The organism is Pseudomonas sp. NEEL19 (assembly GCF_028751975.1).
GTDB lineage: Bacteria > Pseudomonadota > Gammaproteobacteria > Pseudomonadales > Pseudomonadaceae > Aquipseudomonas > Aquipseudomonas juntendi.
Map to the genome: position 1 here is coordinate 757,844 of NZ_CP081491.1, position 56,709 is coordinate 814,552.

The following is a 56,709-nucleotide window of genomic DNA, read 5'->3' on the forward strand; positions in this document are numbered from 1 at the left end:
ATATCTGTCTCCCAGAGCTTGTTCGGCTCGTTGACCTTGAACTGCCGGGCAAGGTTGTTGGGGGATGCTAATGTTGGCTTTCCAACCAAAACCCAAGACGACGGCGACAGCCCGTTTGTGAACGCAACTCCTCTGCCTGCATCAAACAACCGACTCGATTTCGCCCGCATGTCTCTCTCAGCTCACGCAGGTCATCATGAATTTTGCGGTTGCCGTACACACCTCTGCTTTCGAGCCAAGCATGTTTGATCAAGCCCGCAGACGATGATCTTCTTTTGCTGGGCAGATTGAGGCTCGGCCAGCCAGGCGTAGTAGCCGCTGGGATGCACCTTGAGGGTTTGGAAGGCGCAGCACCGGGTAATCCGTGGAATGCTTCTTGATGAAGTCGTACTTTAGCCGCACTCGATGACAAAGTGTGGGCCGGCCCTTTTTAGGATATCTCGCTCTTACGTCACGCGCTTGAGTTGAGCGCGCAGCTTGCGCAGTTCGTCTTACTGACGCTGGTCTTGAGTACGCTGTAGAGGTTCATCTAGACATAAAGGTTACGAACGGACATGCCCAGGTACTGGGCAACATCGGCGACAGGCTTGCCTTTCTCGGTCACTTATTTGACCGATTCGATTTTAAATTCATCAGGGTAACGCTGACGACTTATGGTACCTCCTATTGAGGCCTCATTATGGGTTTGGAGGTGTCTACGAAATCAGTGGCGATTCAGTAGTGACCGAGATGCAGGCTTTGAAGTATATCTGCGCGCATCTCGAACCCTCTAATTCGAACCTGTCTTAACGCATCAGCCAACCTCCAGCGACATCAAGTACCTGGCCGGTTATAAACGCGCTTTCGGGGGCACTCAGGTAGCATGCAGCATCCGCGACCTCCCAAGGCTGTCCAAGCCTTCGGAGCGGTGTGTCGGCAACAACAGCTTCATTTGCTGAAGACGAAACTGTCCGCAAGAGGGGGGTCTCGATACGACCGGGTGCCAACGCATTCGCCGTGATTCCGTACTCACCCAGCTCGCCCGCCAGATGTCGCGTAAGTCCGATAATAGCTGCCTTCGTAGCACTATAATGCGCTGCTACTAGGGGTAGAAACGCACTGCCGGCCACTGATGACATGCTGACTATACGGCCGAAGCGACGTTCCACCATAGAGGTAGATAAAAGGCGTGACAGGTTGAACGCACCATTGAGATTGACGTTTACCACTCGTTGCCATTCCGATGGGGTCATTTGCCATATCGGCGCTGGTTTACCATCGTGTTTAGGAGAGATTCCGGCGTTGTTGATCAATGTATCAATTGGTCCAATCATTTCAGCAAGGTTGGAACATGCCGCCTCGCATTGTCCGAAGTCTCCCACATCTGCGGAGTGCCAAGCCACATTGAAGCCTTGACTCTTGAGAGCTTCTCCTTGCTCTTGTAACGCTTTCGGATCGAGATCGAGCAGTGCCACACTGGCACCCTCTTCACAATAGCGCCGAGCTATAGCTGCTCCAATTCCGCCGGCAGCGCCGGAAACGAGTACCACTCTACCGTTATGCCTGCCCGAGATCATGAGGCTACCTCCAAAATTATCTTGCCAATGTGCTTGCTGCTTTCCATCAAATGGTGCGCTTGGGATGCCTGGTCCAGCGGGAAAGTCGAGTGAATGATTGGTAAACAACGCCCCTCTTCCAGTAGCGGCCAGACGTGCGTTTGAAGAGCTGTGGCGATTGATGCTTTGTCCGCTTTCGGCCTAGCCCGAAGTGTGGAGCCGGTAAACGTTAAGCGCTTGAGCATGATCGCCATGACATTGAGTTCGACCTGGCTGCCTTCCAAGAAAGCGATCTGCGCTAATCGACCTTCCAAGGCCAATGAATCGATGTTGCGCTGAATGTAAGAGCCGCCGACCATGTCGAGGATCATGTTCACGCCAGCGCTTTTGGTTTGTTGCCGCACAACCTCCACAAAGTCCTCTTCACGGTAATTGATAGTGACGCTGGCCCCAGCCGCGCGGCAGGCTGCAAGTTTGTCTTCACTGCCGGCGGTCGCCAGTACTCGTACGCCAAATTGGTTGGCCAGTTGGATCGCCGTAAGCCCAATCCCACTAGAGCCGCCGTGAACCAGGAGCGTTTCACCGCGGGTGAGATGGCCGCGCTCAAACAGGTTGGTCCAAACCGTAAAGTAGTTCTCCGGTAGCGCTGCAGCCTGGGCCAACGACAGGCCGTCGGGCACGGGCAGGCAGTGTGCAGCCGGGGCGCAGCAGTATTCTGCATAGCCACCCCCTGGAGTGAGTGCACATACCATATCGCCTGCATTCAGTCCTTGAACTGCTTCGCCAACGGCAACCACCTCACCTGAAACCTCTAACCCTAAAAAGGGCGAAGCATCTGGAGGCGGTGGATAGTTGCCCGACCGCTGTAGCACGTCTGGGCGATTCACCCCGGCGAAGGCCACTTTGATCAGTACATCCTCAGCACCGGGAGTAGGTAGTTCCACTTCGATCAGGCGTAGGCACTCGGCACTACCACCTGGGCGATGGTCTACCATTCGCATAGTCTTAGTCATACTTCTTTCTTCCTCACATCCCCAGGTAAGCTCGTTTCACATGGGGGTTATCAAGCAGTTCCTTTCCAGTGCCCGTAAGCGTGATTGTTCCGTTTTCCAGTACGTAGCCTCGGTGTGCAACGCGAAGCGTGTGCACGATGTTCTGCTCAACAATGAGCACGGTGGTCCCGAGCGCAAGGATCTTGTCGATGATTCCAAATACTTGAGACACCAGCAGGGGAGATAGCCCCAAAGAGGGCTCGTCGAAGATCAACAGCTTAGGGTCCGACATCAACCCTCGGGCAATGGCTACCATTTGCTGTTCGCCGCCAGACAGGGAGCCTGCATTTTGCTCAAGGCGCTCACGCACCCGGGGGAATAGCTCTAGAACTTGTTCCAGACGTTGCTTCACTGCCGTCCGAGCCGCTTTTTTGTAGGCCCCCATCAGCAGGTTGTCGCGAACCGTAATGAAGGGGAATAGTTGCCGGCCCTCTGGAACAAGAGTGATCCCTGAACCAACAATCTCATCTGGCCTGCAGCCGTCTAGGCGTTCGCCTTCGAACTCGACGCTACCTTGGGTCGGTTTGATAAGGCCGCATAGGCTGCGCAAAGTTGTCGTCTTGCCCGCACCATTCGCACCTACCAACGTCACGACTTCACCAGCCTTGACTTCAAGAGATACGCCGCGCAGGACTTCAGTGTTGCCGTAGCCGGCATGGATGTTGTCAAGCCGTAGCATGGTTGTACTCCTTGCCCAGATAGGCTTCGATCACCTCAGAATTGCTCACTACCGCCTGCGGATCGCCATCCATCAACACGGCTCCGCTGCTGATCACGACTATGCGATCGGACAGGGTCATGGTTGCCTGCATGATGTGCTCGATCATGAGTACGCTGACCCCAGTAGCCCTTACACGTCGGATGATTTCAATTGCTTTGGTTACGTCCGTAGGGTTCAGACCAGCCATTACCTCATCCAGCAGCAGAACGCGCGGGCGGGTGGCTAGGGCTCGTGCCATCTCAAGACGTTTCATACCGCCGACAGTTAGGTTTTTTGCTCGGCTGTCCAGTAGTTGGGTGAGATCGGTAAGGGCTGCCACTTCCATAGCAATTTGCCGCGCCTCGTTAGGGTCACGGGTATGCATAAAGGCGCCAAGCATGATGTTCTCGCACACGCTCAGATCGGCGAACGGCTGCACGATTTGGAAGGTCCTGCCGATCCCGGAGACGGCAAATTCAGCGGGTGTCGAGGGGCTGATCCACTGACCATCGGCTGTACGCACTTTGACCGTTCCGGATGAAGGTTGAATAAACCCCGAGAGCTGATTGAAGACTGTGGTTTTACCAGCACCATTGGGACCAATTACCCCAACGATTTCACCTTCCTTCAAGGACAATGAAACGTCATTGGTGGCGTGTAGGCCGCCAAAATACTTATGTAGATTTTCAGCCACCAAGATGGGGGTGCCGATCGTGGAAGACGAGCTAGAGGCGGGTAGCGACACGGTTGGTTTTTGCGCTGAGGTTCTGCCGCCGGGGAGTTTGTCGACCCAACGACTAATGCGCTCGCCGAACCTGCCGACCAAGCCTTGAGGAATAGTCAGAACAAAGGCTACCAGCACTAGGCCGTATACCAAACCATGCACACCGCTCCCAGCATCGCCCAGCCAGCCGCGCGCAAGCTCTGCCAGGGGTAGTACGATGACTGTGCCAATTAAAGGGCCAGACAAGGTGCCAAGACCTCCAATCAATGCAAACATGGCAATCTGGATGGAGAGCTCAAGCGAGAACATTGCACCCGGCTCGATAAACGTCAGATACATGGCATGGAAACTGCCGATCAAGCTGGTTAGAGCAGCAGACAGAATTACCGCGATCAACTTAACCTTGACCGCATTTACGCCGACCGCTTGGGCAGCATCTTCACGTTCACGCACGGCTATAAGGTAGTAGCCCAAACGTGAATGTTTGATTTTCCATGACACTAGCAATGTGATTGCCAGGAAACCGAAGGCGATCAACAGGTATGGCCAACGCGCACGGAACAGCATCCATTCGGCGCCAAGCTTCAGCGGCACTGCTAGACCTGCGGCACCACCCGTAAGGTCGTGTTGATTGATCACCAGGAGTCGTATCACTTCCAGTACTGCGATGGTCGCCAAAGCAAAGAATGGCCCACGCAAACGGAAGCATGGCCAACTGATGGCCACGGCCAGTACCACAGATACCGCAGCGCCGACGAACATTCCGATCCATGGGCTCAAATTAAGATGCAGCATCAGGAGGGTGCTGACGTACGCCCCAGCGCCATAGAAGACTGCATGGCCTAACGATAATTGACCGGCAAAACCGCCAACGATATTCCACGCACTGGCCAGTGCTGCATAGCTGCATATCAGGATAAACAGGTGGAAGACGAAGCTGGAGCCTGCTGCAAAGGGTATGACTAACAGCAAGGAAAGCGCTGCCAAGCTCAGGTAGATGCGAGGGTGGAGAAGGTTCATTTATAAGCTCCTACTCTGAGCCACGCCCGGCACCGAACAGGCCGGTGGGGCGGAAAATTAGAATCGCTAGGAAGATCATGAAATAGACGACTTCCTTAAGATCAGGTGCGATGTAGTAGCCCGCCAGGCTGTCCACTACGCCAATCAGGATTGAACCGATCAAAGCACCCGTAAGACTGCCCAGTCCGCCCAATACAACAATGACGAAGGCAGTAAGTACGAAGAACGTTCCGAAGGTCGGGAAAACCGGATATTGAGGCGCAATCATCCCGGCTGCTAAACCAAGACAGGCGCAGCCCAGGCCGAAGGCAAAAATGTAGATGCGGTTGACGTTAACGCCCATGAGTAGGGCCGCGTTGCGATGCTGTGCGGTTGCGCGTACAGCTCGCCCGAGAAAGGTGTTGTGCAGGAACCAATGCAGTCCACCGACTAAAGCCAGTGAAACAGCGAAGGTCAGTAATTGCCCAGTGCTGGCTCGAAGTGGGCCAATTCCTACGCTGCCAGTACCCAGGCCGCTGGAATTGTTTACCGTCATTACATCGGCGCCGAATACCATGAGTGCCGCGTTCATCAACGCGATGGACACACCTACCGTAGCGAAGATCTGGATATGCCCTTCCGCTGCAAGCAGAGGTTGGATGATGAAGCGTTGCATGCTTGCGCCCAGCATGAAGAGCAATGCTACTGCCGGAATGATGCTGACGTAAGGATGTAAGCCCAAATGCTGGTTCATCAGGTAGACGGCATACATTCCTATCATCAGGAATTCACCGTGGGCGAAGTTTACGACCCTGACGATGCCGAAGATCAAAGTGAGGCCAATACTGATGATGGCCAATGTGCCACCCAACAGTACGCCGTTAAGCAGAAGTTGCAGGAAGATTTCCATCGGGATTCCTCGGACATCAGCCGCGCGCCATTTCAATGTCGAGCGGCTTACGTGCTGGGTATAGAGTCAGGGCTGGCTTGCCAACGTTGCTTGGGCGACTGCGGCAGCTGGTGGGTAAACTGTTTTCAGTACCCCTTGTTGCCATTGCATGATCGTGGTCTGCGCCCGTTCGTTCTGGCCGTTTTCACCAAACTTGGCGCCTATGTTCGCCGCTGTTTGTCCGACTGGAATGTCGACTGCTTTCACCGCTTCGCGGATGTCTTGTGCATCGAAGGTTTTGGCCTGAGCCATAGCGTCTAGGAACACTTTAGCTCCGACGTAGTTGATAAGGCTGTGCCCAGAGCGCGGCTCACTGCCGTAACGTGCGCGGTAGGCTTCTGCGAAAGCCGCAATCCCGGGCGCACCTGCCTCGTTGGTGTGGAACTGCGGGAAGTCGACATCCAGGACGCCTTCAATATTCTGGGCCCCAACGACCTTCACAGTGTCCTGCATGGAGTAGCCTCCTCCTGCGCCAATGATGGCTTTAGGAGTGAAACCGGCTTCGCGAATTTGACGGAAGAATAGAGTAGTGTCGTTCTGGTAAGACGTCTGCAGGACTACGTCAGCTCCCGATCCTTTCAAGCGCAAAATGAGTGATGAGAGATCCACAGCCTTCGCAGAGTAGGGCAACACTTCAACCACTTGCAGCCCTTCTTTCATCGCAAGCTCTTTCTGAAAGGATGCGATGGTGGTGCCATACAGCGCATCTTCATGAATGATCGCGATCTTCAGGTTGGCTGGGTCAACTTTAAGCTGGGGGGCGACCAGTTTGGTAATCGCGGTAATCGTGCCTTGTGCGAAATCGCGAGCGGTAGGATTGCTACGGTAAACGTTCTCAAGGCCGCGATCAGTGATGTTGTCGGCGACCGCACCCAGCTCAAAATACGGAATCCCTGCCAGTTCAGTTACCTGAGTAGCAGCGAATGAGAGTGCGGATGAATAGCTACCGAAAACTGCAGCCACGTTCTCGCTTGAGGTCAAACGCCGAGCTGCACTGACAGCCTGAGCAGCGTCCACAGCGTCGGCTTTAATCAGCTTGATTGGCTCACCCTTCAATCCGCCTGCTGCATTGCGTTCTGCTACCGCAATTTCCAAGCCCCGATAGCTTTCATCGCCGAGTAGAGCAAGGCCGCCACTGAGCGGGTAGAGAGCACCGATCTGCACGTCGGCGTAGGCAGTCAGAGAAGCTGACAAGGTGAGGGCTGCAACGCCATTTATGGCCCAAGGCATTATTTTCATTGTGCTGCCTCCTGAAGCTTAGTAATCCATCCCCATAAAAATGAACCGGTTCAAATATGGGTTCAAAAAAAACACCGTGAAGGGTGTCTGGGCGGGGCGGACCGTTTTTTGTAGGTTTGGTGACGACAACGTTCATGATTTGAACCGGTTCATTTTTAAGCGCGGTGGTATAGTGTTGTCAAGCAGGAGTGATGAGCAGATGACGAGAATCCACAAGCCAAAATTACGCGACGTAGCTCGCCTAGCAGGCGTATCACTGGGCAGCGCCTCTCGCGCATTGTCCAATCCAGATCAAGTAAAACCTGCCACGCTCGCCAAGGTGGATGCTGCGGTTCGAGAATTGCAATACGTTCGAAACGGTGCGGCAAGAGCGCTTGCCCTGAGACGTACGTTCAGCGTCGCGGCGATTTTCCCAACCTTGAATAACCCAATTTACGCCGATTCGATCCAGGCGCTTCAGCAGCGCCTGAATGAGTTCGGCTATCAGTTGATCATCGCCTCTCACGAATACGATCGGAATCGCGAAGTCTTGAGCGTACGTAATTTCATCGAGCGTGGTGTAGAGGGCATATTCCTGGTGGGCACCGACCACGATCCATCTGTCTTCGAAATGCTTCAGGTAGCCCAGCGTCCATACGTTTTGATGTGGACGGTGGATGATTGCCAAGAGCATTGTGCAGTGGGCTTTAGCAATGTGCGTGGCGGGCAGCTGGTCGCTGATCACCTACTCGCGCTTGGGCATAGGGACATGGCTGTACTGACGGGCCGTCGCCAGCACAACGAGCGTGCTCGATTCCGAATTCAGGGGGTGCGTCAGCGATGTGCGCACTATGGCGTGGAGGTGCCGGAAAGCCGTATCGTCGAACAGGCTTTCAGCCTCGAAGGCGGGCGGGCTGGCCTAGATGCTGTGCTTGCAATGGAGCCTCGCCCCACTGCTTTGATCTGTACAACCGATCTTCTGGCACTCGGCGCTAGCGAGCAGGCCAAGCGCAGAGGGGTGAATATACCCAGCGATCTCTCGATTACCGGGTTTGACGACATCAGCTTCAGTGCGATCGCTTCACCCTCGCTTACATCAGTACGTGTCCCCATCTTTGAAATCGGTCGCATCAGCGCTGATTCGTTGATTGCGCAGATTGAGGGGGCGCAGATTGATCAGGTGATTGAATTAGATATTGCTTTGGTGCCTCGGGAAAGCAGCAAGTTGCTCGTACGTCAGAGCTAGTGTCTGGCCTTTTTGAACAGCGGATGATTGTGGTGGACAAAGAAAATTATTCACAAATGCTGGCATTCATGTGGGCGACCGAGCATAAAAGCTTTTCAGCAGCTGCTCGTGCGAACGATTTGTCACCATCAGCGGTCAGCAAACTAGTAACACGCTTGGAAAATCGACTAGCAGTTCGGTTATTTCAGCGCGGTAGTCGAACGTTGTCCCTGACCGAGGAAGGGAGAGCTTATTTTCGGAGTGCCCAAGTAGTCATGGAAGCAATGGCAGAGGCCGACTCGCTAGCTGAAGCGTTTCCCGCTAGACTCCGGGGTACTCTGCGTATCCATACAATGGCGACCTTCGCGAAACACCAGCTTATCCCTTGGTTGCCTGAATTTCTCGCTCTCTATCCGGAATTATCTGTAGCAATCGAAGTCGCCGCGCAGTACGTCGACCAATTTGATCGGGGTTTCGACATTGCCATACACAGTGGTGTACTACCAGACTCGTCACGTGTCGCTCGGCGTATAGGCGAAGCACACTGGATCACTTGTGCAGCTCCCAGCTATCTGAAAAAACGGGGTATGCCGCTTGTACCTGCGGATTTGCTGCAACACGACTGCTTTCATTTTGCCTTCAACAGTCCGTGGAACATTTGGGGCTATGAGCAAGAGGGGGAAACGACGGTCGTACCTGTACAGCCACGCTCGACGTTTAATCAAGGTGACCTGTTGCGTTCGGTCGCTCTCAGTGGTGGTGGTATCGTGCGCCTTGCAGATTTTCACATCGGCGATGATCTGAAATCAGGCAGATTGATCCCCGTGTTGGAAGACTTTCGATCGACCAACCCCCAGCCGATTTATCTAGTGTATCCCAATCGTAAAAACCTTAGCCCACGCGTCAAAGCGTTTATCAGTGCCCTCGAACAGCGAATCGCAGATTATCCCTGGAGCATCTAGCTCGGACGTAAATATCGGGAGATGATCTCTTCCTATGACTGCTGGGCAAACCAGCTTTGCTCAGTAGTCATACCATTCTTTGTAGCTTCCTGATTTAAGGTGTCGCCATGGAACTCGCTCGTCAGGTACGTGCAGTCCCGATCAGCTCAGACACTCGGTATTGGGAAGAGGCTATGAATAAAAATTATATTGCTGGCGAATGGCTCGATGGGGTCAGTATCAATCGAAACATCAACCCATCGAATCTGGATGATGTAGTTGGGGAGTATGCCAGAGCCGACACTTCGCAGGCGGAACTTGCCGTGGATGCTGCTTTTGACGCGCAACCTGGCTGGGCCTGCTTGTCTGCAGAGAGACGCGGCGACGCACTGGATCGGATCGGTTCAGAGATTTTGGCTCGAAAGGAAGAGCTGGGTTTTTTGCTTTCGCGCGAAGAGGGCAAAACTCTGGCAGAAGGTATTGGTGAGGTTACGCGAGCAGGAAGGGTTTTCAAATTTTTCGCAGGTGAAGCCCTGCGCCTTTCTGGCGAACGTCTGGCAAACATCCGTCCTGGTGTAGAAGCAGAAGTGCGCCGCGAACCAGAAGGTGTTGTAGGAATTATCACGCCCTGGAATTTTCCGATCGCCATTCCCGCTTGGAAGATCGCTCCGGCGTTAGCTTACGGTAATTCGGTGGTTTTCAAACCTGCCGATCTGGTTCCCGGCAGTGCATGGGCGCTGGCTGAGATTATTGTGCGTGCGGGGCAGCTACCTGCCGGGGTCTTTAACTTGGTGATGGGGCCAGGTTCGCAGGTAGGCAATGTGCTGGCCAAAAATCCCAAGGTAAAAGCTCTCACTTTCACCGGATCGACACAAACGGGACGTTCAGTTGGTATGGAATGTATGTCTCGAGGCGCAAAGGTTCAACTAGAGATGGGGGGCAAGAATCCTCTGATTATTTTGAATGACGCTGATCTTGACCTCGCAGTAGAGGTCGCTGTCCAGGGGGCCTTCTATTCCACAGGTCAACGCTGCACTGCCTCCAGTCGCTTCATTGTTGAAAGTGCGATTCACGATAGGTTCGTCCAGGCAGTGATTGAGCGTCTATCCGGGATGACTGTTGATGATGCCGTAAAAGCGGGAACTGATATTGGTCCTGTCGTGTCTGCCAGTCAGCTAGACCAAGACTGTGACTATATAGATATCGCGAAACGTGAGGGTGGTAAGTTGGCTTTTGGTGGCGATCGAGTTGAGAGGGCAACCCGAGGATATTACCTGACTCCGGCTCTTATCGTCGACACTGAAAATCATATGCGGATCAATCGCGAAGAGGTGTTCGGGCCGGTAGCCAGCGTGGTTCGGGCACGTGACTATGAGGATGCCTTGCGCCTGGCTAATGACACAGAGTTCGGTCTTTCTTCGGGTATTTGTACCACCTCACTTAAATACGCCAGCGACTTCAAAGCGCGCTCTACGGCAGGGATGGTAATGGTCAATGTGCCTACAGCGGGTGTGGACTACAACGCACCGTTTGGCGGCCGGAAAGCCTCCAGCTATGGTGCCCGAGAGCAAGGTCCGTTCGCTCGTGAGTTCTATACCGCAATCAAGACTACTTACACCCAAGCGTGAATCCCATGCCAATGAATTCCAAAATGCAAGTGATCACCGGTAGAACGAGAATTTTCGGCATCATTGCAGATCCCATTCAACAGGTGAAGACACCTGAGGAAATGAATGCGTTGATGGCTGCATGCGGCGAGGACCGAGTGTTGGTGCCTCTACACGTCAATGAAGCGTTCTTGGATAATGCCGTTGGAGGCCTTCGTTCGATTCATAATTTGGATGGCTTCATTGTTACGGTTCCCCATAAAACAGCGATGGTAGCCCACTGTGATAGCCTCTCCGTCGCCGCCCAGATGGTAGGTGCAGTTAATGTAGTGCGCCGTGAAGCGGACGGAAGCCTGCACGGCGATATCCTTGACGGTGTAGGTTTCGTAGCGGGGTTGCGCCGCTCGGGTATCGAAGCCATGGGCATGAGTGTTTACCTGTGCGGTGCGGGAGGGGCTGCGCAAGCGATCGCGTTTGCTCTGGCCGAGGCGGGAGTGTCGCGCATCACTATTGCGAACCGAACCCGAGCAAAGGCTGAAGAGTTAATCGGCCGCCTCGCTAGCACATTCGCGGACCTATCCTTAGGGGTGGGATCTACTGATCCATCAGGTCATGAATTGGTAGTCAATGCTACTTCCATGGGGCTGCGTGAGTCAGATGATTATCCGTGTGATGTAACTCGTCTTAGCCCCGATCAAGTTGTGGCTGAAATTATCATGCAGCCTGAACGTACTCGTTTGATTGAAGCGGCTTCTGCCAAAGGTTGCCGTATTCATCTAGGCCGCCCAATGTTGCAATGCCAGATTGAATTGATGGCTGCTGCTATGGGGGTGGAGACTCATGGGCGAGTACCAGTGGAGGACGGTGAATGAGCAGTTTTGACTATGTCATCGTGGGCGGAGGAACCGCCGGCTGCATCCTCGCCAACCGACTAACGGCTTCAGGTAAGTACCGCGTTTTGGTTATTGAAGCGGGTGGGGAGCCGAATGGCCGATGGATTCCTATTCCTGCTGGTTTCAGCAAGCTTATGGTCGATAAACGCTTCAATTGGGGTTTCAAAACCAAGCCAGAGGCAAGTACTTATAATCGAGAAATCGCGGTGCCGCGGGGGCGTGGCTTGGGTGGCTCGACCCTCATCAATGGAATGATTTATGTACGCGGTCAGCCTGGGGATTATGATGCCTGGAGCGATACAGGCGCGATGGGCTGGAATTTTGAAACGCTCAAACCTTATTTTAGAAGACTCGAAAACTACGCTGCTGGAGATGAAAACCGTGGGCATAACGGGCCCATGCACATACATCAGGTGAGCGAAAGATTTCCGCTATCAACGGCGTTCCTCGAAGCCGCAGCGCAAGATGGTCAACCATATAATGAGGACTACAATGGCGAAGACCAAACAGGTTTTGGTTACTATCAAGTCTCCCAGCGGGATGGGCGTCGTTGGAGTGTTGTAGATGGTTATCTAAAACCTGCGCGCAACCGTTCTAATCTAACTGTTATGACTCATGCCCATGTACTTAAACTGGATTTGCAGGGTAAGCGCTGTATTGGAGTGACCTATAAACAACGCGGTGCGGAATTTCGCGTCAAAGCGGATATTGAAGTGATCCTTTGCGCGGGTGCTATACAGTCACCGCAGCTTTTAGAACTGTCCGGTATTGGTAATTCAGATGTCCTGCGCACTGCGGGGGTTCCGCTGAAACATGAGTTGTGCGGTGTGGGAGAAAACTACATCGACCATTTTGCTACGCGCATGAACTGGCGCATGAAGGGAGTCGTTACCCTCAATGAGCTCGCCCGAGGCTGGCGCTTAGGTCTTGCGGTATCGGAGTATTTCACAAAGCGTACCGGTATTTTGACATTGGGAACGGGGCTGGTGCACGGGTTTGTGAAAACTGACCCACAGATGACAACTCCAGATATTCAGTATTTCTTTGTACATGCGAGTTACGCAAACGCGGCTAATCGTGTGCTGGATCGCCATCCTGGCATGACTATCGGCGTGAGCCAGCTACGCCCTAAATCCATGGGGTCGGTCCATATTGAAAGCAGTGATCGAAATGTGATGCCTGCCATTCGTCCCAATATGCTCGCTGAAAGGGAAGATCAACGATGCATAGTAGAGGGGATGAAGATTGCGCGCAGAATTGTGATGCAGCCGGCCATGTCTCGATTCGTTGAGTGTGAGACTAGTCCAGGAGATAAGGCGCGCACCGACGAAGAGTGGCTGGAGTTCGCACGTCAAACTGGACAGACGATATATCACCCTATTGGAACGTGCCGAATGGGTGAAAATCATGGCTCAGTCGTGGATTCCAGGCTCAAGGTCCATGGCCTAACTGGCTTACGGATTGTCGACGCTTCGGTAATACCGTCCATGGTTTCAGGAAATATTCAAGGCGCTGTCATGGCCGTTTCAGAACGAGCTGCCGATTTGATAATTGAAGATCAGCCAAGGTAGCCGTCTGTAATTGTACAACCCAAAAATAAGAAGCGAGATAGCATGATGTCTGAAAAACACGTTCCTCACGTCCGTGAGCTGCTTAAAGACTCTCCAAAAAATTGGAATAAATGGGGGGCTGATGATGAGGTGGGCTGTCTAAATTACTTGACGGCAACCGAAGTCTTAGAAGGTGTAGCCCAAGTAAAGCAAGGGAAGACATTTACTCTGCAGATACGAATCGGTGATGAAAAAGGTGATCCAGTATGGCCTGGTCGAACGCCTGCGCGGCGAATGAACATCATGGATAGAGGCCACTATAACTGTGGGAAAGGGCCTCATTTTCCAGGCTCATATGAATATGCAGATGATGTAATGTTTTTTCACCTGCAAGGCTCAACTCAATATGATGCATTAGGTCACGTCTGGTATGACGACCAAATCTGGAATGGTTACGATGCAAACACTACTATTGGAGGGCTTGCCAAAGCCAGTGTCGCTCCAATCGGTGAGAAAGGTGTCGTCGGTCGCGGAGTTCTTATCGATATTGCTCGATACAGAAACAAGGAAGTGTTAGAGCCTGGCGAAACTTTCACCCACCTTGACCTACTGGCTGCTGCTTCTGCGCAGGGCGTAGAGATTAAAAAAAGAGATATCTTGCTAATCAGGACAGGCTGGATTGGATCTTTCTATTACCGCGATAGTGACGAGTTTTATAAGGATTTTGTTGAGCCTGGGCTCACATATAGCCCAGAGTTAGTGCAATGGTTCCAGGATATGGAGATTCCCAATATTGTCACAGATACCATTGCTAATGAAGTTACTGTTGATCCGGTCTCGGGGGTCGCGCTGCCACTCCACAACGCATTGATGCGAAACCTGGGAATTACGATGACTGAAATTGCTCAGCTTGATCCCCTCGCGGCCGATTGTGCAGAGGATGGTCAATGGACATTCCTTTATACTGCGGCCCCTTTAAAAGTTGTAGGTGGTACGGGGGCGCCAGTTAATCCTATCGTGCTCAAGTGATCTAATTGTTTCTTCAAGTGCTATCGTGTTGTTTTTTCGCAGATTCCAACGCATAGGGATAGAGATTTATATCGTGCTATACGAAGACTGAATCGTTACTAAATGACTGGAGTTAGTGTCGTCAAGGCGCTGGCTCTGATATTGAGAGAAACACGATGATGGCGCTGTATGCTGCAGCTGATTTCTTACAGGCTTTTTACATTGCTGCATAGCAGACTAGCTTTCTCTACCCGTGAATCGACCATGTTTTCGTAGACACCTCGAACGACTGCTCTGGGTCGAAAGCAGTCCGTCGCGACTGGCTACTCTCGACCCGAAGCTGCCCTTGCCTGCGGGCAGTTAACGGCCAACAGCTGTCATCCGCCGCAGGCAGCGAAGGCCGTGTAAACCACTTTTTTTACCTGTAAACCTATGTGGTTTACAGGTAAAAAAGTGGTTTACACGCTACATCCTGCAGGCACTATTCCAGCTGGGTTTTTTAGGCTTACTCACGGACCTTTCTGCGCTTCGCATACTCACAACTTCCCGAGCATTTTAAGAGAAATTTTACAGAGAACCTCAGTTGTGCCTAACGCAGCAGCAGCCGAGGCACGCACGCCATGCTTAGCCCCTTCAATTGAGCCAGGTTGATCCAGTGGAACACCAAAGCATTGATGCGTGTCTGTGAAGCCTAGAAAATACGCCCGTTTAAACTTTTTTAGAGAGACTTTATTTCGCATTACAGGCCGATCATACGGCTTGGTTCGCATGCTTCAGAGCTACGATTCCTCCGTTCGCGATGGCGCAGAGCGCTCTTACATCACGTAGGTGATTCGTCAATAGTTCAGTAAAACCAATTCTCAGGGGTGCTGTGCAAATCAGAGGCAGTCCGGCGGGCTGTTGTCGCGAGGCGAAATTACGCACCTTTGATTGAGAGCGGTTGCACGATCGGACCCCAGGTCCTTCACCATTCAAAGGGTTAGCGCGAAAGTCTCTTGATCTCGCGCAGCCTCTATGGCTCCTGGTTGATCTAACGCTTAGCCGCGGGGCTGAGTTGCGATTTCTAGAGCTCGGCTTCATCATTACTTTTTGAATTGAATCAGTGGCCGATCTAAGATTGATTGAGATAAACCATGCATATCAGCGTTTGCCTGCCATGTGAGGAAGCGGGTAAGAAGCTGCTGATTGATAGCCTTTAGCTGCTGATTAGCTTCAGTCAGCTTTTCAATGCGCTCGTTTGCAAGATGAATGTCTTTAATCCACCCAGGCTTCTCGGTCGGAGCCTTGAGTGCAGCCTTACGATACTTCATTGCCATATTCACTGCTGGCAATTTCATCAAAGACTGACGCGCGCGACTGATATTGAGCTTCTTTTTGCAAGCATCTACTAGAAGGGGCCATGTTAACTTTGGCTCTGACCAGTCTTCAATCAGCTTAATTATGCGGGCTTCGTCATTTTTTGTTAAGTGTCCCATTGCTATACCTCAATATCGTCCAGCATGGCTGACAGATCTTCTAACGATGGCAATGACGTTTGTGTCGGCTCTGTTATTGGTTTTGCGTCAATCAATCCTGCCATAGTGGCAGCATTTTTTGTCAGGTTCCAACCGTTATCGCTATTCCACACAATGTCGCCGTTTTTGAGCTCAGGGTTTTCTAAGACTTTGATCAATGCATCACACTTGAGCAGGTCCAATGCTGTTTTTTTGCACCATTCAGATGCGCCAAAGACCTCTCTGGCTTCAGCAGCAACCGCATGCGCATAACGCTGTTTCAGATATAATCTCTCCTCTTTTAGGTTGGCTAGCCTTACATCATCACCTTTGATGCATCCCAAGTTTCCACAAGTTAGACATGCGCCCATTTTAGGGCAAGGCTCACTCTCAAACGAGTGAATGCACAGGCCTAGGTGAGTTCTATGTATAATACGATCCTGATCGCATTCGCTAAGATCAACTAGCTCGCTGAGCTTAATTGGCTGATTGGTCACAATTTTTTCAAAACACTTCGCTGCGTTGCTCTGCTTGGTCTTGGGATGAACCGCCGCCACAGCATGGGTGCGTTCTTTGATGCTTTCATGATTATAAACTGAACCCTGGTTAGTGCGTCCTGAAAATGCATCAATTAGCAGTTGTGAAAGTCCCGCCCGATGCATCTCCGTATTCAGCTCATGACGAAAAGCATGAGTGTTCACCTTGAGCTCTCCGTATCCGTGCCGCTGGAAGATGCTTTGCGAATGTGAAGCGCCTCCTAGCTGGGCCACCATCCGAACATGGCTGGCGGAGATTTCAACTCCAAAGTCCCGCTGCATTGCGACGGGGCTCTTTGTTTCGTTGGGTAGAGAGCCTGTTCGCACGGTAAACAGCGCATCACGATACTTCACGCGCTTTTTACCGTTCTCAGCAGGTGTGGTAAAGGGAAAGTGCTTGGGTAGATATTTTTCACGAATGAGAATATTCAGTTTTCGTAACGTGATAACGGCTTTATCTGTAAATTGAAAGCGGTTCAGTTTACCGTTTTCATAGACGCGCTGCCCTTTGCTGATGTCCCAGCCTTCTCTTATTTCATCCAATACTGCCTGGGCGTCAGGGCTTAAAGCTCTGCGATTTGACAGAGAATCGAGCCATTGATCTTTGAAAAGTGTTCTCGCAGCGTATCGACCTGTATAAATAATTTTCAGCGCTGCACAAGCTTCCTCATAAGATAATGGCTCGTCTGGTCCCTTAATCGGTAAATCACTATGCGGCGGAAAATCATGAGGATGGTCCTCAAGCCATGCCGCATATGCTCGGGCTTCATCAGTGATTGGTATTAAGAGTTTTAGTACACGTTCGATTGTGGATTCCATGCCAGTCACAACAGGCTTGGTAGTCGCTCCGAAACCTTTCTCCGAATACCAGCGGAGGAACATGCGTTGCCCGCCCTCAGCGTCAGTTTTGAAGACTACGCAGTCATGCTCAACATCGGCTAGCTCACCAATACGACCTGGTTGGCTAAGCAAAAGAGCGCAGGCAGAGACGGTTATGATGTCTAATGGGCTCGTTATGTCATTATTAAAAATTTCGCCTAAGGCTTGAATAGACTCACGGCTCGGTAGTTTGCGCTCGCTATTGGCCTGCTGCTCCTTTAACGTGCCTGAATCTTTGTACCGGAGCGGCGATACCCATCGAAAGGGCTTTGCGAGTAGCCCTTTGTTTCCCATGAATAAGACAATATTTTCAAGATATTTGCTGATGCTGTACGCGCTATTGCCACGTGGGTAATCGATTGTCAGATGCTCACACGCTCTATTGCATACCGCCGCTGAAGTTTTTGTTACGTCACTAGTGCCTGTTAGTTCCAGGAGTGCGGCTTCAAGGATTCTGGCGCCATACAGCATATCTTTCGCTGACTTTTTTCCTTGAAACACTCTGTAGTGAACGATAATAGCTTTGGTGAAATCCATGAATGAGGGTTGCATGTAAACTTTTGAGTTTGAATTTGCATTTCTCGGTGATTTATACGCAGTAAATGCGCAGCTGGGAATTCCTGAGTCATGCCATGAATCCATATCCCATTGAATGCCCGCGTGAACTCTTTGATTGGCAACTCCCTTGGGCAAAACTATCTGAGCCCAGCTGATAAAGGCATCCAGTTGTGCCTTAGCATTGGCATGGATGAGCGGTTTAAAATCGACGATAGTGCTCATTCGTAAGGCCCTACACTTATTCCTCGCGCGCGCTGCGCATTGCAATCAAGAATCACTTTGCGACAGGCTAGGATGGCACGGTCCCATAACACTCCAGTAATTTTGTCGTGATTGATGGTTTGCGCTCGACGGCTTTCAAGTCGCGCAAGCGCGGCACTGTGATCCGCGTCAAGCAGCGGCTGGAATTTAATGCAGCCGTAACACGTAAACGGTGCATCCAGATAGCAGGAATTATCGGCACCGCAGACGGCAAGATCCTCAATTTGGCGGTCTAGGCGTTGTCCATTTTTGGCGGACGCGCGATCTGGTACAATGGAGCCCTTAAAAGCTCCTACAACAAGTGCGAGATGATCACTCATCTTATCGTCTATCAGCTTCATTAACTCAGCTGATACCGCTCGATATTTTCGAACGGTCCGAGTGTTGGAATGCATGAGTGCGCTAGCGATTGACCATTCATCCAGTCCAGCATTCGAAAGATCGGTACCGAGTGTGTGCTTGAAGCGATGACCTCTGGAAATTTTCAGGGGCTGATGTGTACGCGTCGAGATGGGAAACCCAAGCATCCCTTCCATTTGCACTAACCACTCTCTAGCAACTCCGGCGGCGACATGGAACTTTGCCAGGGGAGAAAGCTCAAGATCTCTTAAATCAGGTAGGTCAACTATTACAGCGCCTAACCTATTACTTTTTTCTTCATGGGATAATTTTCGGCGAAAAAGAGGTACGTGCTTAATGGCTTTGTTCCACTCCGCCCTTCCGGGATACTCTTGCTCAAGTCTGGTTTGTATGATCGCCTTGTATGCTTGCACAGTATTATAAAGATCTTCGTCCAAATTGAAGATTTCAAATTTTTCTCGCCATCCAGCTTCATCGCCTTTTTGCTTGGCCCAGAATATTCGTATTTGGTAGCCTTGATCAGTTTTCATGAAGTCATCAAAAACTACCATGCGAATCTGTGTCCCCCGTTGCCCGTAGATCATTAGCAAGCGCAGATAGAGGTAGCGCTCTGGATCCAGATTTCCATGACAGAACTGCTCATGCGCCCAATGATGCAGAGAGTCTTGTTCTACCTGTGTGAATGGGCCCTGTTCAGGATCTAAGCTCATGATGACGTCATTTCTTATTCGCTTCTTTCTGGGGGTTGATTTATAAGCTTTTAGAAGAGCATGTGATGGACGCTGTTCTAGGGATTCACATTTTTGCCAAAACTCCATAAAGCCGACAAGACTGGAAAACTCTCCTATGTTGAAGCGTTCGCGTAAATCGATCAGCTGATCCTCGTTGAGGGGGTCTAGCCCGGCTAGAGCAGCGCGCGATAGGACAGACGTAACTACACCCATGGTTCCCTGGGAAACTTCTGCCATACGGTAGGCCAAGGCGGCGTGCAACCAACCTTGCCAATTATTAGGAACGCAAAAAATTGCGGACTGCCAATTGATTGCTGAGCGGCATGATCTATCCGGCCACCACATTGGCTGGGACGGAGTGAAAAAATCGCCGCATCTGGCAAGGCGTGGAGTGTCGAGCCAAGTGCTTAAGCTGCTCTGGGTGGGTACTTTAAGTGCTGAAATCGACGGATTCACTTTGTAAGCCTTCCTCGCGGTTTTTTGTACTCACGCTATCTCTGATAGTCTTGAATCTATCCGAGCGCTTTCTCATTGCTTTATTCGCTTCTTCTCTCCAGAATTTCGCTCCGTAAAGGCTGGGCATATGAGAACCATGGCTCCATCCGAAAGCATAAGTTAGTACTTTTTGCACCTTGGTTGTTCGGTCCTCGGGCGTAAGGATATCCAACTCATCCCGCATGCTTTCTAGAAGAGTGTAGACCGCATCATGACGCAACACATGGGGATGAACGTGTGCCAGTTCCGGCACGGCTTTCCCAACCCGAGGTAGAATGCCATCAAGCGCTTTAACACTTAGTGGCTTGCCCTCATTCCGTCTATGAGAGACAAGCAGAAAAGGGTGTTTTTTCGCCTCAGACGTTTGCTGATTGGAGATTCGATAACTATCGATATATTGCTTAAGAGCCCAAGCAAGGTCGTCGCCCATCTCCAGAATACGCTCGTGTGTTTTGAATTGGGGGGCTAACGTGCGCGGATCAATTTCCTCATTTTTGAGGTTGATTACTGAAAGCTCTCTGCTATGCCACCGGATATCTCCAACTTTGATCAAGAGCATTTCGGAACGGCGCAGGCCCATATCAATGCCTAGTAACAAAATTATATAATTTCGAAGTTTTATCGCTTTGTTGGCAAATGGGTTGGTTGCGCTTTCTGGATGCATAATTTCTAATAGGCGATCTCGCTCTGCAGTCGACAGGCCTTTAATGTCATTGTTGGAGGTCTTTTTCCAGGAAGGCTTGACTGCTTTTATCTTCCTGTTAAAACGACTTACAATATCGTCAATTGCCGCTCCCCGCGTCGCTTCCTCACCAAGCTTGTCATAGAGGAATATTGTGTAGTCACGCACAGCTTCAAGTCTCTGCTGTGCGTGTGTGCTGCCAACTGTTGAGTAAGCCGTTGGTAACACGCGTATTCCAACAAATTTTTTAGCGAGCGTAGACTTGTTAAGTGCAGCGTCAGCGACAAAGCGGGAAATCTCGTCATCTGTAAGGTAGCGGGACTTTGGTCTCTCTTCCAAACGGGCGACCAAATCGATCGACTCAAACTTTAAAAAATCTTCAAATAGCCCGATGTGTTCCAAATATTTTTGTTGCGTGTTTAATGCCCGTCTTGATTGCTCAAGGGTCACATATAGGTTCGGGTAGTAGGCAGGAATGTGCTCTTGCACCAATACCTTTCTTCTAGCACCATTGATTCTTATTTCTATGATCTGGTGACCCACGATTCTTCTCCAAAACATAACTTTTTTTGAGTATAGTAACGAATCGGTGCTGGCTCAAACCTAGACATGACTTTCAACAATTTTCAGTCGCAGGCTTGGAATCTCTCCGAAGCCGCGTAATCATTGACTCAAGGGTAATTCAAAGATGGCAAAAGGTGACAAACACGGCCAAACAGGTTCATACGTCTACACCATGCATCGGCTGAGCAAGGTCGTGCCGCCGAAGCGGGAAATTCTCAAGAACATTTCCCTGTCATTCTTCCCAGGCGCCAAGATTGGCGTGCTCGGCCTGAACGGCGCCGGTAAGTCGACCCTGCTGCGGATCATGGCGGGCGTCGACAAGGAATTCGACGGCGAAGCCCGTCCGATGCCCGACATCAACGTGGGCTACCTGCCCCAGGAACCGCAACTGGACCCGACCAAGACCGTCCGCGAAGTGGTCGAAGAAGCGGTCAGCGTGATCAAGGACGCCCAGGCCCGCCTGGACGAGGTGTACGCTGCCTACGCCGAACCGGATGCCGACTTCGACAAGCTGGCCGCCGAGCAGGCCAAGCTGGAAGCCATCCTGCAGGCCGCCGATGGTCACAACCTGGAGCGCCAGCTGGACGTCGCTGCCGACGCCCTGCGCCTGCCGGCCTGGGACGCCCGCATCGAGCACCTGTCCGGTGGTGAGAAGCGCCGTGTGGCCCTGTGCCGCCTGCTGCTGTCGGCCCCCGACATGCTGCTGCTCGACGAACCAACCAACCACCTGGACGCCGACTCGGTGGCCTGGCTGGAGCGCTTCCTGCACGACTTCCCGGGCACGGTGGTGGCGATTACCCACGACCGTTACTTCCTCGACAACGTCGCTGGCTGGATCCTGGAACTGGACCGTGGCGCCGGCATCCCGTACGAAGGCAACTACTCGGGCTGGCTGGAAGCCAAGTCCGAGCGCCTGGCGCAGGAGTCCAAGCAGCAAAGCGCCCATGAAAAGGCCATGAAAGAGGAACTGGAATGGGTGCGCAAAGGCGCCAAGGCCCGCCAGTCCAAGTCCAAGGCCCGCCTGCAGCGCTTCGAAGAAATGCAGTCGCAGGAATTCCAGAAGCGTAGCGAAACCAACGAGATCTACATCCCGGCCGGCCCACGCCTGGGTGACAAGGTCATCGAGTTCAAGAACGTCACCAAGGGCTATGGCGACCGCGTACTGATCGACAACCTGTCGTTCGCCATGCCAAAAGGCGCGATCGTCGGCGTGATCGGTGGTAACGGTGCTGGTAAGTCCACCCTGTTCCGCATGCTGATGGGCAAGGAGCAGCCGGATTCGGGCAGCATCGAAATCGGCGAAACCGTGCAACTGGCTTGCGTCGACCAAAGCCGCGAAGACCTGGACGGCAGCAAGACCGTGTTCCAGCAGGTGTCCGACGGTTCCGACATGATCAAGATCGGCAACTACGAGATCCCGTCGCGCACTTACGTTGGCCGTTTCAACTTCAAAGGCGGCGACCAGCAGAAGTTCGTCAAGGACCTGTCCGGTGGTGAGCGGGGTCGCCTGCACCTGGCGTTGACGCTGAAGGAGGGCGGTAACGTCCTGCTGCTCGACGAACCGTCCAACGACCTGGACGTGGAAACCCTGCGTTCGCTGGAAGAAGCCCTGCTCGACTTCCCGGGCGCCGCGATCGTGATTTCCCACGACCGTTGGTTCCTGGACCGTGTGGCGACCCACATCCTGGCGTACGAAGACGACTCGAACGTGGTGTTCTTCGAGGGTAACTACACCGAGTACGAAGCCGACCGCAAAAAGCGCCTGGGTGACGCTGCTGCCCAGCCGCACCGGGTAAGGCACAAGAAACTGGCCCAGTAAGCCAGTGTTTTGATGCACAAGAATGGGGCTCTTGGTGGCCCCATTTTTGTGCCTGGCGCTTGCTGGTGTCGCTGCCAGAAAAGCTGATATCGCACGTTGCTTTGTATACACTTATATAAAACGCACCAAATAATTTCAAAAAAACGACATGTCGCCCTGTTCTGGTGCGATTGCTTCTTGGTACATTCCCGAAAAACCAATAAGTCCAAAACCTTCGGTGAGATGTCTACCATGATCGAATCTGTCGACAGTTTCCTCGCGCGCCTGCAACAGCGCGACCCAGGCCAGCCCGAGTTCCATCAGGCAGTAGAAGAAGTGCTGCGCACGCTATGGCCTTTCCTTGAGGCCAACCCTCATTACCTGCAGTCCGGCATTCTGGAGCGTATGGTCGAGCCGGAGCGTGCGGTGCTGTTCCGCGTGTCGTGGGTCGATGACCAGGGCAAAGTGCAGGTCAACCGCGGCTACCGTATCCAGATGAGCAGCGCCATCGGCCCGTACAAGGGCGGCTTGCGCTTCCACCCCTCGGTCAACCTCAGCGTGCTGAAATTCCTGGCCTTCGAGCAGGTCTTCAAGAACTCCCTGACTTCGCTGCCCATGGGCGGTGGCAAGGGCGGGTCGGACTTCGACCCCAAAGGCAAGAGCGACGCCGAAGTGATGCGCTTCTGCCAGGCGTTCATGAGCGAGCTGTACCGCCACATCGGCGCCGACTGCGATGTGCCGGCCGGTGACATCGGCGTGGGTGCCCGCGAAATCGGCTTCATGTTTGGCCAGTACAAGCGGCTTGCCAACCAGTTCACCTCGGTACTGACCGGCAAGGGCATGACCTACGGTGGCAGCCTGATTCGCCCCGAAGCCACCGGCTACGGTTGCGTGTATTTCGCCGAGGAAATGCTCAAGCGCCAGGACAAGCGCATCGACGGCCGTCGCGTGGCGGTGTCGGGCTCGGGCAACGTTGCCCAGTATGCCGCGCGCAAGGTCATGGACCTGGGCGGCAAAGTGATCTCCATGTCGGACTCCGAAGGCACGCTGTATGCCGAAGCCGGCCTCACCGATGCCCAGTGGGAAGCATTGATGGCGCTGAAAAACGTCAAGCGGGGCCGTATCAGCGAGCTGGCCGAGCAGTTCGGCCTGGAGTTCCGCAAGGGCCAGACCCCTTGGAGCCTGGCGTGCGACATCGCCTTGCCGTGCGCCACGCAGAATGAACTGGGGGCCGAAGACGCCCGTACCTTGCTGGCCAACGGCTGTATCTGCGTGGCCGAAGGCGCCAACATGCCGACCACCCTGGAAGCGGTGGATATCTTCCTGGAAGCCGGCATCCTCTATGCCCCGGGCAAAGCATCCAACGCCGGCGGTGTGGCCGTGTCTGGCCTGGAAATGTCGCAGAATGCCATGCGCCTGCTGTGGACTGCCGGCGAAGTGGACAGCAAGCTGCACAACATCATGCAATCGATCCACCATGCTTGCGTGCATTATGGTGAAGAGGCGGATGGCCGGGTCAATTACGTGAAAGGTGCGAACATCGCCGGCTTTGTCAAAGTGGCGGATGCGATGTTGGCTCAGGGCGTGGTTTGATCCGGGATCGCAGGGGCCGCTTTGCGGCCCGTCGCGACACAAGGCCGCTTATAAACGGGCGGAGGCGGCATCATCAATCGATGTAGGAGCGGGTTCACCCGCGAATACGGTGGTGTCGGCAACGCACAATGCCTGGCAGAAACTGGCCCGCAGGCCCGGCCCTTTCGCGGGTAAACCCGCTCCTACAACGGGCGAGGGTGGCCGGCAGTCCTGCGGAGGCGGGGCGGCATCATCAATCGATGTAGGAGCGGGTTCACCCGCGAATACGGTGGTGCCGGCAACGCACAATGCTTGGCAGAAACTGGCCCGCAGGCCCGGCCCTTTCGCGGGTAAACCCGCTCCTACATCGGGCGGGGGTGGCCGGTGGTCCTGCGGAGCCGGGCGGGCATCACCGATCGATGTAGGAGCGGGTTCACCCGCGAATACGGTGGTGTCGGCAACGCACAATGCCTGGCAGAAACTGGCCCGCAGGCCCGGCCCTTTCGCGGGTAAACCCGCTCCTACAACGGGCGAGGGTGGCCGGCAGTCCTGCGGAGGCGGGGCGGCATCATCAATCGATGTAGGAGCGGGTTCACCCGCGAATACGGTGGTGCCGGCAACGCACTATGCCTGGCAGAAACTGGCCCGCAGGCCCGGCCCTTTCGCGGGTAAACCCGCTCCTACGACGGGCGAGGGTGGCCGGCAGTCCTGCGAAGGCGGGGCGGCATCATCAATCGATGTAGGAGCGGGTTCACCCGCGAATACGGTGGTGCCGGCAACGCACATTGCCTGGCAGATACTGGCCACCAGGCCCGGCCCTTTCGCGGGTATATCCGCAACAATGATCGCGGCCTTGTGTCCCGACGGGCTGCAAGGCACCTCACCCTTCAGCGATCACGTCAGTCACTTCGATCACCAACTCCCCAACCGGCCGCTGCCACACCACCTCATCCCCCGGCCCCGCCCCCAGCAAGGCCCGCCCCAACGGCGACCCCCAGTTGATCAGGCCGCGCCCGGCATCCGCCTCATCCTCGCCCACCAGCCGTACCTCATGCGCCTGGTCTTGCGCGTCGACAAAGCGTACCCGGCTGCCAATCTGCACCTTGCTGTGCGACGTCGCGGGCGGTACCACCTGGGCGCTCTGTACCCGCACGCTGAAGTAACGCAGGTCGCGCTCGGTATCGGCCAGCCGCTGCTTGTCCACACGCTCGCCCTGCGCCTGCAGGTCGCTGCGCAAGGCATTCAACTCGGCCACGCGTGCCTGCAGCTGGCGCAGGCCGCTGGCGGTCACATAGTTGGGTTGCTCACTGACGCGCCGCTCTACCGGTTGATCGGCCTGGGCGGCGGCCTGTTCCTCATTGACGAATGCTCGGCTCATGCAAGGCCTCCTTGTGCAGAAGACCATCATGGCAGGCCGCAGGTTTAAAGAAATGTCCGTTAACGACCTCAGTCGTGGCGATAGGCCTTGGCGGCGCCACGGTCCTTTTCCTGCTGCCACTCGCGGTCGCGCTGGTCCCAGAAGCGCTCGTGGTACTGACGCTGTTCTTCAGTGTTCTGCATGGCTTGGCACTGGCGAAAGCCATCGTCCCAGCCGGTTTCGTACTGGCGCTCGTGCAGGTAGCGGGGTACGTCCTTGCGAAAGTCGCCGGCCATGGTGCCGGCGGCCTGGTGGCCACTGCTGCAGCCGTCCTGAAAGCCATCGGCATAGGCAGGGGGATAGCCGTTGGCGAGCATTTGCTCGTGGGTGGTTTCACAACCTGACAGCAACAACGCAATGCACACGCCGAACCAGTACCGCGACATAACCACCTGACCCTCCCGTCGATAGGGGCAAGTCTAGGTGGCGATTTGTCGGGTTGGTGTCAAAACAGTGTCAAAGAGTTGGTTGGGCCACACTGTTGCCTGTGCAGGCAACCCACAATCTTCAGTAGTGGTACCACTTCAGCTCCAGCATCACCTCATTCTGCGCAGTAGCCAGGTGGCTGAACTCACGCGAAGCACTCAACCTCACCCCCAGGTTCTGGCTGATTTCCCATTGCTGGTTCAGGCTCAGGCTGCGACGTACTTCGCCATTGGTGAAGTAATCACCTTTGGCCTCCAGGGTCATGTTGCCCAGCCCGTTGCGCCACAGCAGCCCGCCATTGAAGCCCGCGGCCGGGGCAATGAATTCGGCGAAGTCGTTGTGGTGTTCGACCCGCACCGTGCCCAGGGCAAAACCGAGCAAGCCATCGGCCAGTTGCCAGGTGCCGCCAGCGCCACCATTCACATGGCTTACCAGCACCTCGTCATCATGCTTGCCGGGTACCCGCTCCAGGCCGCCAGCCACTTGCCATGACCAAGGCTTGAGCAAGGCGTTGCGTGGGGTCAGCGAGCGGATGGTGGCCAAGTCCAGGCGTTGTACCTGCCAGTCGTTGCCTTCGTACTGGCGCACCTTCAATTGCAGGATCTCGATCTGGGCGCCCAGCGGGAAGCCATAGGCGTTGTCGTTCAGGTCGTGGTAGGCCATGCGCAGGCCATACTCGGCGTAGGCACGGTCTTCGCGGGTGCCCACGCCCAGTTGCCAGGTACGTGAGTCATGGCCGTCTTCGGGCAGGCCGGGGCGCTCTACCTGCAGCGGCGGGGGCGGGTTGCCGTTGATCGCCCGCAGCAGTTCGAAGCTGCGCTTGGCTTGGCCCGGGTCACGCTCCTGACCGTTGGCACGGTAGCGCTCAAGGCGATAGGCGGCGTCCTGCACCAGCGCCTGGCGCTCGCGGGGCAGCGCCTTGAACGCAGGGCTTTGCAGTTGCGCGGTGTCGGCGCTGACCGCCAGCACCTGTTGCTTTTCGTTGTGGTCCAGCGGCTCGGCGCGGGCCAGCAGCTCACGTTCGCGCGAAGGGCGGTAGGTTTCGCTGGCGACCAGGCCGGACTGTTTAACGGCCTTGACCGTGTCGGTGGGGATCGCGGTCAGCGGAAACTGCGATGTCAGGTCCAGGCTTGGGCGGGCGACCTGCAGCAGTTCCAGCAGGCGGTACGAGCAGTTTTCGTCGAAGAAGAAGTAATCGAACTGGATCTGCTTCAGTTCCCACACATGCTCGACCATGCGCCCGGTTTCCTGTGGGGTCAGGTCCAGCTGATATTCCCACAGGTCGCGGTTTTCCAGGCTGCGGTATTCGGAGAGCTTCTCTTGGTAGGGCATCAGCGCGAACAGCCCCGGGTAGCCGCCCATCAGGCCTTTCCAGGCATACAGGATGCTGTTGTCGCTGCCTTCGATGTAGGCGCCGAAGTTGATCGCGTAGCTCAGCAGCGTGGTGTCGTCGCTGCGGGTAGTGGACTGGTCGATGCGTAGCAGGGTATGGCCGAACATCGACGAGGGGCTGTTCAGGTAGGCCGCCGGGAAAATCAGTGCGGCGCTGTGCGGGTCGACCGATTTGTACCAGGTGTTGAACGCCTGGCAGTCCGGTTGTGGCAAGCCTTGCAAATTCAGCTGCTCACGCAGCCAGCGGGTGCGTGCGGGGAATACGCACTGGGCATGTTTGTCGCCGAGGCTGGCCGGGGCGTACAGGGCTTGCACCGTGGCTTGCAGCTCCTGGTCGGGGTGGTGCGCACCGTCTTTGGCCAGGAAGAACGCGTCATCGTCCACATAGCTGCGCCAGCCGCCGAGCTTGGCGGTTTCGTAATGGCCCAAGGCAATCCAGTAGGGGGTATTGGCCAGTTGCTGGAGGCGGCCTTGATCCAGCACAGGGGCGGCGTGAACAGGGGCGCAGACACACAGCGCGAGGGCAGCGAAGCGTTTGAGCATATCGGGCAACTACTTCTGAACGATGCCGAAAAAGGCGAAACCCGCCCCCGAAGGGGCGGGAGCTGCAGCTTAGGCCTCGGTAGCGTATTTGGCCAGGCGTGGGTCGCCCTTCAGTACAGCGAGGGTGTTGCTGTGGACAGTTTCAGCGGTGACGTCGGCGCTGCTGAAGATCTGGTTGAAGTGCTGGTGGGTGACCGAGTTGAAGTAGCCACGGTCTTCCGGGGCCACGCCGAGTACCACGGCATAGGTGGTCAGTGCTTCACCTTGGCCCATGGCCATGTCTTCGGAAAGCTCGTTCATCATGCCGTTCATGGCGAACCAGGACTTGCCGCCGTAAGTCAGCGAAGCCTTGGTCGAGCAGCCGTTGGTGCCGGAGGTCATACCGAAGGTGGCGTTACCAGAGGTGCCGTTGGTGGTGGAAGCCAGGAAGTGAGCCGGCGTGCCGCGCTGGCCCTCGAACAGCATGTTGCCCCAGCCGCAGTTCGGGCCGCCTGGCGCTTCTGCCATGGCGTTGAGCGAGACCACGGTGAACAGAGTACCCAGAAGAATCCGTTTCATAGCTTTTTTCTCTTTGTCATAACCAAGGGTCAGTGTTTTCTGGCAACTCGGTTGCCAGGTCGGGAAAGCATTTCACCCACCCGCGCAGCTTGGAGTTTAGGCACGATCTAAAGGTTGCGTTGTTGATTGCGAAAAATTTGCTGTTCGAATACCTGCTCTGGCGGTGAGGTGCGGCGATATAAAGTCCCCTGGAGCCTTGCAAGGCGCGCGCGGGCAGCGCCAGAATGCTGCGTATCTGCCCCGCCGAAGTAAGGAAACCCAATGCCCGATCCTGTCGCTGCGCGCCTGCGTCTTGCGCCTGAAGCCCTGACCCGGCGTTTCTCACCCGAGCAGTTTGCCTTTACCAATACCGACGATCTGGAGCCGTTTCGCGGAGTCCTGGGCCAGGAGCGTGCTGTCGAGGCCCTGCAGTTCGGCGTGGCCATGCCACGCCCTGGTTACAACGTGTACGTGATGGGCGAGCCCGGCACCGGGCGTTTCTCGTTCGTCAAACGCTACCTCAAGGCCGAAGGCAAACGCCAGCAGACCCCGGCCGACTGGGTATACGTCAACCACTTCGACGACACCCGCGAGCCGCGGGCACTGGAGCTGCCGTCCGGCACCGCCACCGAGTTCATCGCCGACATGGGCGGGCTGATCGACAACCTGCTGGCCACCTTCCCGGCGGTGTTCGAGCACCCGTCGTACCAGCAGAAGAAGGGCGCCATCGACCGCGCCTTCAACCAGCGCTATGACCGTGCCCTGGATGTGATCGAGCGGGCGTCGCTGGAGAAGGACGTGGCCTTGTACCGCGACTCCAGCAACGTCGCCTTTACCCCCATGGCCGATGGCAAGGCGCTGGACGAAGCGGAATTCGCCCAGTTGCCGGAAGAGGTGCGCGAGCAGTTCCACGAAGACATCGCCCAGCTCGAGGAGCAGCTGAACGAAGAGTTAGCCAGCCTGCCGCAGTGGAAGCGCGAGTCGAACAACCAGTTGCGCCAGCTGAACGAAGAAACCATCACCCTGGCCTTGCAACCTCTGCTGGCGCCGCTTTCGGAAAAGTACGCCGAGAACGCCGCGGTCTGCGCCTACCTGCAATCGGTGCAATTGAACCTGCTGCGCACCGTGGTCGAGCAACTGGTCGATGACAGCAAGACCGACGCCGTTGCCCGCAAGCTGCTGGAAGAGCAATACGCGCCAAGCCTGGTCGTGGGCCACTACGCCAACGGTGGCGCACCGGTGGTGTTCGAGCCGCACCCGACCTACGACAACCTGTTTGGCCGCATCGAATACAGCACCGACCAGGGCGCGCTGTATACCTCGTATCGCCAGTTGCGCCCGGGGGCGCTGCACCGGGCCAATGGCGGCTTCCTGATCCTCGAAGCCGAGAAGATGCTGGGCGAACCGTTCGTGTGGGACGCGCTCAAGCGTGCGCTGCAATCGCGCAAGCTGAAAATGGAATCGCCGATCGGCGAGCTGGGCCGGGTGGCTACTGTCAGCCTGCAGCCGCAGATGATCCCGCTCAACGTCAAGCTGGTGATCATCGGCTCGCGGCAGCTGTACTACGCACTGCAGGACCACGACTCGGACTTCCAGGAGATGTTCCGCGTGCTGGTCGACTTCGACGAAGACATGCCCATGGTCGACGAGAACCTGGAGCAATTCGCCCAGCTGTTGCGCACCCGCACCAACGAAGAAGGCATGGCGCCGCTGACCAGCGATGCGGTGGCGCGCCTGGCCACGTTCAGCGCACGCCTGGCGGAGAACCAGTCGCGCTTGTCGGCCCGTATCGGCGACCTGTTCCAGCTGGTCAGCGAAGCCGACTTCATCCGCCAGCTGGCCGGTGACGAAATGACTGACGCTGGCCATATCGAGCGGGCGCTCAAGGCCAAGGCCACTCGTACCGGCCGGGTTTCGCAGCGGGTACTGGACGACATGCTTGCCGGCATCATCCTGATCGACAGCGAAGGTGCGGCGATCGGCAAGTGCAACGGCCTGACGGTGCTGGAAGTCGGCGATTCGGCGTTCGGCATGCCGGCACGTATTTCGGCCACGGTATACCCGGGCGGCAGCGGTATCGTCGACATCGAGCGAGAGGTCAACCTGGGCCAGCCGATCCACTCCAAGGGGGTGATGATCCTCACCGGTTACCTGGGCAGCCGCTACGCCCAGGAATTCCCGTTGGCGATTTCCGCGAGTATCGCCCTGGAGCAGTCCTACGGCTATGTCGACGGTGACAGCGCCTCGCTGGGCGAGGCGTGCACGCTGATTTCGGCCTTGTCGCGTACACCGCTCAAGCAGTGCTTCGCCATTACTGGCTCGATCAACCAGTTTGGTGAAGTGCAGGCCGTGGGTGGGGTGAACGAGAAAATCGAGGGCTTCTTCCGCCTGTGCGAAGCGCGTGGCCTGACGGGCGAGCAGGGGGTCATCATCCCGCGTGCCAACGTGGCTACCCTGATGCTGGACGAGCGTGTGTTGCAGGCTGTGGAAAACGGCATGTTCCACGTCTACGCCGTCAGCCAGGCCGACGAGGCGCTCAGCCTGCTGGTGGGCGAAGAGGCCGGCGTGCTGGATGACAAGGGCCAGTTCACCGAGGGCAGTGTCAACGCCCGGGTGGTGGAGCGCCTACGGGAAATTGCCGAGATGATCAGCGAGGAAGAGATCGAAAAGGCGGAAAAGGAGCGCCTTGAGGAAGTCATCGCTCAGGCCAAGCCCGCCTAAGTCAATAAACCGGCGCTGGCGGCCATGTGCTACCGTTCAGCGCCGGTTTTCCAACTTTCTGTTTTGCTCTTCTATGCTGGAACTTAAGGAAGGAACAGCGTTCAGGATGGAAACAGCCTGAGGGTTTCAGGCTGAACAAGGCTCATTGGAGGGGACGCGGCCATGCGCAACCTCAGCCTCACACGCCAGTGCCTGGGCCTGGTGACCCGCATCGAATGCAGCATTCGCCCATTGGCCGGCGACACCGGCATGTGGACCTTGCTGTTCGCCGCCGGCATGGCCGGTGAACAACCCTCTGCAATCAAGGCCCAGGGGCCGTTCCACGGGCCAATGGTGGCCGAGTCGGTGCTGCATGCCATCGTCGATAGCCTGACCCTGCACGGGTACCAGGTGGCAGAAGACCCGCAGATCTGGTGCTTGCACCTGCAGGCGCAGCTGCGCCGGATCAACGGCGAGCGCTGCCGGAACCTGGGGGATTACCAGTTTCATCCGGAGACCTGAGCGTACGCTGGGGTGCTTTGCGGCCCGAGCGCGACGCAAGGCCGCACCTACAGGGGATCGTGGTCGCCTGGATCGGGCTTTTGCTGCAACAGGTGGCTGGCTATACTCGCCGTCGCTTTTTTAGTCACCTGATGAGTCCCGAACTTCATGGAACGTATCCTCGAAAACGCGATGTATGCCTCGCGCTGGCTGCTCGCCCCGATCTACTTCGGCCTGTCACTCGGCCTGCTGGCCCTGGCGCTGAAATTTTTCCAGGAAGTGGTCCACGTCCTGCCCAACGTCTTCGCCCTCAGCGAAGCCGACCTGATCCTGGTGATCCTGTCGCTGATCGACATGTCGCTGGTAGGCGGCCTGCTGGTGATGGTGATGATTTCTGGCTACGAGAACTTCGTCTCGCAACTGGACATCGACGAAAGCAAGGAAAAGCTCAACTGGCTGGGCAAAATGGACTCTTCGTCGCTGAAGATGAAGGTGGCCGCATCGATCGTGGCCATTTCGTCCATTCACCTGCTGCGCGTGTTCATGGACGCACAGAACATCTCCACCGACTACCTGATGTGGTACGTGATCATTCACATGACCTTCGTGGTTTCGGCGTTCTGCATGGGCTACCTGGACAAGCTGACCAAGCACTGAGTTGTACAGGGCTGTTCGCGCGCGCAGCGTTCGGCCTGGTAGCTGCTCGCGGCGGCCCAGTGTGCTAGGCTGCTCGCCCTTTTCATCAAGGGCGCGGCTGCACTGCGCCCTGCAGTGGAGCACGACAATGTCCGAACTCAACCTGTCCACCGACGAAACCCGCGTCAGCTACGGCATTGGCCGTCAGCTGGGCGGCCAGCTGCGCGACAACCCACCACCAGGCGTCAGCCTGGAAGCGATCCTGGCCGGCCTGACCGACGCTTTCAACGGCGCCGACAGCCGCGTCAGCGAAGCCGACCTGTCGGCCAGCTTCAAGGTCATCCGCGAAGTGATGCAAGCCGAAGCGGCGGCCAAGGCCGAAGCCGCTGCTGCCGCGGGCAAGGAATTCCTGGTCGAGAACGCCAAGCGTGACGGCATCACTACCCTGGCTTCCGGTCTGCAGTTCGAAGTGCTGACTGCCGGCGACGGCGCCAAGCCAAGCCGTGAAGACAACGTGCGCACGCACTACCACGGCACCCTGATCGACGGCACTGTGTTCGACAGCTCCTACGAGCGTGGCCAGCCGGCTGAATTCCCGGTCGGCGGCGTGATCGCTGGCTGGACCGAAGCCCTGCAGCTGATGAACGCAGGCAGCAAATGGCGCCTGTACGTGCCGAGCGAGCTGGCTTACGGCGCCCAAGGCGTGGGCAGCATCCCGCCGCACAGCGTGCTGGTGTTCGACGTCGAGCTGCTCGACGTTCTGTAAGATCGCCGGGGCCGCTTTGCGGCCCATTCGCGGGCTCGCCCGCTCCCACAGGTGTCGCGTTAGCTTCCAGGCTTGTGCAGTACCTGTGGGAGCTGGCTTGCCAGCGATGAGGCCGGCGCTGCCCACCTCAATTCCAATCCGTTCCCCCGGGGCGCAACGCCCGCGCATAGCAGAACAGAAACAGATTCCGCACCAGCTCCTTCAATACCCCCGGTTCACTCGAATTCAACCCGCTCATGTCCAGGTCGCCCTGGTCACGCAGTTCGTCGAGCGCTTCTGCTTCGAGTACCGCGCACACTTCGCCGGTTTCCCGATGAAGAATGCGCAGGTAAGGGTGAGGGCGGTCCAGCCAGGCGTCGATCAGATAAGTCATGGCTACTCTCCTTGGAAATCGATTCCAATGAGAATAATTCTTATTATCAGAATAGCAAGCGCCAATTGGCGGAATTCATGTAATCAGACTTTGCGAACGAACTCGGACTTCAGCTTCATGGCGCCGATGCCGTCGATCTTGCAGTCGATGTCGTGGTCGTCATCGCACAGGCGGATGTTCTTGACCTTGGTGCCGACCTTGACCACCAGGGATGAACCCTTGACCTTCAGGTCCTTGATCACGGTAACGGTGTCGCCATCCTGCAGGATGTTGCCGACCGAATCCTTTTTCACCACCTCGTCGCTGGCAGCCTCGGCATCGCCGCTGGCCGACCACTCGTGGGCGCATTCAGGGCAGATCAGCTGAGTGCCATCCTCATAGGTGTATTCGGAATTGCATTTCGGGCAGGGTGGCAGAGTGCTCACTTCGGTTCCTCAAACAAACAGACGGGCGGTAGAAAGCCCGCATTGTAAAAGGTATTTTTCCAGAAGGGATTATGTCCGGACAAAAGCAACCGCGGGCTTGCTCGCTGCCACAGTGTCGGTATCAACCTGTGGAAGCGGGCAAGCCCGCGAAGAAGCGGCTCGGTGTGTCAGTGCGTGCGCGCGACTGCAAACTCGCTCAGCTCAACCAGCGCATCGCGGTACTCGCTGGCTGGCAGCACCTCAAGGCATGCAATGGCGCGCTTCACGTAATCACGAGCCAGCTCTGCGGTGTACTGCAGCGCACCCGATTCCTCGACTGCCACGCGAATCTGCTCGAGGTCTTCCAGGCCGCCCTTCTGAATGGCCTGGCGCACCAGCGCCGCCTGTTCGGCAGTGCCTTCGCGCATGGTGTAGATCAGCGGCAGGGTAGGCTTGCCTTCGGCCAGGTCATCGCCAACGTTCTTGCCCAGCGTCTGCGAGTCGCCCTTGTAGTCCAGCAGGTCGTCGACCAGCTGGAAGGCCACACCCAGGTGGTCGCCAAAGGTTCGCAGGGCTTCGCGCTGCGCGTCCGTGGCTTCGGCCAGCGCCGCGGCGCTGTGGGTGGAGGCTTCGAACAGCATGGCCGTCTTGCCACGGATGACCTCCATATAGACTTCCTCGGTGGTGCTGGCGTCGCGTACCCGCGACAGCTGCAGCACCTCACCCTCGGCAATCACCCGGGTGGCCTTGGACAGGATCTGCATGACCGGCATCGAGCCCAGTTCGACCATCATTTCGAACGAGCGCGAATAAAGGAAGTCACCCACCAGCACGCTCGGCGCGTTGCCCCACAGGGCATTGGCGGTGGAGCGGCCGCGGCGCATGCCGGACATGTCGACCACATCGTCGTGCAGCAGGGTGGCGGTGTGCAGGAACTCGATGGTGGCAGCCAGCAGGCGCAGGTCGTCGCCTTCACGGCCCAGGGCCTTGCCACACAGCAGGACCAGCAGGGGGCGCAGGCGCTTGCCGCCGGCGGACGTGATATAGTCGCCGATCTTCGATACCAGCGGCACGCGCGAGGTCAGCTGCTTCTTGATGATCTCGTCGACGGCGCTGAAATCATCAGCTACCGCGCGGTAGAAGGTTTGGGGTTGCATCGGCTGCTCCAGTGAGGTTGCGCGGCATGCTAGGTCGCAGGTCCCGGTGTGTCAAGGCGCGGTGCCAGCTGGCCGGGGGCGGCACTTGCAAGCAAAACCGTGGTTGCGTACAATCGCGCACCCTAACTTCCTGGGCAGCACCTGCCTTACGCAATTGCGCCGGGCCGTTCCAGCCCTGTGCAGCCATGCCAGCCAATACTCATCATATAAAGCGCTGGGTGAGCAGGATTATCGGAGAAATACCATGTCTTACGCAGTAATCGTTACCGGCGGCAAGCAGTACAAAGTCGCTGAAGGTGAATTCCTCAAGATCGAAAAACTGGAAGTCGCCACCGGCGAATCCGTGACTTTCGATCGCGTCCTGCTGGTCGCCAACGGTGAAGAAGTCACCATCGGTGCTCCAGTTGTTGCTGGCGCTAAAGTAGTGGCCGAAGTCGTTTCGCAAGGCCGCCACGACAAGGTTCGCATCATCAAGTTCCGTCGTCGTAAGCACCACATGAAGCGTATGGGCCACCGCCAGTGGTTCACCGAGATCAAAATCACCGGCATCCAGGCTTAATCCCCTAGATCCCCTGAATTTATTTGGAGAATTGAACCATGGCTCACAAGAAGGCTGGTGGTAGTACTCGTAACGGTCGCGACTCAGAATCGAAACGCCTTGGCGTGAAGATGTATGGCGGCCAGGTTATCAAGCCAGGCAACATCATCGTCCGTCAGCGCGGCACCGAATTCCACGCTGGCTACGGCGTTGGCATGGGCAAGGATCACACCTTGTTCGCCAAGATCGAAGGCGTGATCAAGTTCGAGAAGAAAGGCGAGTTCATGCGCCGTTACGTGAGCATCGTCGCCGCTTAATCGCGACGTCGCTCCAGAAGCCCCGTCATGCGACGGGGCTTTTTCGTTTGTGGTGAGCCTCTTGCAAAGCTGTTTGTCTGGGTTGCCGGCGTTGGTTTCTACGGTCGTACGGGGCCGCCGCGCTCATTTTTGCAAGAGCCTCATGTTTTTGAGTCATTCAGCTCGTCTGCCGACGAGAGGCGGTTTTAATGAAGTTTGTTGACGAAGTATCTATTCGGGTCAAGGCCGGTGACGGCGGCAACGGTTGCATGAGCTTCCGTCGCGAGAAGTTCATCGAGAACGGTGGCCCCAATGGTGGGGATGGCGGTGACGGCGGCTCGGTGTACATGGTTGCCGACGAAAACCTGAACACCCTGGTCGACTACCGCTACACCCGTCACCACGAAGCCCAGCGCGGTGCCAACGGCGGCAGCACCGACTGCACCGGCAAGAAGGGTGAAGACCTGTTCCTGCGTGTGCCGGTCGGTACGACCGTGATCGATGCTTCCACCCAGGAAGTGATCGGTGACCTGGTCACCCCAGGGCAGAAACTGATGGTCGCCCAGGGCGGCTGGCACGGCCTGGGCAACACGCGCTTCAAGTCCAGTACCAACCGGGCACCGCGCCAGACCACCCCAGGCAAGCCGGGTGAGCAGCGTGACCTGAAGATGGAAATGAAGGTGTTGGCCGACGTGGGTCTGCTGGGCCTGCCAAACGCCGGCAAAAGCACCTTCATTCGCTCGGTTTCGGCCGCCAAGCCGAAAGTGGCCGATTACCCGTTCACCACCCTGGTGCCGAATCTGGGTGTGGTCAGCGTCGACCGCTGGAAGAGCTTCGTCATCGCCGACATCCCCGGCCTGATCGAAGGTGCTTCCGATGGCGCCGGCCTGGGTATCCGCTTCCTCAAGCACCTGGCCCGCACCCGCGTGCTGCTGCACCTGGTGGACATCGCGCCGCTGGACGAGAGCAGCCCTGCCGACGCAGCCGAAGTGATCGTCAACGAGCTGACCCGCTTCAGCCCGTCGCTGGCCGAGCGTGAGCGCTGGCTGGTGCTGAACAAGGCCGATATGGTCATGGAAGACGAGCGCGACGCGCGCGTGCAGGAAGTGGTCGAGCGCCTGCAGTGGGACGGTCCGGTCTACGTGATTTCGGCCATCTCCAAGCAGGGCACCGAAAAGCTCAGCCACGACCTGATGCGCTACCTCGAAGACCGCGCCGACCGCCTGGCCAACGACCCGGCCTACGCCGAAGAGCTGGCCGACCTCGACCAGCGCATCGAAGACGAAGCCCGTGCCCAGCTGCAGGCCCTGGACGACGCCCGCACCCTGCGTCGCACCGGCGTCAAGAGCGTGCACGACATCGGCGACGATGACGGTTGGGACGATGATTTCGAGGACGACGAAGACGGCCCGGAAATCATTTACGTGCGCGACTGACCGGTTGCAGTACACTAAACGCCGCTCTCTGGAGCGGCGTTTTTGTATCCACGGTATCTACAGATTCGACATAGGTTGGAAGAAGATGCGAAGCAAGGTGACGGGCGCCAAGCGCTGGGTCGTGAAGATTGGCAGTGCTCTGCTGACCGCCGATGGCAAGGGCCTCGACCGCGGGGCCATGGCCGTTTGGGTCGAGCAGATGGTCGCGCTGCGTGAAGCGGGCGTGGAGTTGGTACTGGTGTCCTCCGGGGCCGTTGCTGCCGGCATGAGCCAGCTGGGCTGGACCTCGCGACCGAGCGCGATGAACGAGCTGCAGGCCGCTGCGTCGATCGGCCAGATGCGCCTGGTACAGGCCTGGGAGTCGAGCTTCGGCGAGCACGGCAAGCACACCGCGCAGATCCTGCTGACCCATGACGACCTGTCCGACCGCAAGCGTTACCTGAACGCCCGCAGCACCCTGCGTACCCTGGTCGACCTGGGTGTGGTGCCCGTCATCAACGAGAACGACACCGTGGTCACCGACGAAATCCGTTTCGGCGACAACGATACCCTGGCGGCGCTGGTGGCCAACCTGGTCGAGGCCGACCTGTTGGTGATCCTTACCGACCGTGATGGCATGTTCGACGCCGACCCGCGCAACAACCCCGAGGCCCAGCTGATCTACGAAGCCCGTGCCGACGACCCGGCGCTGGATGCCGTGGCCGGCGGCACCGGTGGCGCGCTGGGCCGTGGCGGCATGCAGACCAAGCTGCGCGCCGCGCGCCTGGCTGCCCGCTCGGGTGCCCACACCATCATCATCGGTGGCCGCATCGAGCGCGTGCTCGACCGCCTGAAGGCTGGCGAGCGTCTGGGGACCTTGCTGTCACCCGAGCGCGGCATGCTCGCGGCGCGCAAGCAGTGGCTGGCTGGGCACTTGCAAACCCGTGGCACCCTGGTGCTGGATGCCGGTGCCGTGCAGGCGCTGCGCCAGGCCAACAAGAGCCTGCTGCCGGTGGGTGTGAAAACCGTACAGGGCAGTTTCCGCCGTGGCGAGATGGTGGTGTGCGTCGGCCCGGACGGTGCAGAGGTCGCCCGTGGCCTGGCCAACTACAGCGCCCTGGAGGCGCAGAAGATCATTGGCCAGCCTTCGGATGCCATCGAGAGCACCTTGGGCTACATTGCGGAGCCAGAACTGGTGCACCGCGACAACCTGGTTCTGGTCTGAGGGTTTGGCTGTGTTGAAAAGGATGATTGCCGTTGCCGCGTTGGCTTTGCCCATGCTGGCCGGGGCTGAGGAAATCGGCCAGGTGTCCACCGTGTTCAAGTTCCTTGGGCCGAACGACCGCATCGTGGTGGAAGCATTCGACGACCCCAAGGTCGAAGGCGTGACTTGCTACCTGTCGCGGGCCAAGACGGGCGGGGTGAAAGGCGGGCTGGGCCTGGCCGAAGATCGGGCGGAGGCCTCCATCGCCTGCCGCCAGGTCGGGCCGATCAGCTTCAAGGGTGAGCTCAAGGATGGCGAGGAGGTGTTCAAGGAGCGCACCTCGCTGGTGTTCAAGACCATGCAGGTGGTGCGCTTCCTCGACAAGAAGCGCAATACCCTGGTGTACCTGGTGTACAGCGACCGCATCGTCGAGGGCAGCCCGCAGAATGCGGTGACGGCGATTCCGATCTTGCCTTGGGCGCAGTGATAGCCTGGTAGATGGCCGGGAGGCCTTTGGCCTCCATCGCGACGCAAGGCCGCTCCTACAAAGGTCCTGCATATGCCGGTCAATGTGGGAGCGACCTTGTGTCGCGAAAGGGCCGCAAAGCGGCCCCAGGTTCCTCAGGCCAACTCTTCGGCCTGGTCCTCACGCACAACCGCTTTCACCTCATCCAGCCGGCTGATGAACTTCCAGTCCGCCTCGTCGATGTAGATGCCATTCGGCCCGCTGCCACCTTCCAGGTCGATCGCCACCCGCGCCGATACCTGGGGCTTCACGCTCGCCAGAATCGGCACGAAGCCCAGCTGCAGGCTGGTTTCCAGCAGTGCCGCCTGGTTGCGCTCGTCGATGTCGGCCGCTTCGTCCAGGTAGTACGGCAGGCGAATACGGCCGGCCAGGTCGCGGTCCATCAGGTGCAGCAACAGGTACATGTTGGTCAGCGCCTTGATGGTCATGGTGGTGCCGTTGGACGCCGCGCCATCGATGTCGGCATGGATGACCGGCTGGCCGTTGACCTTGGTGATCTCGAACGCCAGCTCGAACAGGTCCTTCAAACCCAGTTGGTTGTGGTTGGCCGCCACCAGGCGCGCCAGGTACTCCTTGGCCTCTTCGTTCTTGTTGTCCTGCTCGGCGCTCTGGGTCAGGTCGAACACCGACAGGGTTTCGCCTTCCTCGTACTGGCCGGCACTGTGGATGATCTGGTCGATATGCTTGAGCGCTTCCTTGTTCGGCGCCAGCACCACGCGGAAGCTTTCCAGGTTGGATACCTGGCGCTTGTTGATCTCGCGGTTGAACAGCGCCAGCTGGTGCTCGAGGCTGTCGTAGTCGCTGCGGATGTTGCGCAGGGTGCGGGCGATGTCGGTCACCGCCGCGCGGCGGGCCTTGGCCAGGGTCAGGGCTTCGTCGGTGCGGTGCGCATAGGCGTTCACCAGCAATTGCAGGCGGCGCTCCATGTCGTCTTCACTGTCGAACTTGGCCACGCCTTTCAGGCGCACCTGGGCATACAGTGCCTCGATCTGGTTATCGACGCGCTGCAGGCTCTGCCAGCTGTCCTGGTAGTCGTTGAGCAACGGCAGCAGGTTGTCCATCGAATCGTCGATGGCTTCCATGAAGGGTGTACCGTAGGGCAGGTCGGCCGGCAGCAGTTGGCGGCGGCGCAGGGCGTCTTCCAGGGTGCGCTGCTTGGACTCGAGGTCGCCGAGCTGGCGGCCGACCAGCTGCAGCTTGGCCGACAGTTGCTGGACGCGTTCGGTGAACGCGTCGCTGGAGCGCTTGAGCTCGTCCTGGGCGGCTTCCAGTTGCGACAGCTGCTCGAGTTTTTCCGGCTCTTCGGCAGCGAGGGTCTGGCTGCGGCGGTAGTCCTCCAGGGCCTTCTGGGCGTCCAGCACTTCCTGATACAGGGTTTCGGTCTGGGCCTTGGAGGCCGAGCGGTCGGCGGCTACGGCCTGCTGGGTCTTGAGCTGTTTCAGCTCTTTCTCCAGGCGCTCTTTCTGGTCGCGCAGGGCGGCGCGGTCGGCCAGGGCCTGCAGGGCCGGTGGGTCGATGTTGGTCAGGTCGATGGCCAGGCCCGGCGCCTCGAAACGCTCGCCCTTGAAGCCGTCGAGCACCGCTTCCAGCGACTTTACCCACAGGTCGCTGTCGTCCAGCTCGATGCCGCGCTCGCCCAGTGGCAGGCTGAACAGCGCACCGTTGAACAGGCGCATCAGGCGGTCGACGTCCTGCTGCGAGAACTCTTCGCGCAGGCGCGCATAGCTGTTGTTGTCGGCATGGTCGAGCTGCTGCTTGACCTGCTTCAGGCGCTTTTCCAGGTCGCGCACACGCTCGTCGAGGTCTTCGGCGCTGAACTGCCGCGACTGGGCCAGGGCACCGGCCAGTTCGTCGTGCGCGTCCTTGGCTGCCAGCAGTTGCTGCTCCAGCACCTTCACGTCATCGACCAGCGCAAAGCGGTGCTTGAGGACCGACAGCTCACCCAGCCAGCGCTGGATACCGGTGATTTCGCGCTCCAGGCGCATCAGCTCCTGGGTGCCGCCGCGCTGGTCGTTCTGCAGGCGGTCCTGCTCGCCACGGTAGTGCTCGGCCTGGATCACCAGCTCTTCCTTGCGCGCCATGGCGTATTCCTGCCAGGTGCCCAGCAAGGTGTCGAGCACCGGGGAAATGCGGTGCAGCTTGCCGCGCAGGATGTCACGCTGGGCCACGCCGCCCGCCAGCGCCTCGACCAGCGGGCCGGCCGCGACCAGGGCGTTGTAGTCCTGTTCCATGCGGCGTACGTCGCGGAAGGCCTCTTCGCAGGCGGCGATGTAGTCGACGCTGCCCGAGCGCAGGCTGTGCTCGAAGGCATCGAGGAACAGTTGCTTGAGCTTGGCCGCAGTGATCTCGCGCATGTGCAGCAGGTTGATGAACAGTGCGCGGAAGGTTTTCAGGCTTTGCTCGCTGGTGGAGCGCAGCGGGATCATGGTCAGGTCCAGCGGCACCGACGTGTGGCCGCCGACCAGCAGCCGGCGCAGCTCGTCGGGCTTGACCTCGTAAGCCTTTATGCCCAGGCGCTCGAGGTTGGTGAAGAGCTCTTTCTGGCGCAGGCAGGTGTCGTTCTTCTGGTAGTGGGCCAGGTCCAGTTCGCCCTTGTAAGCGAAGAACTGGTGACCGAAACCACCGCCCGGTCCGCGGCCGACCACGCCAATCACGTGGGGGCCATGGGGCAGGCTCAGTTCGCAGAGAATGTACGAGGTGTCGCTGGCAAAGTAGAAGCGGCGCGACTGCTCGAGGCTGTACTTGCCGAAGCTCATGTCTGACATGCGTGCCAGGATCGGGAACTGCAGCGCGTTGATCGACGCCGATTTGCCCAGGTTGTTGGCACCGTAGACCGACAGCGGGTGCTCCAGCGGGAACAGGCCAAGGCTGTAGCCTGCAGTGTTGAGCAGTGCAAAGCGGCGGATGCCGTAGCGTTCCTGGCTCATGCGTCAATCTCCTGTTGCTCTTCGCGGATGGCCCGGGCCAGGGCGTCCTCTTCGCTTTCCTCGCCTTCGAACGGCGTGAGGTCCAGCGGGTCGTCGGTGCGGTTGAGTTCTTCGGGGCTTTCTTCCTCGACCAATACCGGGGTCGGCAGCGGCAGGTCGCTGTGCAGCGTGGCGGCCAGGTCGCGGTCCTGCTGCACCGACAGGCACACGTCGAGGAAACGGTGCATGGGCGGAAGGAAGCGGTAGATGCCGCCTTCTTCGTGGGCGAAGCCCAGCTGGGTCATGCGCCGCAGGATCTTCTCTTCAAGCTCGTCGACGGTCTGCACCTCGGCCTGCAGGAACAGGTCGCGGTACTTGTCCAGCAGCGATGGCAGCTCGTCGCGGCCGATACTGCCGCCGTCCAGCACTGCCATGGGGTCGCGGCCCTGGTCCGCCAGGTGCTCGACCAGGATGAAGGTGAACAGCGACAGGCGTTGCGCGGTCTTGTTGACCTGCGCGGCGGTCATGTCCGGCACGAAGTAGTAGAAACCACGGGTGTCGCACACCAGCTCGAAGCCCAGGGCCTTGAACAGGGTGCGGTATTGGTCCTGGAAGTTCGACAGCTGAGCGTACAGCTCGGGGTCGCGACGGCTGATGTGGAAGCCTTTGAACAGCTCGCGGAAGATCGGCGCGAGCTGGGACAGTTCGGAAAGATCAAGATGCATGGGCTGGGCTCGCGTTGGGGTCGGTAGGCGCGCTGTTGGCGTCTTCGCGGCTGGAGGTCAGGGCGAACGAGCGCAGGCTGACCAAGTGTTCCTGGGTGGTGTACTCGCGGCGGTCCAGGCGTTCGCGCTTGAAGCGCTTTTCCCGCGACAGGCGCGAGAACCAGTACAGCAACTCGTCGGTGGCGCCTTCGGGCTCCTGCTCCAGCAGCCAGACCATCAGGTCGGGCAGGGGCAGCGCCTGTTCGCAACGTTCGGCCATTTCCTTGACCGTGCGCGGGGCGCGGGGCAGGGCACCGGACTGCGTCTTGTGGGCCTTGGGGAAGCGCGCCGGCTTGGGCTCGAAGCGGGCCAGGGCGTACACGTAGGCTTCGACCTGGCTGGCACTGCCGAGGAAGGTGCTTTGCGGGCGGGTGAACATCGGCATGGCCGCTTGCGGCACGGCATCCAGGCCCTTGCGCCGGATCACCGACAGGGCCAGTGCGGCACCACGGGTCACGGCGTTGTGCCGACGGGCTTCTTCGCGCAGCGGCAACAGCAGTTCGCGGGCGTGACGCAGGGTGAGCTGAGCGTTGGTCTGCATCTCCAGGATGCGCGCATGGGTGCGCAGCAGCATGTCGTCATCGACCAGGTGGCCCAGGCGCGCCTGTTCGCCCAGCAGCTTGAGCAGCACGGTCTCGACCTTGCGCACGCCTTGCTCGAAGGCGCCGTCGGCGTTGACCAGCTGGATCATCGGCTCGACGTACTCGTCCCAGGTGGCCAGGACCTCGGCATAGCGCTGGCGCAGCGGGATCTGGCGGTTGCTGGTCTTGGCCCGTTCGGCCACGGCCACCAGCGCCTGCTCGTCGTTGTCGAGCTTTTTGAGCACATCGCGCACGCGCATGTCGAGCAGGCGCAGCTGGCGCGCCAGGTCGTCGCTGTCGCGGTTGTCGAAGGCGTCCTGGATGTGCCCGGCAAGGCGTTCCAGGTGGCGCAGGTAGGCTTCGATCTCCAGGCACAGGCCCAGCCGGTGCTCGCGGCGCAGGTAGGCGAGAAAGTCGTGTATCTGCGCATTGAGCTCGAAACGGTTCGGGCTTTTGGCCACCGGGACCAGGATGTCCAGGCGGATCCACACGTCGAGCAGCTGGGTGATGTCCTGCGGGGTGCTTTCTACTTGCTGGCGGGCCACATGCTGGCGCAGCTCGACCAGGCTCAGGGTGCCCTGGTCGAAACGCTCGCACAGCGGCTCGATCAGGGCCCAGTGTTCGGCTAGGGCGCGCAGGACGCGCTTGGGTTCGATCATTGGCTTCGACTCGTTGCCAAGAAAAAGGGGCGATTGTACTGCATCCGGGGGGCAGGGTTTCACCCCTTGGTCTGTAATGGGGGGATAACCTCATGTCACATGGGTGTATGGCGTGGTTTTTGTGGTGGCAGTGAGATCGAGCGCCGCCCGCGCGGCGCATCGCGACGCAAGGCCGCTCCTACATCTGCTTCGGGTCAATTACTCCTGAGTCCTTGGCGCGCGCACCCTGGGTGTATGACTGGAAATTGTAGAAAAGCAGCAGCGCCCCCTTCGATATCGAAGGGGGCAAGCAAGGCGGGCAGCGATGACTTCACAGGAGCGACTGGCCCGAAACAGATGTGGGAGCGGCCTTGCGTCGCGATGCGCAGCGCGGGCGGCGCTCGGTCTGATAGACGCTGCAAAAACCAAGGCGTACACGTTAGAATGCCCAACTGCCTCCACCCCTCGGACCCTGCCCCTTGCTCACCGAACCCCGCCGCCGCGCCTTCCTTTCCGCCATGCAAGTGGTGCACTGGCTGCCGCGCGCCGAACTGCCGTTCGCTGCGCCGTCGCGCCCCGAGTTGCTGCTGCCGGTGGCCCCGGTCGAGGACCTCGACTTCGATGTGCTGCCGCCAGCCCCTGGCAACGAAAAGCCAATCGCACCCCAGGCGCGCTCCGCAGAGCGGCCCAAAATCGAGATCCCGCGGCCCGGCAGTGGGCCCAAGCCGGCGGTCAAGGCGGTCGAGGCCGAGGCGCAACCCGCACCACCAAGGCCGGCGCCGGTGCCACCGCCACGTTTCGCGCTGCAGTTGCTGCGCGCCGGCAGTTGCCTGCTGCTGGTCGAACTGGCCACCGGCCAGCCGTTCCAGAGTCGCGACCCTTCCTACCTGCTGCTCAAGGACATGCTGCGCGCCGCCGGGCTACCCGATGCACCGCAGATCATCGGCGAGCCGGTGTGCTGGCCGTTGCTGGTACGCGGCAACATGGACCAGGGCCCGGAGGCGGCACGTGATTTTGTCCAGGGTTTTGTCCAGGCGCGCCTGGAAGACGCGCCGTGCACCTGCCTCTGGCTGGTGGGCCTGCCAGCGGTGCGCTTTGCCGCCAACGCCGACGCCCAGGCCTATTACCAAACCCTGAAGCTCGACGGCCTGGGCGATGCCTGGGTCTTGCCGGGCCTGGAACTGTTGATGGACGAGCCGCAGCGCAAGGCGGACGTCTGGAAAGCCATGCGCCAGCTGATGGCGCGCTGGAAGAGCGTTGAATGAGTGACTCGATCAGTTTTCGCCCGATGACCGAGGCGGATCTGGATGCCGTACTTAAGATCGAATATGCCGCGTTCAGCCACCCCTGGACCCGCGGGATTTTCCAGGATGCGCTCAAATCCTACGAAGTCTGGCTGATGTTCGATGGCGAGCAGCAAGTGGGCCACGGGGTGATCAACGTGATCATCGACGAAGCGCACCTGCTCAACATTACCGTCAAACCCGAGAACCAGGGCTGCGGCCTGGGCCTGCGCCTGCTAGAGCACCTGATGGCCCGTGCCTACCAGCTCAATGGCCGCGAATGCTTCCTGGAAGTGCGCGCCAGCAACCAGTCGGCCTACCGCTTGTACGAGCGCTACGGCTTCAACGAAATCGGCCGTCGCCGTGACTATTACCCAGTGGCGGGTGGCCGTGAAGATGCCCTGGTGATGGCTTGTACCCTGCTTGAAGACTGACCCTGCGTGCTGCCTGGTTAATATCGCCTAGCGCGGCTGGCCCGGCAACGGCGGTGCCGGGGCGTCAGGCTGCAACAAGCCCAAATGAGCCAGACAGGCGTGGCACTCTTCCACGACCCAGCCTGTGAAGCGCTGGCGCTTGCCGCCATCGTTCAACGGCTGGGGGCTGAGCAGGTGGTAGGCCGAGCCATCGCGGATAAACCCGAACGGCGCCTGCAACTGTCCGCTGTCGAGTTCGTCGCGCACCATCAAGGCAGAGGCCATGGCCACGCCCAAACCGGCGCTGGCGGCCTGGATCGACAGATAGAAATGCTCGTAGTCGCTGCGTTCGCAGTGCCGCGCCCGTTGGCCGCTGAGGCGCAGCCAGGTGGGCCAGGCAGCGGGGCGGGTGGTGCTGTGCAGCAGGCGTTGGCCGTCGAGCCGGAACCCGGCGCTGGGGCGACACACCGGGCCGACCCACTCATCGCAGACCTTCTGGTTGAACAACTGGTTACCCCAATGGAAGTCGTCACGGCGGATGGCCAGGTCGACGCCGCCGCGGGCGAAGTCCAGCGGACCGCCAGCGGCTACCAGGTGCAACTGCAGGTCGGGGTGGGCTGCATGGAAACGCGGCAGCCGCGGGATCAGCCAGCGCATGGCGATGGTCGGTTCGCAGGACAGCACCAGCACATTGTCGCGGGCCTTGTGTTGCAAGCGCTGCACGGCGCCTTCCAGTTGTTCGAAGATCGCCTGGGTGGTGCCGTGCAGCGCGCGGCCGGCGGCGGTGAGAAAAATGGCCCGGTTGCGGCGTTCGAACAGGTCTACGCCAAGGCTTTCTTCGAGCAAGCGCACTTGCCGGCTGACGGCGCCGTGGGTGACGTGCAGGTGTTCGGCGGCGCGCACGAAGCTTTCGCTTTGGGCGGCGATGTCGAAGTAGCGGAAGGCGTTGAGTGGGGGCAGTTTCATGGCAGTTCTCCAAGCCGGTACTGCAGCGTTGGGCAGCCTGCACAATCACACGCTGGCTGAGCAGGCGCTAGGTATCTGTGACTGAAACTATCAGATTTACGCCACGATAAATCGATTTTCCCTGCATCGTAAGCTCCCGATAATTCTCGGTCTGTGCATTTTCATCGCCTATCGAGGGCTATCCCCATGACCGAACTCGTCGCCGTCGCCGTATTTACCCTGCTCGCCGTCATCAGCCCCGGTGCCGACTTCGCCATGGTGACCCGCAGCAGTTATGCACAAGGCCGCAAGGCCGGGCTGGCTGCCGCAGTGGGGATCGCCTTGGGGGTCCAGGTGCACGTGCTGTACACGGTACTGGGCATTGCCGTGATCATCAGCCAGAGCCCGATGCTGTTCCTGGCCATGAAGGTGGTGGGCGCCGGGTATCTGATCTACCTGGGGTACAAGTCGGTCACCAATACCCGACGCATCAGCCTTGAGGGTGGGGCGCCTAACAGTGCCTCGGTGCTGCAAGCCCTGCGCACGGGGTTTTTGACCAACGCACTGAACCCCAAGACCATGTTGTTCGTGGTCAGTGCCTACACCCAGGTCGTGCAACCGGGCAGCTCGTTGCAGCTGGCATTTGCCTATGGTGCGTTCATGTCGTTCGCGCACTGGCTGTGGTTCAGCCTGGTCGCGGTGTTTTTTTCCAGCACTGCCTTGCGCAAGGCCATGATCGACCGCCAAGTGCTGTTGGACCGGGTGATCGGCGTGGCGCTGATCGGGCTCGGGTTGACTGTGGCAGTGAGCGGCATCCGCTGATGCCCAAGGGGCAAGAAGGAGTAGCAGCCCCGGGGCTGCTTTCGATGCGGCAGTTCTCGCAGGCAAAGAAAAAGGGCCTACCTTGCGGTAAGCCCTTCGTCTTGTTTGGTGGCTACACAGGGACTTGAACCCCGGACCCCAGCATTATGAATGCTATGCTCTAACCAACTGAGCTATGTAGCCGATGGCGCGCATTATTCTCTTGAACGCCCCCCCTGTCAACACTCATTTCAAAAAAAATTTGCACGCTTTCAAAAACTTAGCGGCCAGTGCCGGTTCTAGCGCACCACAAGCCAGTGCCCGAGCACGCCTTGTAGCTGCAGATGCTGGGCGGCGGCCAGGGATTGCAGGGTTTCCCCGGCGCGGTCGAGGTTGAAATCGCCGCTTACACGGCGATGGGCCAGTTGTTCATCCATAAGCCATACCCGCTGGCCCTGGTAGCTGGCCAGGCGCTCCAGCACCTGCCCCAGCGGCATGTCGCTGGCCTTCAGATAGCCGCTGCGCCAACTGTCTACGGTTTTCAGGTCCGCTGGGCGTACCGCGCCGATGCGCGTGTCATCGAAGGTTACCCGTTCACCTGTCGAGACCAGGCGCTGCTCACCTCCCTGCACGACCATGGCCTTGCCACTGATGACCACCAGTTCGTCATGGTTGGCATGGCGGGTGACTTGCAGGCGGGTGCCGAACACCTGGATGCGTGCGTTACCCACTGCCACCTCCAGGGCGCGCCCATCGAGCGCCACCTGCAGGTACACCTGGCCCTGTACCAGATGCAGCTGGCGGGTACGGCCGCGCAGGTTCACGTTCATCGCACTGGCGCTGTCCAGGCTCAAGGTCGTGCCATCGGCCAGGCGCGTGCTGCGCCGCTCGCCCACATCGGTGTGCAGCTCGCTGGCCAGGCGCTGCATCCACGGCCAGTAAAGGTAGGTAGCGGCGGCCAGGCCCAGGAGAAAGAACAGCGCCACCCATTTGCCCAGGTGACTGCGGCGCTCGCTTGGCGGCCGTGGGCGAGGGCGGGCGGGTGAGGGCTGCACCTGCTGCCAGAAACGCTCCAGCTCGGCATAGGCCTGGGCGTTTTCAGCGGCTTGGCACCAGGCCGCGAAGGCCTGGCGCTGGGCGTCGTCACAGTTGGGGTGGCGCAACGCCGAGAACCACTCGAGCGCTTCCTGCTCGGGGTCGGGTTGCAGCTGTTTGGCGGCCATCGGGCTCATGGGTACGGTCTGCTCGCGAGTGGGGCCAGTGGGCCCAACGATGACAGGAGAAGTAGACAAGGATGCTAATTATATTGAGAACCATTTTCAAGAACGTCGCGACAGAGGGAAAAAAAGGTAGCTAAGTATCTATTTGTTTCCCGATAATCGGATCCCAAACCTGAGGACGGAGATTTAGGCAAATGGCCACCAGTAGCGCCTCCACCGCATCCAGCCAGGCACCGGCCAACCAGGCCACGCCGCTGGTGATGCGTATCATCGGTTTCTGCGCGCTGGCGCACCTGATCAACGACCTGATCCAGTCGGTACTGCCGGCGATCTACCCGATGCTCAAGGCCAATTACAACCTGAGCTTCGCCCAGATCGGCATGATCACCCTGACGTTCCAGATCACCGCCTCGCTGTTGCAGCCCTGGGTCGGCTTTTTCACCGACCGTCGGCCGGCACCGAACCTGCTGCCGCTGGGCACCTTGTGCACCCTGGTGGGGATCGTGATGCTGGCCTTCGTCGGCAGCTTCCCGATGATCCTGCTGGCGTCTGCACTGGTGGGCATCGGTTCCTCCACCTTCCACCCCGAAACCTCGCGTATCGCGCGGCTGGCCTCCGGCGGGCGCTTCGGCCTGGCCCAGTCAACTTTCCAGGTGGGGGGCAACACCGGTTCGGCGCTGGGCCCGTTGCTGGCGGCGGCCATCGTCATTCCGTTCGGCCAGACCCACGTCGCCTGGTTCGGCCTGGCGGCGTTGTTCTTCCTTGGCGTAACCCTGATGCTGCGTGGCTGGTACAAGGAACACCTTAACCAGGCCAAAGCACGCAAGGCGGTGCAGGCCACCCATGGCATCTCCCGCCAGCGGGTGATCGTGGCGCTGATCGTGTTGGGCTTGCTGGTGTTCTCCAAGTACTTCTACATGGCCAGTTTCACCAGCTACTTCACCTTCTACCTGATCGAGAAATTCGCGGTATCGGTAGCCAGCTCGCAGTTGCACCTGTTCCTGTTCCTTGGGGCCGTGGCGGCGGGGACCTTCTTCGGTGGGCCGATCGGTGACCGTATCGGGCGCAAGGCGGTGATCTGGTTCTCGATCCTGGGCGTGACCCCGTTCACCCTGGCGCTGCCCTATGCCGATCTGTTCTGGACCACGGTACTGAGCGTGGTGATCGGCTTCATTCTGGCTTCGGCGTTTTCCGCCATCGTGGTGTATGCGCAGGAGCTCGTGCCGGGCAGCGTGGGCATGATTGCCGGCATCTTCTTCGGCCTGATGTTCGGCTTTGGCGGCATCGGTGCGGCGCTGCTGGGGTACGTGGCAGACTTGCGGGGCATCGAATACGTCTATGGCGTCTGTTCGTTCCTGCCGCTGTTCGGATTGCTGGCGGTGTTCCTGCCCAATACGGGCAAGCGCTGATTTCGTCGGGGCCGCTGCATGCGGCGGCCCCTGCCGATTGACGGCCGGACTGTCCTTGGCCTAGAGTGCCGCCACTTTCCCCTCCCACCTGCGTAGTAGCCAAGCAATGCGCCGTACCCCGTCACTGCCCAGCGCCCGCCAGCCTGCCCTTCAGGGCTTGCGCCATGCGTGGCCGAGCGACACGGTACTCAAGCGCCGTCGCAGCGTGCTGTTTGCCTTCACCTTCTCGCCACACTTCGCCTGACCTGATCTGCGCGTTCGCGCCGCTGGCCACTTTGGCCTGCGCGCCTGTGTCTGCACGTTTTTCCGGTTTGCAAGGAGTGGTACATGAACATGCGTTTGCTGGCGGGCCTGTTGTTCGCCGTTTCGGTCGTGGGTTTCAGCCTGGGGGCGAGCCTGCCCCTGGTTTCGTTGCGCCTGCATGAAGCAGGGGCGGGCACCCTGGAAATCGGCATCATCTCGGCTATTCCTGCTGCCGGCATGATGCTTTCGGCATTCCTGGTCGATGCCTGCTGCCGCCACCTCACCCGGCGCACCATCTACCTGCTGTGTTTCAGCCTGTGCACACTCAGCATCGCCCTGCTCGAAGCGGCCTTTGGCTCGCTGTGGCTGCTGGCGCTGCTGCGCCTTTGCCTGGGGCTGGGCATGGGTATCGCCATCATCCTGGGCGAGTCGTGGGTCAACGAATTGTGCCCGGAGCACAACCGCGGCAAGATCATGGCCCTGTATGCCACCAGCTTTACCGGCTTCCAGGTGCTCGGCCCGGCCATGCTGGCAGTACTGGGGGCGGACAGCCCATGGATCACTGGCGTGGTCACCGTTGGCTATGGCCTGGCCTTGCTGTGCATCGTGCTGACGGTGCCCAATGACCATGTGGCGCACGAAGAAGGCGAGAAAAGCTTTGGCCTGGCGGGGTTCTTCCGGGTGGCGCCGGCGTTGTGCATGGCGGTGCTGTTCTTCTCGTTCTTCGACGCCGTGGTGCTGTCGTTGCTGCCGGTATACGCCAGCAGCCATGGCTTCGCCGTGGGTGTGGCGGCGTTGATGGTGACGGTGGTGTTTGCCGGCGACATGTTGTTCCAGCTGCCGCTTGGCTGGCTGGCCGATCGGGTCGAGCGCACCGGGCTGCACCTGGTGTGCGGGCTGGTGGCGATGTCGATCGGTATAGGTTTGCCCTGGTTGCTGGACTTGACGTGGCTGTTGTGGCCGCTGCTGGTGGTGCTGGGGGCGGTGGCGGGGGGGATCTATACCTTGGCGTTGGTGCTGATCGGCCAGCGCTTCAAGGGCCAGGACCTGGTCACCGCCAATGCCAGCGTGGGCCTGCTGTGGGGCGTAGGCAGCCTAGTAGGGCCATTGGTCAGTGGCGCGGCGATGGGCGTGGCGCCGCATGGCCTGCCAATGGCGCTGGCGCTGATGGCCGGGCTGTTCGTGTGCTTTGCCCGGCAGTCGTTTCGGGCTGCGGGCCGCCTGCGCGCGTTGGCGGACTGACGGCTTCTACAACGGGCTGGGGTGGCCGGTAGCCCTGCGGGGCCGGGCCGGCATCATCGATCGATGTAGGAGCGGGTTCACCCGCGAATACGGTGGTGCCGGCAATGCACAATGCCTGGCAGAAACTGGCCCGCAGGCCTGGCCCTTTCGCGGGTAAACCCGCTCCTACAACGGGCGGGGGGGGGCCGGTAGCTCTGCGGGGCCGGGCCGGTATCATCGATCGATGTAGGAGCGGGTTCACCCGCGAATACGGTGGTGCCGGCAATGCACAATGCGCAGAAACTGGCCCGCAGGCCCGGCCCTTTCGCGGGTAAACCCGCTCCTACAACGCGCCGGGGGCCGGTAGCCCTGCGGGGCCGGGCCGGTATCATCGATCGATGTAGGAGCGGGTTCACCCGCGAATACGGTGGTGCCGGCAATGCACAATGCCTGGCAGAAACTGGCCCGCAGGCCTGGCCCTTTCACGGGTGAACCCGCTCCTACAATGAATCGCGCAGGCTTTTCAAATTTTGAGAAAGACAGTTGCTCCTGCAAGCGTCAGGCGGCTGCGATGCTGACCCAATACCGGGTATGGTACTCGACCCGCACCGGCAGGCTCCGGCTGAGCAGGTGCAGGATGGCGCCGGTGTCGCTCAACTGGAAGGTGCCAGACACCACCAGGCTGGCCACTTCCGGCGCACAGCGCAGCAGGCCGGGGCGATAACGACCCAGTTCGGCGACAAACTCGCCAAGCGGCATCTGCTGCACGCTGAGTACGCCGTCAGTCCAGCCCCACGGGTCACTGTGCAACGTTACGGCCTGGACACGGCCGTCGCGCCGCACCTGCAAGGTCTCGCCCGGCTGCACTTGCTTGCGCAGTGCCGAGGCGGGAAACAGCGTGACCTGGCCGCGACGCACCGCCAGCAGCAGGCCCTGGCGGTTTTCACGCAGCAGCAACTGGCCGTCCAGGGTGACCAGCCGCCCAACCGGCGTTTCGATCAGGAACGGCCGGTGGTCGTTGGCGTTGCTCTCCAGGCTCACTTCACCGCGTAGCAGCGCCAGCTGGCGCTGTTCAACGCTGTAGTCCAGGTCGATGGCGCTGGCAGTGTTCAACTGGATACGGCTGCCGTCGCGCCCCTGCACCTGGCGACGCTCGCCGACGGCGGTGCTGTTGTCGGCCAGAAGCTGAGGTAAACCCAGTGGTTCACGCGCCGCCAGGCCCAGGCTGCCGCCGACGGCCAGCAGCGCTAGCAGCTTGAGGTGGTTGCGTCGGCTGCCACGCTGCTGCTGGCTGCCTTCCAGGGTGCGCCGGCTCAGGTCCTTGGGCAGCCCTGCCAGTTCGTCGCTGAGCAGGCTTACGCGCTGCCAGGCCAGTGGGTGATGCGGGTGGCTAGCCAGCCATTGCTCAAACTGTTGCCGGGTACGCGGGCAGGGGCTGTCGAAGCGCAGCTTCACCAGCCAGTCGATGGCCTGGTCAACCTGGGCTTGGGTGGGGGTGGCATCAGGCATCGGCATAGCGCAACCGGTAGCAGACACCCAGGGCGCTGGCCAGGTCGCGCTCGATGGTCGCGCGCGACACGTGCAGCTGCCGGGCGATCTGGACAATGCTCAAACCGTCCAGCTGGGCCAGCAGGAAGGCCTGGCGCGCCCGCGGTTTGAGCTGATGCAGGGCGCGGTCCAGGCGCGCCAGGGCATCGAGGATGAGTAACCGGGCCTCTTCGCTGGGCACTTCGGTTTCTGGCACCTGGGCCAGGCTCTGCTGGTAGGCCCGCTCCAGTGCGCGTCGGCGGAACTGGTCGATCATCAAGCCGCGGGCAATGCTGCTCAGGTAGGCGCGCGGTTCTTTCAACGGCGATGCCTGGCGCGCGCGCAATACCCGCACAAAGGTATCCTGGGCCAGATCGGCCGCATGTTCACTGCACCCCACGCGGCTGCGCAGCCAGCCACGCAGCCAGGCATGGTGGGACTGGTAGAGCAGAGCGACCTCGGCCGGTTTGAGCGTGTCGTTGATCTGCATCGTTGCCAAGGGCGGTCCCATGAGGTGTGCGAATGTGAACAGTTCTCAATTCTATGCGCGGAGGATGGCGCGGGGCAATGGTGGGCCAGGAATTAGCCGCGCAAGAACCGGCGTTCCCCCGATGAACGGCTGCGCTAAGCTGCACCTGCACTCGACTTGATGGAGCCGCCATGATTCTGGCCGACCTTTCCCCTGCGGCTTACCGCCAAGCCGGCGAATACCTGGCGGCGCTCGACCCTGACTGGGCGCGGCATGTCGCCGCGACCGGGCCATGCCTGCACCAGGCCACCCCTGGCCGCGAACCTTACGAGGCACTGGTGCGCGCGATTGCCTACCAGCAGCTGCATGCCCGGGCGGCCGAGGCTATCCTGGGCCGGTTGCTGGCGTTGTTCCCGCAGCATGCGTTTCCGCCGCCCGAGCAGTTACTGGCCGCAAGCCCGCAAACCCTGCGCGCCTGCGGTTTTTCGGCGAGCAAGATGGCGACTATCCAGGGCATTGCCCAAGCCAGGCTGGACGGCCTGGTGCCGACCCGCGAAGCAGCACTGGCCATGAGTGACGACGCTCTGATCGAACGCCTGGTAGCGCTGCGCGGGGTAGGGCGGTGGACGGTGGAAATGCTGCTGATCTATAGCCTGGAGCGGTCGGATATCCTGCCCGTCGACGATTTTGGCGTGCGCGAGGGGTATCGCCGCCTCAAGGGCCTGGACAAGGCGCCGACCCCGGCGCAGATGCGTTCGCTGGGCGGCGCCTGGCGGCCATACCGAACCGTGGCGGCCTGGTACCTGTGGCGCGCCTGAGGTTTTTACACCGCCAAGGCCGGAGCCGGCCGCACGAGTCTGGAAGCATACCCAATGACCGCCTACACCACCCCCGACCAACGCTGGCAAGCCGTCGAAGCCCGCGACCCCGCTGCGGTCGGGCACTTCGTCTATGCCGTGCGCACCACCGGCATCTATTGCCACCCGAACTGCAAGTCGCGGCTGGCCAAGCGCGGCAACGTCGAGTTCTTCGATACCCCTGCGTTAGCCGAAGCCGCTGGCTACCGTGCGTGCAAGCGCTGCACCGCTGGCGCCAAGCCCAGTGCGGCGCGCCATAGCCAGCTAGTCATCCGCGCCTGCCGCCTGATCGAAGCCAGCGACCCCAGCCCCAGCCTCGACCAGCTCGCTGCGCAACTGGCCGTCAGCCCGTACCACCTGCACCGGCTGTTCAAAGCCGAAACCGGCGTTACCCCCAAGGCCTACGCCACCGCTTTTCGCGCCCGGCGCCTGCGCGCACACCTGGAAGATGCTCGGTGCTCGGTCACCGATGCCATCTACGACGCCGGCTACACCTCCAACAGCCACTTCTATGCCAGCGCCGACCAGCGCCTGGGCATGCGCCCCCGGCAGTACCGCGCCGGGGGCCTAGGGGCCACCATTCATTTTGCCCTCGGCCAGTGCTACTTGGGCGCCATCCTGGTGGCCCAAAGCGACAAAGGCATTTGCGCGATCCTGCTAGGCGACGACCCGGAGATCCTGCTGCATGAACTTCAGGATCAGTTCCCCAAGGCCCGGTTGATCGGCGGTGACCGCGGTTATGAGCAACTGGTTGCCGAGGTGGTGGGGTTCGTCGAGGCCCCGACGCTGGGCCTGGGCCTGCCGCTGGATGTACAAGGCACAGCGTTCCAGGAGCGCGTGTGGCAAGCCCTGCGCGAGGTGCCGGCTGGCAGCCGCATCAGCTACAGCGACCTTGCCGAACGCATTGGCGCGCCCAAGGCGGTGCGAGCGGTAGCCCTGGCGTGTGCGGCCAATCGCATCGCCGTGGCCATCCCCTGCCACCGCGTGGTGCGCCGGGATGGCGACATCAGCGGCTACCGTTGGGGCGTGGCGCGCAAGCAGCAACTGCTGACGCGAGAAACGGCACTCTCCTGATGCCTTGAAGCCGCGTAGAATCCCCCGCCAAATCGGATTGTAAAGAGGAATATTCGATGAGGCGTCTGAGCCTTGTTCGTTTTTGCCCTGGCCTGATGGCCATGCTGGCGCTGCTGCTGGTGCTCACCGGCCCGGTCGCGGCGGCCCCCGCCACGCCGTTGTCCAACCCGGCCAACGCCGCAGCCCCGGCAGTGGATGAAAACGCCAGTATCGAGCAGTTGAGCGATAGCCTGGACCAGATTCGCCAAGGCGTCAGCAGTAACGCCAACGACGACCTGCTGTCGCAGTTGCGGCTGGCGGCCATGCAGGTTCAGCGCCAGGCTGATGCCTTGAGTGCGCAGCGCACCACCGATGTGGAAAAGCTCGACGACAAGCTCAAGGTGGTTGGCCCGGCCCAGCCCGACGAGCCTGCGGCCCTGACCCAGCAGCGCAAGGCCCTGGAGGCCGAGAAAAAGGCCTTGGTCGCCCAGCAGGACCAGGCCACCAAGCTGACTCAGTCGGCCCGCGACCTGTCCACGCAAATCGTCAACTTGCGCCGCAGCCAGTTCAACTCGCAGATCACCAGCCGCGCCGCCTCGCCGTTGAGCCCGGCATTCTGGCAGAGCATCATCCGCCCCACCCAGGATGACGTGGCCCGCCTGCGCGACCTGCGGGGCGAAGCAGCCGTTGCCATTGGCAGCGCGTTCAGCCCCGAACACCGCTGGCCGTTCATGGCCAGCCTGGTAGCGGCCATCCTGGTCTGGACCTTGGTACGCCTGTGGATAGAGCGGCTATTGGCCCGTACCATGGTCCGCTGGTTGCCCGAAGGCCGGCTACGCCGCAGTGCCCTGGCGCTGGGGGTCAGCCTGGCAACCCTGGGCACCATCGCCGGTTCGGTTTCCCTGCTGCGCTGGGGGTTGGAGAGCAATGCCGAACTGGGCAGCGATATCGCCAGCCTGGTCAACCACATCCTGGCGCTGGTGGTGTTCAGCGCGTTCATCGCGGGCCTGGGCCGTGCCATGCTGATGCTGCAGCGCCCGTCCTGGCGCCTGCCGGCCATTCACGACGAAGTGGCCAGCGCGCTGGGCTGGTTCCCCAAGGTGCTGGCCCTGGCACTGATGGTCATGATGACCATGGAGCGCATCAACACCGTGATCGGTGCCAGCCTGGCGCTGACCGTGGCGGTGAACGGCCTGACCGCGCTGGTAGTGGCGATGA

General features: G+C 59.1%; 50 protein-coding genes, 1 tRNA gene and 1 pseudogene (2 of these 52 only partly in view). 26 read left to right on the forward strand and 26 right to left on the reverse strand.

The window, feature by feature from the left end:
- From K4A76_RS03415 to K4A76_RS03445, 7 genes and pseudogenes are all read right to left on the reverse strand, one after another.
- Positions 1-604 (reverse strand): annotated as a pseudogene (locus K4A76_RS03415) (IS3 family transposase) (its annotated part extends 76 nt beyond the left edge of the window); the annotation flags it as partial.
- Positions 605-785: 181 nt separating this feature from the next.
- Complete coding sequence (locus K4A76_RS03420) at positions 786-1,556, reverse strand: SDR family oxidoreductase (RefSeq protein WP_274411552.1); 771 nt, start codon at positions 1,554-1,556, stop codon at positions 786-788.
- A complete protein-coding gene (locus K4A76_RS03425; protein WP_274411553.1) occupies positions 1,553-2,548 on the reverse strand; it encodes an NAD(P)H-quinone oxidoreductase in 996 nt (331 codons plus the stop codon). The genes K4A76_RS03420 and K4A76_RS03425 overlap by 4 nt, the downstream gene beginning before the upstream one ends.
- Before the next feature lie 13 nt (positions 2,549-2,561).
- A complete protein-coding gene (locus K4A76_RS03430) occupies positions 2,562-3,266 on the reverse strand; it encodes an ABC transporter ATP-binding protein (RefSeq protein WP_274411554.1) in 705 nt (234 codons plus the stop codon).
- Positions 3,253-5,031 carry a branched-chain amino acid ABC transporter ATP-binding protein/permease gene (locus K4A76_RS03435; RefSeq protein ID WP_274411555.1) on the reverse strand — a complete coding sequence of 593 codons (1,779 nt, stop codon included), beginning with the start codon at positions 5,029-5,031 and terminating at the stop codon, positions 3,253-3,255. Before K4A76_RS03435 ends, K4A76_RS03430 begins: the two co-directional genes overlap by 14 nt.
- 10 nt (positions 5,032-5,041) lie before the next feature.
- Positions 5,042-5,920, reverse strand: coding sequence for a branched-chain amino acid ABC transporter permease (locus K4A76_RS03440; protein WP_274411556.1), 879 nt, complete (start codon positions 5,918-5,920; stop codon positions 5,042-5,044).
- A 66-nt stretch (positions 5,921-5,986) separates the two neighbouring features.
- Positions 5,987-7,198 (reverse strand): ABC transporter substrate-binding protein, encoded by a 1,212-nt coding sequence (locus K4A76_RS03445; protein WP_274411557.1) that lies wholly within the window; start codon positions 7,196-7,198, stop codon positions 5,987-5,989.
- A gap of 199 nt (positions 7,199-7,397) precedes the next feature.
- On the opposite strand from K4A76_RS03445, the gene K4A76_RS03450 reads away from it, so the two are divergent.
- The 6 genes from K4A76_RS03450 (at position 7,398) to K4A76_RS03475 (ending at position 14,422) form a co-directional block, all read left to right on the forward strand.
- Positions 7,398-8,423 (forward strand): LacI family DNA-binding transcriptional regulator, encoded by a 1,026-nt coding sequence (locus tag K4A76_RS03450; RefSeq protein WP_274411558.1) that lies wholly within the window; start codon positions 7,398-7,400, stop codon positions 8,421-8,423.
- 56 nt (positions 8,424-8,479) lie between these two features.
- Positions 8,480-9,364: a LysR family transcriptional regulator gene (locus K4A76_RS03455; protein ID WP_274412262.1), complete on the forward strand. Its 885-nt coding sequence runs from the start codon at positions 8,480-8,482 to the stop codon at positions 9,362-9,364.
- Positions 9,365-9,537: 173 nt separating this feature from the next.
- Positions 9,538-10,971 (forward strand): aldehyde dehydrogenase family protein, encoded by a 1,434-nt coding sequence (locus K4A76_RS03460; RefSeq protein ID WP_274412263.1) that lies wholly within the window; start codon positions 9,538-9,540, stop codon positions 10,969-10,971.
- 23 nt (positions 10,972-10,994) lie between these two features.
- Positions 10,995-11,822: a shikimate dehydrogenase family protein gene (locus K4A76_RS03465; protein WP_274411560.1), complete on the forward strand. Its 828-nt coding sequence runs from the start codon at positions 10,995-10,997 to the stop codon at positions 11,820-11,822.
- Positions 11,819-13,414 (forward strand): GMC family oxidoreductase, encoded by a 1,596-nt coding sequence (locus K4A76_RS03470; RefSeq protein WP_274411561.1) that lies wholly within the window; start codon positions 11,819-11,821, stop codon positions 13,412-13,414. Before K4A76_RS03465 ends, K4A76_RS03470 begins: the two co-directional genes overlap by 4 nt.
- Positions 13,415-13,459: 45 nt before the next feature.
- Positions 13,460-14,422, forward strand: coding sequence for a cyclase family protein (locus K4A76_RS03475; RefSeq protein ID WP_274412264.1), 963 nt, complete (start codon positions 13,460-13,462; stop codon positions 14,420-14,422).
- 1,061 nt (positions 14,423-15,483) lie between these two features.
- On the opposite strand, the gene K4A76_RS03480 is transcribed toward K4A76_RS03475, so the two are convergent.
- The 4 genes from K4A76_RS03480 to K4A76_RS03495 are packed head-to-tail and all read right to left on the reverse strand — an operon-like array spanning position 15,484 to position 20,939.
- Positions 15,484-15,876: a hypothetical protein gene (locus K4A76_RS03480; protein ID WP_274411562.1), complete on the reverse strand. Its 393-nt coding sequence runs from the start codon at positions 15,874-15,876 to the stop codon at positions 15,484-15,486.
- A 2-nt stretch (positions 15,877-15,878) separates the two neighbouring features.
- Positions 15,879-18,089 (reverse strand): hypothetical protein, encoded by a 2,211-nt coding sequence (locus tag K4A76_RS03485; RefSeq protein WP_274411563.1) that lies wholly within the window; start codon positions 18,087-18,089, stop codon positions 15,879-15,881.
- A complete protein-coding gene (locus K4A76_RS03490; RefSeq protein WP_274411564.1) occupies positions 18,086-19,675 on the reverse strand; it encodes a site-specific integrase in 1,590 nt (529 codons plus the stop codon). Before K4A76_RS03490 ends, K4A76_RS03485 begins: the two co-directional genes overlap by 4 nt.
- On the reverse strand, positions 19,650-20,939 hold the full coding sequence (locus K4A76_RS03495) for a site-specific integrase (protein ID WP_274411565.1): 1,290 nt from the start codon (positions 20,937-20,939) through the stop codon (positions 19,650-19,652). The genes K4A76_RS03490 and K4A76_RS03495 overlap by 26 nt, the downstream gene beginning before the upstream one ends.
- A 145-nt stretch (positions 20,940-21,084) precedes the next feature.
- Here K4A76_RS03495 and ettA point away from each other — a divergent pair, with 145 nt between their 5' ends.
- Both ettA and gdhA read left to right on the forward strand, forming a co-directional pair.
- Complete coding sequence (gene ettA / locus K4A76_RS03500; RefSeq protein ID WP_274411566.1) at positions 21,085-22,779, forward strand: energy-dependent translational throttle protein EttA; 1,695 nt, start codon at positions 21,085-21,087, stop codon at positions 22,777-22,779.
- A gap of 231 nt (positions 22,780-23,010) precedes the next feature.
- Positions 23,011-24,351: an NADP-specific glutamate dehydrogenase gene (gene gdhA / locus K4A76_RS03505; protein WP_125854767.1), complete on the forward strand. Its 1,341-nt coding sequence runs from the start codon at positions 23,011-23,013 to the stop codon at positions 24,349-24,351.
- Positions 24,352-25,210: 859 nt separating this feature from the next.
- Here gdhA and K4A76_RS03510 read toward each other — a convergent pair.
- From K4A76_RS03510 to K4A76_RS03525, 4 genes are all read right to left on the reverse strand, one after another.
- Positions 25,211-25,708: a GreA/GreB family elongation factor gene (locus K4A76_RS03510; protein ID WP_274411567.1), complete on the reverse strand. Its 498-nt coding sequence runs from the start codon at positions 25,706-25,708 to the stop codon at positions 25,211-25,213.
- 68 nt (positions 25,709-25,776) lie between these two features.
- Positions 25,777-26,133: a hypothetical protein gene (locus K4A76_RS03515; protein WP_009686095.1), complete on the reverse strand. Its 357-nt coding sequence runs from the start codon at positions 26,131-26,133 to the stop codon at positions 25,777-25,779.
- A gap of 121 nt (positions 26,134-26,254) precedes the next feature.
- On the reverse strand, positions 26,255-28,108 hold the full coding sequence (locus tag K4A76_RS03520; RefSeq protein WP_054913978.1) for an Lnb N-terminal periplasmic domain-containing protein: 1,854 nt from the start codon (positions 28,106-28,108) through the stop codon (positions 26,255-26,257).
- Positions 28,109-28,177: 69 nt separating this feature from the next.
- Positions 28,178-28,666: a DUF3015 domain-containing protein gene (locus K4A76_RS03525; RefSeq protein WP_009686097.1), complete on the reverse strand. Its 489-nt coding sequence runs from the start codon at positions 28,664-28,666 to the stop codon at positions 28,178-28,180.
- A gap of 261 nt (positions 28,667-28,927) precedes the next feature.
- Between K4A76_RS03525 and K4A76_RS03530 the strand changes: the two genes are divergently transcribed.
- The 4 genes from K4A76_RS03530 to K4A76_RS03545 all read left to right on the forward strand — a co-directional run bounded on the left by K4A76_RS03530 (position 28,928) and on the right by K4A76_RS03545 (position 33,248).
- Complete coding sequence (locus tag K4A76_RS03530; RefSeq protein ID WP_274411568.1) at positions 28,928-31,366, forward strand: Lon protease family protein; 2,439 nt, start codon at positions 28,928-28,930, stop codon at positions 31,364-31,366.
- A gap of 162 nt (positions 31,367-31,528) precedes the next feature.
- Entirely contained in the window at positions 31,529-31,867 is a 339-nt protein-coding gene (locus K4A76_RS03535; protein WP_009686099.1) for a PA4575 family protein, read from the forward strand.
- 147 nt (positions 31,868-32,014) lie between these two features.
- On the forward strand, positions 32,015-32,503 hold the full coding sequence (locus K4A76_RS03540; RefSeq protein WP_003247486.1) for a TIGR00645 family protein: 489 nt from the start codon (positions 32,015-32,017) through the stop codon (positions 32,501-32,503).
- Between the two features lie 127 nt (positions 32,504-32,630).
- Complete coding sequence (locus K4A76_RS03545) at positions 32,631-33,248, forward strand: FKBP-type peptidyl-prolyl cis-trans isomerase (protein WP_009686101.1); 618 nt, start codon at positions 32,631-32,633, stop codon at positions 33,246-33,248.
- A 127-nt stretch (positions 33,249-33,375) separates the two neighbouring features.
- Here the strand turns inward: K4A76_RS03545 and K4A76_RS03550 are convergent, their stop codons facing one another.
- The 3 genes from K4A76_RS03550 to K4A76_RS03560 form a co-directional block, all read right to left on the reverse strand.
- Positions 33,376-33,621, reverse strand: a complete 246-nt coding sequence (locus K4A76_RS03550; protein WP_009686102.1) for a PA4570 family protein — start codon at positions 33,619-33,621, stop codon at positions 33,376-33,378.
- An 83-nt stretch (positions 33,622-33,704) separates the two neighbouring features.
- Positions 33,705-34,046, reverse strand: coding sequence for a zinc ribbon domain-containing protein YjdM (locus K4A76_RS03555; protein WP_274411570.1), 342 nt, complete (start codon positions 34,044-34,046; stop codon positions 33,705-33,707).
- Positions 34,047-34,213: 167 nt separating this feature from the next.
- Positions 34,214-35,182, reverse strand: coding sequence for a polyprenyl synthetase family protein (locus K4A76_RS03560; protein ID WP_029884883.1), 969 nt, complete (start codon positions 35,180-35,182; stop codon positions 34,214-34,216).
- Positions 35,183-35,426: 244 nt separating this feature from the next.
- On the opposite strand from K4A76_RS03560, the gene rplU reads away from it, so the two are divergent.
- From rplU to K4A76_RS03585, 5 genes are all read left to right on the forward strand, one after another.
- Entirely contained in the window at positions 35,427-35,741 is a 315-nt protein-coding gene (rplU, locus tag K4A76_RS03565; RefSeq protein WP_003247466.1) for a 50S ribosomal protein L21, read from the forward strand.
- Between the two features lie 38 nt (positions 35,742-35,779).
- The gene (gene rpmA / locus K4A76_RS03570) at positions 35,780-36,037 is read left to right on the forward strand and encodes a 50S ribosomal protein L27 (RefSeq protein ID WP_003247464.1); all 258 of its coding nucleotides are present in this window, start codon (positions 35,780-35,782) and stop codon (positions 36,035-36,037) included.
- Positions 36,038-36,225: 188 nt separating this feature from the next.
- A complete protein-coding gene (cgtA, locus tag K4A76_RS03575; protein WP_009686106.1) occupies positions 36,226-37,452 on the forward strand; it encodes an Obg family GTPase CgtA in 1,227 nt (408 codons plus the stop codon).
- An 85-nt stretch (positions 37,453-37,537) separates the two neighbouring features.
- Positions 37,538-38,656, forward strand: coding sequence for a glutamate 5-kinase (proB, locus tag K4A76_RS03580; protein WP_009686107.1), 1,119 nt, complete (start codon positions 37,538-37,540; stop codon positions 38,654-38,656).
- Positions 38,657-38,678: 22 nt separating this feature from the next.
- The gene (locus K4A76_RS03585) at positions 38,679-39,122 is read left to right on the forward strand and encodes a CreA family protein (RefSeq protein ID WP_161892746.1); all 444 of its coding nucleotides are present in this window, start codon (positions 38,679-38,681) and stop codon (positions 39,120-39,122) included.
- A 134-nt stretch (positions 39,123-39,256) separates the two neighbouring features.
- Here K4A76_RS03585 and mksF read toward each other — a convergent pair whose 3' ends face one another.
- Genes mksF through mksB form a run of 3 tightly spaced genes read right to left on the reverse strand, consistent with a single transcriptional unit; the run spans position 39,257 to position 44,071 of the window.
- The gene (gene mksF, locus K4A76_RS03590; protein ID WP_115293369.1) at positions 39,257-42,088 is read right to left on the reverse strand and encodes an Mks condensin complex protein MksF; all 2,832 of its coding nucleotides are present in this window, start codon (positions 42,086-42,088) and stop codon (positions 39,257-39,259) included.
- Positions 42,085-42,792, reverse strand: coding sequence for an Mks condensin complex protein MksE (mksE, locus tag K4A76_RS03595; protein WP_009686110.1), 708 nt, complete (start codon positions 42,790-42,792; stop codon positions 42,085-42,087). Before mksE ends, mksF begins: the two co-directional genes overlap by 4 nt.
- The gene (gene mksB, locus K4A76_RS03600) at positions 42,782-44,071 is read right to left on the reverse strand and encodes an Mks condensin complex protein MksB (RefSeq protein ID WP_009686111.1); all 1,290 of its coding nucleotides are present in this window, start codon (positions 44,069-44,071) and stop codon (positions 42,782-42,784) included. The genes mksE and mksB overlap by 11 nt, the downstream gene beginning before the upstream one ends.
- A gap of 458 nt (positions 44,072-44,529) precedes the next feature.
- Here mksB and K4A76_RS03605 point away from each other — a divergent pair, with 458 nt between their 5' ends.
- Both K4A76_RS03605 and rimI read left to right on the forward strand, forming a co-directional pair.
- Positions 44,530-45,315 (forward strand): energy transducer TonB, encoded by a 786-nt coding sequence (locus tag K4A76_RS03605; protein WP_274411571.1) that lies wholly within the window; start codon positions 44,530-44,532, stop codon positions 45,313-45,315.
- Positions 45,312-45,767, forward strand: a complete 456-nt coding sequence (gene rimI / locus K4A76_RS03610) for a ribosomal protein S18-alanine N-acetyltransferase (protein WP_029887538.1) — start codon at positions 45,312-45,314, stop codon at positions 45,765-45,767. The genes K4A76_RS03605 and rimI overlap by 4 nt, the downstream gene beginning before the upstream one ends.
- A gap of 27 nt (positions 45,768-45,794) precedes the next feature.
- Here the strand turns inward: rimI and K4A76_RS03615 are convergent, their stop codons facing one another.
- The gene (locus K4A76_RS03615; RefSeq protein ID WP_274411572.1) at positions 45,795-46,712 is read right to left on the reverse strand and encodes a LysR substrate-binding domain-containing protein; all 918 of its coding nucleotides are present in this window, start codon (positions 46,710-46,712) and stop codon (positions 45,795-45,797) included.
- Between the two features lie 186 nt (positions 46,713-46,898).
- Here K4A76_RS03615 and K4A76_RS03620 point away from each other — a divergent pair, with 186 nt between their 5' ends.
- Entirely contained in the window at positions 46,899-47,513 is a 615-nt protein-coding gene (locus K4A76_RS03620) for a LysE family translocator (RefSeq protein WP_274411574.1), read from the forward strand.
- A 106-nt stretch (positions 47,514-47,619) separates the two neighbouring features.
- Here the strand turns inward: K4A76_RS03620 and K4A76_RS03625 are convergent.
- A tRNA-Met gene (locus K4A76_RS03625) sits at positions 47,620-47,696 on the reverse strand.
- 95 nt (positions 47,697-47,791) lie between these two features.
- Positions 47,792-48,715, reverse strand: coding sequence for a FecR family protein (locus K4A76_RS03630; RefSeq protein WP_274411575.1), 924 nt, complete (start codon positions 48,713-48,715; stop codon positions 47,792-47,794).
- A 191-nt stretch (positions 48,716-48,906) separates the two neighbouring features.
- Here K4A76_RS03630 and K4A76_RS03635 point away from each other — a divergent pair, with 191 nt between their 5' ends.
- The 3 genes from K4A76_RS03635 (at position 48,907) to K4A76_RS03645 (ending at position 51,606) form a co-directional block, all read left to right on the forward strand.
- Positions 48,907-50,121, forward strand: coding sequence for an MFS transporter (locus tag K4A76_RS03635; protein WP_009686117.1), 1,215 nt, complete (start codon positions 48,907-48,909; stop codon positions 50,119-50,121).
- A 106-nt stretch (positions 50,122-50,227) separates the two neighbouring features.
- Positions 50,228-50,365: a hypothetical protein gene (locus tag K4A76_RS03640; RefSeq protein ID WP_165944152.1), complete on the forward strand. Its 138-nt coding sequence runs from the start codon at positions 50,228-50,230 to the stop codon at positions 50,363-50,365.
- Positions 50,366-50,448: 83 nt separating this feature from the next.
- Positions 50,449-51,606 carry an MFS transporter gene (locus K4A76_RS03645; protein ID WP_274411577.1) on the forward strand — a complete coding sequence of 386 codons (1,158 nt, stop codon included), beginning with the start codon at positions 50,449-50,451 and terminating at the stop codon, positions 51,604-51,606.
- A 537-nt stretch (positions 51,607-52,143) separates the two neighbouring features.
- Here the strand turns inward: K4A76_RS03645 and K4A76_RS03650 are convergent.
- Positions 52,144-53,100, reverse strand: coding sequence for a FecR domain-containing protein (locus K4A76_RS03650; RefSeq protein WP_274411578.1), 957 nt, complete (start codon positions 53,098-53,100; stop codon positions 52,144-52,146).
- Positions 53,087-53,602: a sigma-70 family RNA polymerase sigma factor gene (locus K4A76_RS03655; RefSeq protein ID WP_009686121.1), complete on the reverse strand. Its 516-nt coding sequence runs from the start codon at positions 53,600-53,602 to the stop codon at positions 53,087-53,089. Before K4A76_RS03655 ends, K4A76_RS03650 begins: the two co-directional genes overlap by 14 nt.
- A gap of 170 nt (positions 53,603-53,772) precedes the next feature.
- On the opposite strand from K4A76_RS03655, the gene K4A76_RS03660 reads away from it, so the two are divergent.
- The 3 genes in view from K4A76_RS03660 to K4A76_RS03670 are tightly spaced (at most 56 nt apart) and all read left to right on the forward strand, a layout consistent with a single transcriptional unit that may run on beyond the window.
- Positions 53,773-54,399, forward strand: coding sequence for a DNA-3-methyladenine glycosylase family protein (locus tag K4A76_RS03660; RefSeq protein ID WP_054903916.1), 627 nt, complete (start codon positions 53,773-53,775; stop codon positions 54,397-54,399).
- Between the two features lie 54 nt (positions 54,400-54,453).
- Positions 54,454-55,512, forward strand: coding sequence for a bifunctional DNA-binding transcriptional regulator/O6-methylguanine-DNA methyltransferase Ada (gene ada, locus K4A76_RS03665; protein ID WP_274411579.1), 1,059 nt, complete (start codon positions 54,454-54,456; stop codon positions 55,510-55,512).
- A gap of 56 nt (positions 55,513-55,568) precedes the next feature.
- Positions 55,569-56,709: the 5' end (the start) of a DUF3772 domain-containing protein gene (locus tag K4A76_RS03670; RefSeq protein ID WP_274411580.1), read on the forward strand. It continues 1,271 nt past the right edge of the window; 1,141 of the gene's 2,412 nt are visible here — the first part of the coding sequence; the start codon lies at positions 55,569-55,571; its stop codon lies beyond the right edge, outside the window.

Bases quoted from the DNA above. Each gene is read 5' to 3' on its own strand.
- K4A76_RS03420 (WP_274411552.1), bottom strand. From the start codon at position 1,556: ATGATCTCGGGCAGGCATAACGGTAGAGTGGTACTCGTTTCCGGCGCT.
- K4A76_RS03425 (WP_274411553.1), bottom strand. From the start codon at position 2,548: ATGACTAAGACTATGCGAATGGTAGACCATCGCCCAGGTGGTAGTGCC.
- K4A76_RS03430 (WP_274411554.1), bottom strand. From the start codon at position 3,266: ATGCTACGGCTTGACAACATCCATGCCGGCTACGGCAACACTGAAGTC.
- K4A76_RS03435 (WP_274411555.1), bottom strand. From the start codon at position 5,031: ATGAACCTTCTCCACCCTCGCATCTACCTGAGCTTGGCAGCGCTTTCC.
- K4A76_RS03440 (WP_274411556.1), bottom strand. From the start codon at position 5,920: ATGGAAATCTTCCTGCAACTTCTGCTTAACGGCGTACTGTTGGGTGGC.
- K4A76_RS03445 (WP_274411557.1), bottom strand. From the start codon at position 7,198: ATGAAAATAATGCCTTGGGCCATAAATGGCGTTGCAGCCCTCACCTTG.
- K4A76_RS03450 (WP_274411558.1), top strand. From the start codon at position 7,398: ATGACGAGAATCCACAAGCCAAAATTACGCGACGTAGCTCGCCTAGCA.
- K4A76_RS03455 (WP_274412262.1), top strand. From the start codon at position 8,480: ATGCTGGCATTCATGTGGGCGACCGAGCATAAAAGCTTTTCAGCAGCT.
- K4A76_RS03460 (WP_274412263.1), top strand. From the start codon at position 9,538: ATGAATAAAAATTATATTGCTGGCGAATGGCTCGATGGGGTCAGTATC.
- K4A76_RS03465 (WP_274411560.1), top strand. From the start codon at position 10,995: ATGCAAGTGATCACCGGTAGAACGAGAATTTTCGGCATCATTGCAGAT.
- K4A76_RS03470 (WP_274411561.1), top strand. From the start codon at position 11,819: ATGAGCAGTTTTGACTATGTCATCGTGGGCGGAGGAACCGCCGGCTGC.
- K4A76_RS03475 (WP_274412264.1), top strand. From the start codon at position 13,460: ATGTCTGAAAAACACGTTCCTCACGTCCGTGAGCTGCTTAAAGACTCT.
- K4A76_RS03480 (WP_274411562.1), bottom strand. From the start codon at position 15,876: ATGGGACACTTAACAAAAAATGACGAAGCCCGCATAATTAAGCTGATT.
- K4A76_RS03485 (WP_274411563.1), bottom strand. From the start codon at position 18,089: ATGAGCACTATCGTCGATTTTAAACCGCTCATCCATGCCAATGCTAAG.
- ettA (WP_274411566.1), top strand. From the start codon at position 21,085: ATGGCAAAAGGTGACAAACACGGCCAAACAGGTTCATACGTCTACACC.
- gdhA (WP_125854767.1), top strand. From the start codon at position 23,011: ATGATCGAATCTGTCGACAGTTTCCTCGCGCGCCTGCAACAGCGCGAC.
- K4A76_RS03510 (WP_274411567.1), bottom strand. From the start codon at position 25,708: ATGAGCCGAGCATTCGTCAATGAGGAACAGGCCGCCGCCCAGGCCGAT.
- K4A76_RS03515 (WP_009686095.1), bottom strand. From the start codon at position 26,133: ATGTCGCGGTACTGGTTCGGCGTGTGCATTGCGTTGTTGCTGTCAGGT.
- K4A76_RS03520 (WP_054913978.1), bottom strand. From the start codon at position 28,108: ATGCTCAAACGCTTCGCTGCCCTCGCGCTGTGTGTCTGCGCCCCTGTT.
- K4A76_RS03525 (WP_009686097.1), bottom strand. From the start codon at position 28,666: ATGAAACGGATTCTTCTGGGTACTCTGTTCACCGTGGTCTCGCTCAAC.
- K4A76_RS03530 (WP_274411568.1), top strand. From the start codon at position 28,928: ATGCCCGATCCTGTCGCTGCGCGCCTGCGTCTTGCGCCTGAAGCCCTG.
- K4A76_RS03535 (WP_009686099.1), top strand. From the start codon at position 31,529: ATGCGCAACCTCAGCCTCACACGCCAGTGCCTGGGCCTGGTGACCCGC.
- K4A76_RS03540 (WP_003247486.1), top strand. From the start codon at position 32,015: ATGGAACGTATCCTCGAAAACGCGATGTATGCCTCGCGCTGGCTGCTC.
- K4A76_RS03545 (WP_009686101.1), top strand. From the start codon at position 32,631: ATGTCCGAACTCAACCTGTCCACCGACGAAACCCGCGTCAGCTACGGC.
- K4A76_RS03550 (WP_009686102.1), bottom strand. From the start codon at position 33,621: ATGACTTATCTGATCGACGCCTGGCTGGACCGCCCTCACCCTTACCTG.
- K4A76_RS03560 (WP_029884883.1), bottom strand. From the start codon at position 35,182: ATGCAACCCCAAACCTTCTACCGCGCGGTAGCTGATGATTTCAGCGCC.
- rplU (WP_003247466.1), top strand. From the start codon at position 35,427: ATGTCTTACGCAGTAATCGTTACCGGCGGCAAGCAGTACAAAGTCGCT.
- rpmA (WP_003247464.1), top strand. From the start codon at position 35,780: ATGGCTCACAAGAAGGCTGGTGGTAGTACTCGTAACGGTCGCGACTCA.
- cgtA (WP_009686106.1), top strand. From the start codon at position 36,226: ATGAAGTTTGTTGACGAAGTATCTATTCGGGTCAAGGCCGGTGACGGC.
- proB (WP_009686107.1), top strand. From the start codon at position 37,538: ATGCGAAGCAAGGTGACGGGCGCCAAGCGCTGGGTCGTGAAGATTGGC.
- K4A76_RS03585 (WP_161892746.1), top strand. From the start codon at position 38,679: ATGATTGCCGTTGCCGCGTTGGCTTTGCCCATGCTGGCCGGGGCTGAG.
- mksF (WP_115293369.1), bottom strand. From the start codon at position 42,088: ATGAGCCAGGAACGCTACGGCATCCGCCGCTTTGCACTGCTCAACACT.
- mksE (WP_009686110.1), bottom strand. From the start codon at position 42,792: ATGCATCTTGATCTTTCCGAACTGTCCCAGCTCGCGCCGATCTTCCGC.
- mksB (WP_009686111.1), bottom strand. From the start codon at position 44,071: ATGATCGAACCCAAGCGCGTCCTGCGCGCCCTAGCCGAACACTGGGCC.
- rimI (WP_029887538.1), top strand. From the start codon at position 45,312: ATGAGTGACTCGATCAGTTTTCGCCCGATGACCGAGGCGGATCTGGAT.
- K4A76_RS03615 (WP_274411572.1), bottom strand. From the start codon at position 46,712: ATGAAACTGCCCCCACTCAACGCCTTCCGCTACTTCGACATCGCCGCC.
- K4A76_RS03620 (WP_274411574.1), top strand. From the start codon at position 46,899: ATGACCGAACTCGTCGCCGTCGCCGTATTTACCCTGCTCGCCGTCATC.
- K4A76_RS03630 (WP_274411575.1), bottom strand. From the start codon at position 48,715: ATGGCCGCCAAACAGCTGCAACCCGACCCCGAGCAGGAAGCGCTCGAG.
- K4A76_RS03635 (WP_009686117.1), top strand. From the start codon at position 48,907: ATGGCCACCAGTAGCGCCTCCACCGCATCCAGCCAGGCACCGGCCAAC.
- K4A76_RS03640 (WP_165944152.1), top strand. From the start codon at position 50,228: ATGCGCCGTACCCCGTCACTGCCCAGCGCCCGCCAGCCTGCCCTTCAG.
- K4A76_RS03645 (WP_274411577.1), top strand. From the start codon at position 50,449: ATGAACATGCGTTTGCTGGCGGGCCTGTTGTTCGCCGTTTCGGTCGTG.
- K4A76_RS03650 (WP_274411578.1), bottom strand. From the start codon at position 53,100: ATGCCGATGCCTGATGCCACCCCCACCCAAGCCCAGGTTGACCAGGCC.
- K4A76_RS03655 (WP_009686121.1), bottom strand. From the start codon at position 53,602: ATGCAGATCAACGACACGCTCAAACCGGCCGAGGTCGCTCTGCTCTAC.
- K4A76_RS03660 (WP_054903916.1), top strand. From the start codon at position 53,773: ATGATTCTGGCCGACCTTTCCCCTGCGGCTTACCGCCAAGCCGGCGAA.
- ada (WP_274411579.1), top strand. From the start codon at position 54,454: ATGACCGCCTACACCACCCCCGACCAACGCTGGCAAGCCGTCGAAGCC.